This window comes from Longimicrobium sp. (assembly GCA_036377595.1).
In the GTDB taxonomy this organism is placed as follows: Bacteria; Gemmatimonadota; Gemmatimonadetes; order Longimicrobiales; family Longimicrobiaceae; genus Longimicrobium.
In genome coordinates this window covers 172,295-229,564 of record DASUYB010000105.1, presented here as the reverse complement: position 1 = coordinate 229,564, position 57,270 = coordinate 172,295, and the positions used below count along the sequence as shown (strand labels likewise).

Sequence of the window (57,270 nt, the reverse complement as noted above, 5' to 3'; positions counted from 1 at the left end):
GGTGGCCGCTGATTCAGGATCAACATCGGCGTTCGGAGGGCAGACGCTAGGCTCCGGGCACTGAGCCTATGATCCGCCGCTCTGCGGAGGCTTCCACTTCCCGAAACGCACAATGATGCTGCGCAGGAGCGCCGCGCTCGCCTCTGTCTCGGGAAGCTCGGGCGGGTGCTCCTCGCGCCGCTCGATCGCCGCGCGTAGTGATAACGCAACCTGAGCGAGGCCGGGTTCCTCCCGCGCGACGGCGAGTTCTTGCGCCAGCGCAACAAACGTGGTCGCCTGCACCCAATCCCGCTCCGCACGGCATGCGTCCGCGAGATGGATGTAGACGCCCGGCGCGTAGTCGTCGTGCACCGCTACCAGTTCAAGCGTCTGGCGCTGCGCTTCCTTGCGCCGGGTCGTCCACCCGGCCGCCCCGGCGCCCCACGCCAGGGCGGAGAGCACCAACGCACGCTCTTCCAGCCGCGCGATGATCGGAACGGTTCGATCCAGAATCGTAACCGCAGCCGAGAAGTGCGAGCGGAGGAGCAGGAGAAACGCAACATCATACGCGAGAGCAGGAAAGCGCGGGTGCCGCACGGGATAAACCCACAGTGCCTTGCGCGCATACATCTCCGCGAGCTTTAGCTTTCTCTGCTCCAAAGCCAGCGCGAGCAGATCGTGATAGGCTTCCGCCGCCTCTCTCCTGCGGTGCGTGGTCGTGGCCCGCCGCGCTCCGCGCTCGAATGCCTTACGGGCCTCCTCGTAGTTGCCTGCATCCTTCATCATCGTGCCGTAGCCAAGCAGCGCGTAAATCGCCTCGCGGCGGTTGACGGCGCTTGTCGCGAGCTTGTAGGCCCGCGCGTACCAATCGGTGGCGCGCTGCTTCTCCAATGCGCGGCGGGCGGTGCGTGCAGCGAAGTTCGCACGCGCAGCGTCCGCCGGGTCTGCATAGGCAGCGGCTTCGGCGAAATGCAGCGCGGTCCGCTTGTACCCCTTCGCGTCGGCCCACTCGTACACGACGTGGCACGCTCCGGCCAGCTCTGCCGCGTCGACCGATCCCGGCGCACGAAGCAAGGCCGCGAAGGTAGCCAGCGGTCCGGCCAGTTCCGGCGCTTCCAGCAGAGCGGACGCAAAGCGCTCCTGCACTTCGGCTGTGGGCGGTCGAATCAGCCGTTGGCGCTCGTCCGGCGGCGTGTCGGTGCATTGCTGCACGTCCCTAACGGCCCTAAAGAGCACGGCACCCAGCGGGGTTGGTAGCTCCTGCGGGATCCCGAGGCCTGCCGACGGTCGGGGAGCGGGGGGTGCAATCGGCGGCCTGAATGGACGCGGTTTTTCGGCTGGACTCTGACGCGACATGCTTTCACGATGGGGATAAACTCGCGAAAGATAGACACTTTAGGCGACAGGATAATACGGGCGGGTGTAAAGCGCCACGTTCCACCTACGATCTAATCAAGACGCGAACCTCTAGCCATCGGACTCTTGGAATCGTCCTATGGAATAACAAGTTGAAGGACTGGGGTTGCGGTAAGTCTTCGGTGTGTTCATATTCTCAGTTCCGCACCACCATTCGTCCGCATTTGCTTCCAGCCTGGAGGAGTGATCCATGGGTAAGGGGCGAAAAGACAAAGACCAAGGGCAGCCGAAAACCGTTCAAGTTGATGGGGAGCGGAAATCACGCATCATCTCTGATGGCAGCGGTGATGGAAACGGTGGGAACGGCGGTGGTTCGCCGGACGCTGGGCTCTCCGTCGCATTGGTCCGAATTGATGCCTCCGTCCATGGCCGGTGTTCCGTGGATCAACCTGTCCGCGTGGTCGTCACCAATGCGGGTTTAGAGGTTCACGCAACAGCCGGACGGCTTGGGGACATTCCCCCCGCATATCGGGCGAGGGTTTCAGATCGCGGCTACAACTCAGGTCGCATCACCGCGCTGGATACCAACCCATTGAAAGCGCGTGTCCATCTGAACTAGGCATTCTGTAGTGCACAAGCGGCTTCCGGTGTTCGAGGCGGGATTGAACTTTTCCCTTTGGGAAAGGACTTGTCCTTCCGAATGCCTGCTGTGGGATCAGTGCGGCGGATCTAGCGCGGCTCCGTGCGGGTGTGTATGGAGCGAGCCGGGCAGGCGCCACCAGTGCCACAAATGCCGGGTGATCTGTCGCGAGCGGAAGAATTTGTTTCGTGCGGATGGAGCAGATGATTTTCTCGCTCACATCGAAGCAGGACTTCCGCTTGACTTGCTTGCGATCCCTTCCGTTCCACTTCCGCACCAGCTTCCAATCTTCATTCCCACACGCACTAACGAACTCAGTGTCGGCCATCGCCTGTCCGTAAAATGGGTAGGGGCCGATGCCAAGACCCTATTCACTAGACATGTTAACGGGCCAGTGGATGCCCGCCCTTTTCTCCAATCCCCTGACGTTGTACGGACCGCGTTGCGCATCGCTGATGGAACGAGGATACTAGCTGTTCTTAATGGGCGTGACGGGCTTCTTGAGGGGTTTTGGGGAATGCAGCGAAGAGCTTTTTTCGCGCGCCTGGTATTGGGTGGATTTTCTGCGGTTACAGGGCCGACTTTTTCGATTACCTCGGAGGAGCGGAAACCGGGCTCTCACAACGTCTGCATGCTTCTCCGCCACCATCGGGTGATCGAAGAGATTGCTTCGACCGAACTTGCTGCAATTCCTAATATCTACTGGCGCTCCACCGACGATGCGGGTCGCTGGACTGAATGGCTGGAAGCAAATCCGAACGTGCGGGTGGTTTCCCGGGATTTCTCACGCACGAAGGACAAACGGGCATTCGGCTCTGAGATGGCTGGGCTTCTAGCGATCCTGAATAGCGTCTCCCGTCCTTTTCACGTGGTTCTGGTTGGCGTCGGTCCCCGGAAGGCGCGTGATGCGATGGTTGAAGTGGGCGCGACTGGCCACACGTGTTCCGTTGTCACTGCATATCCAGTGTTGGTCGCAATCAAACAGGGCCGCGAAATTGTCCGTCGCGGCAAAACCGGCTTTGAAGCTGTGTATTCTCCTGAACGATCCCGCTTGGATCTTGCTGTCCGGAATATTCAAACGATGGAGCAGTATTTATGTGAAAACGCTCCCCCAGGTGCGACTGCTGGCGATCTTTCCAGCAACTGGATTGACGAACCCACGCGAGACTAAGCCGCTATATGAAGCGCCTGCATGTACATCTCCTGCCCGATTCACCACCCGAAGCCTCAGACCTGTGCAAGCTGTACTGGGAACATCCCGACCGTCCGAGTAAACGTCGGCCATTCCGCCATCGTACTGAGGATCTGGCCGTAGCAGCAGGGCTCACGCGCGGTGAGTTAACAACCATCGTAGCATCGACCTGTTTTGTCACTCAAGATGACCGGATCTGCCGGATCTGTGGACACCAAACTCCGATGTTCACCCGTGGAGACTTTGATATGCGCATGCATATGAGCTACGATGCACCCTGTCCGGGTTGTTACGGCGAGCGGACGATTTTGGGATAAGCTAGCTTACCGTTCGCGACTCAAGACGCAGCGCGGGATAACAACGGGGCGGCTAGCGCCGAATGGCGCCCAGCCGCCCTCTTTGCGTTCACCGTCTCCAAAGCGGGTGATGTGGGGGAAGCCTGTCGGCTTGGCGAGTTGCCGGGTTCACGCGGGCTATCTGCGGCGGGGCTAGGCTTGTGATGCGACCGGGCCAGCGTCCGATTAGCTCCGGGTTAATCGGATGTTTTTCTGCGATTAGCGTGGAGCATTTTGTCACGCATCATAGAACCCTATCGAACTTGTCCCGGTATGTGGCGATAGACCGAGAGCGAGCAGTGTGCAGAGGGGCCTATTCGCTCGCTGCGCTCGCTGGCCCCTCTGCACGGCTCGCCTTTTCGCTGCGCTCAAAGGAACGGCAGGACCACCCATGCCCCCGCGCCGGACCATCCGCAAGCCGACCCGCTGGACGCCCGACGAGTGGCGCCAGGTCGAGGCCGAGGCGCGGGCGCGCGGCGTTCCGCCGCTGCGCTACGTGCGCGAGGCGGCGCTGGGCCACCCGCCCGCAACGCGCCGTTCGCGCGGGGCGGACGAGCGCGTGCGGCAGCTCGGCCGGGTGTTGAACAATCTGCGGCAGCTCGGCCGCGTGGCCGAGCTGGACGGCGACGAGGCCGCCGCCGGGCTCCTCGCCGACGCGGCCGGTGCGGTGGAGGACGCGATTGCCGCCGCGCCCGCCGTGGCGGGCGCAGGCGCGGCCGAGGGTCTGGCCGCGCTGATCGACGCGGGGGCCGCGCTGAACGCGCTGGCCCACCGCGCCAACGGGGCCGAGGAGCTTCCCCCGGCGGACGAGCTGCTGGAGGTGCTGGCGCAGGTGGACGCCGCCGTGCGCGGGGAGGTGGCCGCGTGATCGGCAACGTCAACAAGCTGGGGACCAGCTTCAAGGGGCTGGCGAGCTACCTGGAAACCGGGAAGGATCGCGCCCACCCGGAGCGGGTGGACTGGATCGAAACCCGGAACCTGCCGACCGAGCGCCCCGACGTGGCCGCGCGGCTGATGGCCGCCACCGCCCGGGAGTCGGTGCAGACGCAAAAGCCCGTCTTTCACCTGTCGATCAGCTTCGACCCCGCCGACGAGGTAGACCGCGCCGCGATGCGCCGCGTGGCCGACGAAGTCCTCCGCGACCTTGGGCTGGCGGACCGTCAGGCGCTCATCGTCGCCCACCGCGACACCGCGCATCCCCACGTCCATCTCGCCGTAAACCGCGTACACCCGGAGACGGGGCGCGCGTGGGCGGACAGCTTCAGCAAGAAGCGCGTTGAGGCGAGCTTGCGCCGCCTTGAAGTGGAGATGGGCTTGCGCGAGGTGCCGGGGAGGCTCGCCCGCGTGCCCGAGATGGGGCAGGAGCGCGCGCCCGCCGCACGGGCGGCGCGTGGGGACGCCGCGTTCGCGGAGCGCGTGCGGGCACAGGCGGGGCCGCACTTGGAGCGCGTGCGGTCGTGGGCGGAAGTTGAGCGCGGCCTTGCGGAGCACGGCCTTGCGCTCCGGATGAAGGGGCGCGGGATGGTGGTGACGGACGGGCGGCAGGAGGTGAAGGCGTCCGACGTCCACCCGCAGGCATCCCGCTACCGGCTGGAGCAGAGGCTAGGACCGTACAGCGATTACCGCGCGCGTCAGGACGCGGCGGCGCGCGTACTGGACGCACGCGCAGCCCGCGCCGAACCCGCCCCGCGCGCGGCCGAGCTGCCGCGCACGCCCACCACGCCGCGAGAGCGTTACCACGCCGCCGCCCGGCAGCTGGACCGCGATCTCCGGGCGATCTACACGCACCCCCACGACGCGCGGCGCGCGTTCCTGCGGGCGGTGGACAGCCGGGGCGCCGCCGAGGCTGCGGCGGCGCTCCGCTGGGGGCCCGCGCGATACGGCGCGCTCCGCACCGCGCCCGCCCCCGAGCAGTCCGCCCGAGCGGCGGGCAACGCCTACGACTACGCCGTCCAGCGCACCGCCCGCAACCGCACCGCAGCCAAGGAGGCGGCCGCGCTGCTGCGCGAGCCCGCCCGCGTCCATGCGCTCGAGGCCAGCGCGAGCCGCGCGGACGAGGCGGCGCGGCGCGCCGTGTCCACCCTCGACGCGCTCCGCGACCGACGCGCCGCCGCCGTGCATGACTTCGCCCGCGTGCGCGAGCTGGCGGGCGACGTGTACGCCGATCCGGGGCGTGCGCTGCGCGAGCTGCACCGCTACGCCGCGTCCCACGGCCACGCCGCCGCCGCCCGCGCGGTCCACGACCAGCCGGAGCGCTTCGGCGAGATGCGCGGCGTGGAGCGGTCGCGCGTGTTCGGGCTGGTGCGCGAGCTGGACCACAGCGCCGCGCAGGCACGCGCGCCCGAGCTGTCCGCAGCGGTGCGCGACCTGGCGCGGCGGGTGGAGGCCCGGCCGCGCGCCGGTCAGGTAGCCGAGGCGGCGGGTGCCGTGCGCCAGACCCGCGCGGCGGCGGACGCCGCGCGGCAGGCGTTCACGCAGGCCGCGCGCACGGTGGACGTTGCCGCCCGCGTGCGGCAGGCCGCCGAGCTGATGGCCGAGGCGGCAGCGCGCCAGTTCGCCGCAGGCGCGGCCAAGGCCGCGCTCATGCTCGTCCAGCAGGTTGCCCCCATGCTTCCCACTTCCGCCGGCGCGCTCGTCAAGAAGGCCGGCGAGCTCGCCCGCGACATGGCGCTGGGCCGCGACCGCGAGCGCGAACGCGGCCACTCCCGCTAGGAATCCACCGATGCAGCAGACCGACACCGGGCCGGGCGCCGCCGCGCCGCCCCAGCCCCGAAAGCCATCCCCGGCCGCGCTGGCGTACGCCGCCGGAGCACGCACCTTCCGCCGCGCACTGGCAGGCGTGTACGCCGATCCCCACGCGGCCCGCCGCGCGCTCCGCGCCGCGGCCGACCGCGACCCGGACGCCACGGTGGGTGCGATCCTCGTCCAGCCGGAACGCTACGGCGCCCCGCGCGAACCGCTCGACCCCGGCCAGCTCCGCGCCGTGGTGGATGCCGTCGCCGTGTTCGGGGCGCTGCGCGCCAGCCGTCCACGGCAGACGCTACGGGAGGCGGTCGCCGCGATCCGCGCGGCACACGCGGCACACGCACACGAAAGCGTCGCGTACGACGCATTTACCGCATTGGCCGATGCCAAGTCCCGCGTGACCTTCGCGCGCGAGGATCGGAAGCACTGGCGCGCGGCAGCGGCGGGCGTCCTGGACAACGCGGCGGACGTGTACCAGCAGCCCCGCGCGGCGGCGCTCGCGATCTGGTGCTACGCGCGCGATTACGGCTTGGAGGAGGCGCAGCGCGTCGTGCGTGAAGTGCCCGAGCACTTCGGCGCGCTCGTGTTCGTGGAGCGCAAGCGCGCGCTCGGCATCATCATCGAGGAGGACACGACCGGCGCGCGAGCGTGCGCCCGAGACTTGGCGCAGGCGGTGGGGACCGCCGCCCGTGCACACGCGCGGCGTTGGACCTGCCGTGAGGCGGAGGCGAGGGTGCGGGAGGCAACCGCGCGACATGCGGCACTGCTCGCGGCGAAGCCGCCGCGCACCGGGGCAGAGGAGGTTGCGGCGGCGGCGCGGATGCTCGCCGGGATGCAGTGGCGCAGCGTCCACAACGAGCGCGAGCGGCGCCGCATCCGTCACGCGCTGCACGCCATGCTCCCGCCCGCGCTCGCCAGCTTGGCCGATACCGCGATCAAGCAGGCGCTACAGGAACAGCCGCGCTCATCCCCGCACGATCCCGAGCACGACGAGGAGCGGCGGCGCAGGCTGCGGGAACTCGCACAAACACATGGCCGCTAACACCGGACCTTGCCGTGGAGCACGGCGTCAGAAACACGCTTCGCGAGGGAGAAGGGTTGACATGTAAACCCGCTGTTCTGTAGGCGCGCACCTACCAAAATCCTTGCCGCGCAAGGGATTTCTCCTCATCGCGGGTTGACAACGCAACCCCTGTCGGGCATCTTGTTAGGTGTAGGAACTGATCCTCAGCTCTCTAAGCCGGGAACGCAGGTAGCAAGTAAGAGTAAGCAGGGGTGCGCCGGTTTCCCGACGCACCCCCTCTGTGGCGGACCGCTACTGTGACCGAATCCACGGCCAGAAGCGGCGGTGCCGCTTGCGGACCTTCGGTCCGCAGCATCCGCCGTCCGTGCGGCGGGTCCCACGGTGTCTCATAAAGACATCCCGTTGACGGGAGCCGACGCCCCTTGCCGGGGGCTTGAAGGCTCAAACGTGCGGTCCGGCTCCGTTGGGCCGCACGCCGACCCCGAGAGGGGGCGGAAGACGAGAGGATCGTGGCCGACCGCTTTCCAGGGCGCTGAGGCTGCGGTCCTCTCGGCGTTTGTTTCGTCGTCTATGCCTTGCCAGCGCGCGATGCTCGTTCCGCGCGTGCTTCTGCCTCCTGCTTGGCGCGCGCTGCCAGTCGCTCAAACAGGGGGCTTAGATCAAACCGGTTTGTCGTCCCCACCCGGACTTGCCTCCGGATATATTCCTTCGCTTCAAGGCCACGGGCGAGTTTGCGCGCGTAGTCCGGCGACACTCCCATCCGTTTGGCGAGTGCCTTGTACCCGGGAAATGGCGCCCGCTCATCCCGCTTGTAACCCATAAGTTCGATGATGAAAATCGCCTCCGTGGGCGTGAGATTCAGAGAACCGAAATATTTCAAAAAGGAGATCGGCACGCCTACCCATCCCTCGGCAAGGATTTCCTCCTTACCACCCCACCGGGCGACCAGCGCGCGGTTAGTCGTCCCTGCCTTGTCCTTCGTCGTCTCAGCCATGCTTCTGACGGGGGTTCCGCGAGATTCCGAAAGTGGTGCGGCGCCGCTGTTTCTGCGGAAAACGATACCCGCCGTGCAACCCTCCGTCAAGGGTTCGGCCCCGGGGCGAGCTGCTATACCTTGAGCGTGAGCGTTATCGCATGGATCACGTATGAGTCTGCCTATGCTTTGGTCTTACTCACGAACCCGGGGGAGGGATCTATGGGGACGGAGGGGGGTGACTATTGTTAGAGAAGTCCGGTACAACTTTCTCCCGCGATTTTGGCGGTCAGCCGCGAAAGGTCTGTTCCCGCCCTGCTCAGCGGTCCGTCTACATGAATTTACACAAGTTCTCGTGTCTGGGGAACGCTCCGTAATGACGACCCGTCACGTTCTTCACCGAGAGTGGTAAGATGAGGCTTAGGGGATGATTTCGAGCTGATTAGCATTCTCCCCAAACGGACTCGACGGCGAACGCACGACCGCGAAGTGACGTAGGATCGGAGTACCCGGCGACGCACGATCCTGCCACGGTACTCCAATGAACGCGGTCACCCAATCTTCCGTAACAGCTACCTTGGGCGTGTCCCCCGCTGCGCGGGGGCCGGGCTTCGCGCGCGGTAGGCAACGAAACAACCGTTGCCGACCGCGCCGGGCCAGCACCGCCACAAACCGCCGTGGCGGCGCCGTCCCGGCCCTCCGGGCGCGAATCCCTCACGCGGTCGATCACCGCCCTCATGCCTTCGGGTCGGTGGGGCGGTCGCCTGCGGCGCCGTTTTTGTGGGGGGCAGCGCCCCCCACACCCCCACGTTTCGTCATCGTGGGGGTGCGGTGGCGGCGACGACCTGCGGTGCGCTACGGCGACGCCCGGCGCGTAGGTCAAGCGGATAGCGGCGGCAGTGGCCGTACGTGGGTGGCTGGACGCGGCGCGGCGAGCGGTTATTACACAACATTGCATCACATTGATACGTTGTTGCACCACAAGCCAATCCCTCAGCACGCAAAAAAACTAGGCTCTTCCTGCAATCAGCTCGTGTTTGTTGCAAAGAAAACCCTTGCGTGTATTGCAATAGTTCACTATATTAAGAATGCGGGTTGCGCGCGCCATCGCTCAATCCGGAGGACGAACGATGGCGCAGACTAAGCAGAAGGCGTGGAGCTACAACGCGGGCAAGAAGGGCAAGAACCGCGTACGCGCCTACGAGGACGGCAAGGGCGGTCCCCTCATGCTTGAATGGCATGAACCGCTGTTTGACAATACGGGTCCGGTGATTGATCCGCGTACGGGGACGCAGGCCAAGAAGCGCCAGCGTATCAGCCTCGCCGCCGCTGGAGTCACCACGCGCGCCGAGGCGATCAAGAAGGCGGAGGAAATTGCGTTGCGGTTTGGCGACATTCGCAATGGCGCCGAGTCGGGGCCGAAGCAGTCGGGGCCGGTCACCCTTGGGTATCTGCTGGATCTGTACTTCAAGGAGGTTGTCCCCAACAAGAAGGCCGACACGCAGAGGCAGAACGACGCGGACCGGCGCATGTTCCTCGCCTACTTCGGACGCGATGCGGTTGTTGAGCGCATCGGGCCGGACGGGCGGCCCAGGACGGAGATGGGACGCGTCCGCTACAACGAGTTTGTGCGGGCGCGGATGGAAGGCACGATTCCCGGTTTTGCCAAGGCCAAGGGGCAGACGGTCAAGAACGACGTTCGGTTCTTGCGGGCCGTGTTCAAGTGGGCCAAGCTGGAGCGCGACGACGGTAACGTGCTCCTGATCCGCAATCCTTGGGAGGGATTCCCCGATCCCCCGAGCGATACGCCGGTGCGGCAGGAGATGACACCGGAGCTGCACAAGCGGCTTGCGGAGAACGCGCGCAACTGGCGCATGGCGGTTGCGATGGAGTTGTGCCGGGAGACGCGCCGCCGCCGCAACAGCGTGCGTCAGCTCGCGCTAGAGGACATCGACCTGTCCGCGCGCGTGGTGCGCTGGCAGGGCGAGTTTGACAAGGTGGGCAAGACGAGGGTAACCCCTCTCACCACGAAGGCCGTAGAAGCGATCCGGCGCGCTCTGGCGCACCGTCGCGAGGACGGGCTAGAGGACTCGCCTTGGCTGCTGCCGGAACCGGGTGACCCGTCAAGGCCCGTTTCCAAGTGCAAACTTGAGCACTACATGCGGGCGACCAAGAAGGCAGAAGGGATCGACATTCCGCGCCTTGGCTACCACGGCGAGAAGCGGGCGGGCATCCGCGACCCGAGGTTCCGGGCGTTGGACCCCGCCGTGCAGGAGGAACTTGCGGGAACCACGTGGGAGACGATGCGGCGGGTGTACGACTTCGTTGACCTTCCCACGCTACACAACGCGGTTGCGCTGCTGGAGAGCGACACCGCCGAGGCGCCCAAGACCCGCTCGACCCGCCGCCGCGACGGCCTGAAAAAGGCGGCCTGAGCGAACCGACAGCTAGAACTGACAGCAGGCACTGGGCAGAACGCTAAGTGCTTGCAAAGCGGCCACTTACGCGGGACGCGCGTAATCCCTCGCAAACCGCGCGAGGCTGTTGGGCTCCTCTACAGCGACCGTGCCGAACGTCAGCGCATGGAAAGGACCACCGCCCGCCGCGCGCACCGCCGCCGCGTCGGAGCCGACCGTGGTAGTCCGCGCAGGCGGACTTCGTGTGGTCGTTGCAGCGAATTCATTCGCCCCCTCCCCACACGACGACGAGAACCGCCCGAAGCACGACGGACGCCGCCGCATCATCCCGATGCGGCGGCGTCCGTCAGAGAATGCGGCCCGTTGGCTACTTTCCGCCGGAGAGCTCGAGCGCCCACGCCGGCGGCGTGAGCTGGCGGACCTGGTGGGCGCGCACGAACATCTGCACCACGTCCTGGCGTGCGTCGCCGCGCTGCTCCTGCGGCACCGACCACAGCAGCAGGTCCAGCAGCGCCTGCGCGTCGGCGGTGGGCAGCGCCGTGTCCGGCGCCTCGGCCACGCCCTCGCGAAGCTCTCGCACGTACCACTTCTTCCACAGCCGCGCGTTGCGCTCGTACGGCACGGATCCGTCGACGAACTTCTTGGTGGCGCCCACCTTCACGCCGGCGGCCTTGGCCACCTTGCGCAGCGAGGTCTTGGCCACCATCCGGCGTGCGTGCTCGCGGATACGGTCGATGGACGGATCGGGAGCGCGCTCAGGCACCGGCTCCTCCTTTCGTGTGAGGGGAACCCTGAGCGTGGAGTCGCTCATACACTGTGTTTACTAGAGGTGAAATTACACTTCAAAAGATTAGTAGCCGGATCTGTCCGCCGCAAGAAGGAGCCAGAAGGGGGTTGCACAGTTTTACGACGTACACGCACCGGCAGGATGCCGAAACCTGTACTACCGGTGGCGTGATGCGTTCGCTTGCAACAGGTTAGCATAAGAACATGGACAGAGAGTGTACAGATGTACGAAGTGGATGAACGTGCGAACGCGCCATAATTCAGGGGGAATTCGGCCGCTGTGCAAGCCGTTCCGCGCGGCTATCTTGCAGCCGCGCACCCCGACCCGCGTCCACCCCGCACCCCTGGAGCCCGACCGATGCACCGTTCTGTTCCGGCGCGCCGCGCGCTTGCCATCCTGGCCACGGCCGCCGCGGCCGGATGCGCCACCGCGCGAACGTCGTCCGCGCCCGCGCCGTCCGTCGTCGGCTCACCCGCGGCTGAGATCGAGCAGGTGCTGCAGGCCTCGGCGCAGGCGTGGAACCGCGGCGACCTGGACGGCTTCCTCCTCCCCTACCTGAACTCCGACCAGACCACCTTCGTGGGTCGCGACGTGGTGCACGGCGTCCCCGCCATCCGCGAGACCTACCTGAGCAGCTGGTGGCGCGGCGGCACGCCCACGCTGAACCTGGCCTACAACCGCATCGACGTGCGGCCGCTGGGGCGCGACTACGCGCTGGCCGTCGGCCACTGGGTGGTGACGGACAAGAACACCGGCCAGGAGACGCGCACCGGCATCTTCTCCCTGACGATGGTGCGCACGCCGCAGGGCTGGCGCATCATCCACGACCACTCGTCGTGAAGATCGGCGCCGGCCGCCAAGGGTTGCTCATTACCTGATCGGAACAGGGCTCACGCAGAGTCAGCAGAGTCAGCAGCTTGTTCGACTGCTGACTCTGCTAACCCTGCGTGAGCCATTTTTGTGAACCCCCATCCAGTGTCCGGATCATCGCTCGCGGAAGGTGGGCAGAATGGCGTCAGGATCAGCATCTACTCACAATTCGCGTGGTGTTCAGGATTCGGTTATGTTCGCTCCATGACCGCGCACGACCTGCGGATCCTGCCGCCGCCGCCGCCCACGCCGATCGAGCGCTTCCTCTCGCCGTTCGGGCGCTTCGCGCGCACCGAGTCGGCGGGCGGGGTGGTGCTGATCCTGTCGACGCTGGCCGCGCTGGTGGCCGCCAACACCAGCCTTGCGGGCGCCTACCACGCGCTGTGGGAGACGCACCTGACGCTGCGCGTGGGCGGGGCGGCGCTTGACTATTCGCTGCACCACTGGATCAACGACGGCCTGATGGCCGTGTTCTTCTTCGTGGTCGGGCTGGAGATCAAGCGCGAGGTGCTTGTGGGCGAGCTGGCCACCATGCGCCGGGCCGCGCTCCCCATCGCCGGCGCGGCGGGGGGGATGCTGGTGCCGGCGCTGATCTTCGCCGCGCTGAACCTGGGCGGGCGCGGCGCGGCGGGGTGGGGGATCCCCATGGCGACCGACATCGCCTTCGCCCTGGGCGTGCTGGCGCTGATGGGGAACCGGGCGCCCGCGCCGCTCAAGGTCTTCCTGGCCGCCCTGGCCATCGCCGACGACATCGGCGCCGTGCTGGTGATCGCGCTGTTCTACACGGCGGTCATCGACATGCAGATGCTGCTGGCGGGCTTCGGCCTGCTCGTGGCCCTCGTCGTCTTCAACCGCCTGGGCGCGCGCCGGCCCTACATCTACATCGTCCTGGGCTTCGGCGTCTGGCTCTGCTTCCTGAGGTCGGGCGTGCACGCCACGGTGGCCGGCGTGCTGGTGGCCATGACCATTCCCGCGCGCACGCGCATCGACACCGGCGAGTTCCTGGACCGCGGGCGGCGCATCCTGGACGCGTTCGACGACGCGGGGCCCGAGGGCCCGGACATCCTGACCAACCGCGGGCAGCAGGCGGCCATCGTGGAGCTGGAGAAGACGGCCGAGGCGGCACAGGCCCCGCTGCAGTGGATCGAGCACGGGCTGCAGCCGTGGGTGGCGTTCCTGGTCATCCCCGTCTTCGCCTTCGCCAACGCGGGGGTGGAGCTGAAGGGCGAGCTGGCGCAGGCGTTCGGCAGCCCGGTCACGCTGGGCGTCCTCCTCGGGCTGCTGGTCGGCAAGCCGCTGGGGATCACGCTCTTCGCCTGGCTGGCCACCCGGCTGAGGCTGGCGGCGCTTCCCACCGGGTGCGGGTGGCGCGCGCTGCACGGGGTGAGCTGGCTGGGGGGGATCGGGTTCACCATGTCGCTGTTCATCACCGGCCTGGCGTTTTCCGACGGGGCGCTGGTGACGGACGCCAAGGTGGGGATCTTCACCGCGTCGATCCTGGCCGCGGCGGCCGGCGCGCTGCTGCTGCGGAGGGAGAAGCCGTGCGACCTGCCCGAGGTGCCCGACGAGGAGCCGGTTCAGGCCGCGGCGTGACAAAGGACGAGGCCCGCCCGACGTGCGTGTCGGACGGGCCTCTCGCCCATGCGGTCTCACCTGCTCCGGAGCCCTTCACCGTCTCAGCCGTGCCCACCCGGAGGACGCAGAAGCGTAGGTGGGGGTCGCGTCGGCATTCTCGAACGGCGCCGGTCTCACGTAGCCTGTACCGACCATCCGCCTGACTTGTTGCGCTGATCCGATTAGGAAAGGATGAGACGGGTCCCATCACCTCCCGAACCGCCCTACGGCGCTCCACGGACCGGGGTTTCACCCCCCCGCGCACTCATAAGACGCGTGAATCCGCCGAAACGTTGGTAAGGAAATGATGAAGATGGAAAAGCCCGAGGTGCTGAGAGAGTTCCGCCGCATTCCGGGGGTGGGGAAGTCCATCGCCGAGGACCTGTGGGACCTGGGGCTGCGGCGCGTGGACGACCTGCGCGGCGGCGATCCGCAGGCGCTGTACGATCGCCTGTGCGAGCTGCGAGGCGCGCACGTCGACCGGTGCATGCTGTACGTGCTGCGCTGCGCCGTCTACTTCGCCGGCGAGGACGACCCCGAGCCGGAGAAGCTGCTCTGGTGGAACTGGAAGGACGCGCAGCCGGGGCGGCGGCCGTACCGCAGGCCGTCCCGGCAGCGGCGAAAGGTGTCGTAGGCCGGCACGGGCAACGGCAGGATCGCCCGTGCCGGCGGTGCCTTTCGCGGTCTACTCCGGCGAGAGGTTCGGAACTCGCCTGTTCGGTGGGATGGGGAGCGATTGGAGGATCCCGTACGTCCTCACCTCGCTGACGTTGGCCCTGGTGCCCACCGGGTTGACGCGGAAGGCCTCTCGATAGGAGTACTCGTACTTCCGCACCGCGAGGACGACGTGAGGCCCGTTCGCTTCCGGGGCGACCACCACGCGCTCGACGCGGACGAACCGTGGCGGCCAGCGTACGGCCACGCGCGTGGAGTCGGCGCCGCACGGATTTACGGTGCGGTCCAGCAGCGGGAGGACGCTCCGGTCGAAGCCCGCGGGAAAGTCGGCGGGACGGCCCACAGCGTTGTAGACGCTGCAGGCGTCGAACCGGGTGGTGTCGCGCACCACGAACGCTCGGAATTGCATGACGGCGTTCAGGTACGCGATCTCCTTCCGCTGCGCGCCGGCGGCGTTCGCGCCGGCGATCGTCGCAACGCCAATGGCGAGCGCGCAGAGCCGCGCACGGATTCCCATGGCTACCGTAAGCATTGGTTCGGACCGGAATCGAGGAGGTGATACGGCGGGTCGATGTAATGCCCGCTCGTGTCGAACTCGTTCGGCCCAGGGTGACGGGCTCACTTTTACTTCAGACGTTTCCGATCCGAGAACGTGTCATTACGGCCGATTCTGACTCTGCTGGACATTTCGGCACGGTGTCTTCTCCACTCAGGGCGTCGAGCGGAACAACTGGCGTTGCCCCGTGTCTCGTCCTCAGGCACATTGGCTCAAGGGGCGATCCTGATCTGCTAACTGATTTGGCTCTGTCGCCACGATGCTGATCGACGAGTGGATGCCGGAGTGGGACGTGCACGAGGTGCACGAGACGCGGGTGCGCGCGCCGCACGATCGCGTGTGGGCGGCGGTGCGGGCGCTGGATTTCTCGCGGGCGCCGGTGACGCGTACGCTGATGGCCATGCGCTACCTGCCCGCCATGCTCACCCGCGCCGGGCGGCGCAAGGTGCTGGAGCGGCGGAGCGGCGGGATCCTGCGCGCGGGGTTCCTCGTCCTCGGCGAGCGGCCGGGCGAGGAGCTGCTGCTGGGCGTGGTCGGCCGGTTCTGGACCTCGGGCGGGGGGATCGAGCGGGTTACGCCCGAGGAGCTGCGCGTCTTCGACCGCCCGGGCTTCGCCATCGGGACGTGGAACTTCACGCTCGAGGACGACGGCGACGGCGTGCGCGTGGCCACGGAGACGCGCGTGCGCTGCACCGACGACGCCAGCCGCCGCAAGTTCCGGCGCTACTGGCGGGTGATCGCCCCGTTCAGCGGGCTGATCCGGCTGGAGATGCTGAAGTCCATCCGCCGCGTCGCCGAATCGTCGTCGCCGCCCGCGCGCGCGGCCGCCCGATGAGCGCGCACGATTCCGATCCCCATCCCGCGCTCGATCGCGTGGCGGAGTCCGGCCCCGACGCCGCCGCGCTCCTCTCGCTCTGCTCCTTCTTCGATCCCGCGCACCCCGTCCCCGTCGCCGCGCTGCAGGCAGGTGGAGACGCGCTGCCGCCCTCGCTGGCCGATGCGCTGGCCGACGACGCGGCGCGCGAGCGGCTGTTCGACGCGCTGCTGGACGCGGGCGCCGGCGGCGTGGCGGGCGGCGAGCTGGTGCTGAACCCCGCCGTGGCCGCGGCCGCGCTCGAGCGGCTGGACGGCGACGCGCGCCGGGCGTGGACGGCCGCCGCGGCGGCGGTGATGGAGCGCGCCTTCCCCGGCGACCCCGTGCGCCCGGAGGACCGCGACCGCGGCGCGCGGCTGTATCCCCACGCCGCCGCCGTCGCGCGGCACGCGGGCGAGGCGGGCGCGGGGCTGGCGCCGGCCGCGCAGGTGCTGCACCTGGCCGGACGGTACGCGCTGGAGGTGCGGGAGGACCCCGCCGGGGCGCGCGCGCTGCTGGTGCAGGCCGCCGAGCTGCGCGCCCGCGCCCACGGCGAGCACGACGTGCGCGTGGCGTGGGACCTGACCTACCTCAACGGCGCGCTGCTGGGGCTGGGGGAATGGGCGGAGATGGCGCGCAACGGCGTGCGCGCGGCGGAGATCCTGGAAGCCGAGCACGGGCCGCTGGACCGCACCGTCATCACCCACGTGAACAACGCGGCGCTGCTGCTGATGCGCGCCGGCGAAACGGAGGCGGCGCGCGGCTGGTTCGCGCGCGCCCTGGAGCGCGCGGAGGCGGTGTTCGGCGGCGGCCATCCCTTCGTCGCCACGATCGTGAGCAACATCGGCGACCTGTGCCTGAAGGCGGGCGACGTCCTGGGCGCGCGCGACGCCTACCGCCACGCGCTGGAGATCGACGAGCGCGCGTACGGCCCCGGGCACAACAGCGTCGCCCGCGACCTGACCAAGCTGGGCGAGCTCCTGGCCGCGGTAGGCGAGCCCGACGCGGCGCGCGGCTACCTGGAGCGCGCCGCCGCCTGGTTCGCCGAGACGGCCGGCCCCGACGATCCCCGCACCCGCTCACTGCGCAAGACGCTGGCGGGGCTGGACGGCTGACCGCTCGTCCCTCGAATCTCAAACAACAGAACAGGCTCACGCAGAGGGCGCAGAGGTCGCAGAGAACGGAAGGCAGTTCTCTGCGGCCTCTGCGGCCTCTGCGTGAGCTAAAGCTCTTCATGGATTGGGGATGGGTCCGGTCTTGCACGCCGTTGCCCCTTCTCGGCCGCGATCTCCAGCGGTTCCCTCGCTGGCCCTCATCCTGCAATGCCGCGCGTTTCCCCCGAGCGAAGCCGAGAGGAGGCGTGCGCCCGGGACGCTGATCACCCCACCCACGGCATGACGGCAACGGCAACGAAGGGCGCGCTCCACGAGACGGTGCGGCGGATCGCGGACGAGGCGGGCGCGCAGCGCGTGGGCGTGGCCTGGTACGACTATGAGACGCGCGCGGAGTGGGACCTGCACGGCGACGACTGGTTCCACGCCGCGAGCACCATCAAGGTGCCCATCCTGCTGGGCGTGTTCGGCGCCGCGCACCGCGGGCACCTGGTGCTGGAGAGCCGCGTGCACGTGCGCAACCGCTTCTACAGCGCGGCCGGCGGCCAGCCGTTCCGCGTGGAGAGCGGCCGCGACGCCAACAGCGAGGTGCACCGCCAGCTCGGGCGGACGATGAAGGTGGACGAGCTGGCGTACCACATGATCGTCACCAGCAGCAACCTGGCGACCAACCTGCTGGTGGACCTGGTGGGGATCGACGAGATCCGCGAGTCGGTGAAGGAGCTGGGAGTGACGGGGGTGGAGCTGAAACGCGGTGTGGAGGACGAGCGCGCGTGGGAGGAAGGGCTGAACAACCGGGTGACGGCCAGGGGGCTGATCTCCGTCCTCCGCCCCATCGAGGAGGGGACGGCGTTCAGCGTGGAGCTGTCGGCGCGGATGCTGGAGACCCTGCACGACCAGGAGTTCCGCAGCGGCATCCCCGCCGGCGTGCCCGAGGGCGCGCGCGTGGCCAACAAGACGGGCGAGATCAGCACCGTGGCGCACGACGCGGCCATCGTCTACCTCCCCGGGCGGAAACCCTACTGCCTGGCCGTGCTCACGCAGTGGGAGCCCGGCGCCTCGGGGCGGAGCGACACCATCGCCCGCATCTCGCGCGCGGTCTACGAGCACCTGATGGCCGGGGGCGGCGCGGATGGCTGACACGCCCCTGCAGGTGGTGGACGGCGCGCGGCTGGGCGACGAGCTGCGGCGCATCCTGCGCCCCGGCGAGCTGATGCGCGGGCGCGACGGGCGGCTGCGGCGGCTGCCGCGCTTCTTCTACCGCGTGCCCACCTGGGACGTGGCGCTGGAAGCGAAGCTGTCGCCCAACTTCGAGGTGTGGGAGTTCCTGAACGTGGACGTGCGCGAGACCGAGCGGCTGCGGAGCGGGTGGCCCCGCTTCCTCCCCTGCGCGGTCACCCTCCTGGCGTCGTTCCTGGAGCTCTTCCGCCGCGAGGTGGGCACGTACGTCCACGTGGCCGCGAACGGAGGCTACCGCTCGCCCGGGCACCGGCTGTCGACCCACGCCAGCACGCACTGCTGGGGTACGGCGGCCAACCTCTACCGCGTGGGCGACGACTGGCTCGACGACGAGAAGGCGGTGGCGAAGTACGCGAAGGTGGCACGGCGGATGATGCCGGGAATCTACATCCGCCCGTACGGGAGCGGGGTGGCCCAGGCCGACGACCACCTGCACCTGGACCTGGGATGGACGGTGACGGTGCCCCACGGGGTGCCGGGCGAGCGGGCCCGGAGAGAAGACGAGCTGCAGCCGACGGAAGCCGACGACGAAGCGCGGCAGGACGAGACGGAAACCGCCGGAGCCGGGGCCTGATGAGCGAGAAGGTGAAGAAGGAAGACTACGCCACCAAGAGCGGCCGGTCGCGCCAGGAACATCTGAAGCTGGCGGCGATCGGGCTCGAGGCCGAGTTCCAGGTGGCGGTGGACGGCGAGCTGGTGCGCCCCGAGGACGTGTTCGGCGACCCCCGCGCCTTCGTGCGCGGGCCGCTGATGCACCGCAAGGGAACCTCGTACCACCTGCCCACCGGCGGCGCGGTGTACTTCGACACGGGGGTGATCGAGGTGGCCACGCCGGTGATCGAGATCGCGCCGGGGTGCGCCGCGCGCGCCGGGCGGTCGCTGTGGGAGTCGATCCTCTACGTCCGCGGCGAGCTGGACGAGTGGGAGCGGCGCACCGGGCGCGAGGTGCGGCTGATCGGCTTCAGCACGCACTACAACGTGTCGTTCGAGCTCCCGCGCCATCGCCGGGGACGCAGCCGCACGGTGCAGAAGCTGGCGCTGCTCCTCAGCTACATCCTCCCCGTCCCCGTCATGCTCCTCGCGGCCAACCGCCGGTCGACGGGGATCGGGGTGCGGCCGCGCGGCGACCGGATCGAGATCACCGCCGACTTCACCCCCAGCGCGTCGCTGATGATCGCCACGGCCACGCTGATCACGGGCGTGGTGCGCGAGGTGATGAGCTGGCCCAGCTTCGAGCTGGACGCGCTGGAGACGACCGACATCCCCGTGATCCGCGGCTACGCGCCGATCCCGCACACCTCGCGCAAGGGATGGCTGGCGAAGCTCACCTGCTTCGACTGCAACCCCTTCGAGGCCGACGTCGACCGTCCGATGTGGGAGACGACGGACGGGCGGACGCTGTCCCTGCGCGCGATCGCGGGGCTGACCGTGCGGCACTTCTGGCACCCGATCCGGCGCATCAGCGACCCGTTCACCTTCCGGCTGATCGGCAGCGTGATGCGCGGCCGGGCACCGTCGCTCCTCGACCTGGACGACCGCCCGCCGGAGTACGAGGACGTGGGCCGGCTGTGCACCTGGGACAACCTCTTCCCCGAGCGCGAGCTCACCCGCAGCCGCTACGAGCAGGTGCTGATCCGCGCCATCAGCGGCCAGATGCTGAGCATGCACGGGATGCGCTACGTCCCCACCGGGATGCAGGGGTGGTCGCAGGTGGTCTTCCGCCGCGAGGACGACAGCACGATGCACGTGTTCGGCATCGACTACCTGATCGACCACCTGCGCGACTGGGAGCAGCCCGCCGGCCGCGGCGGCTGACCAGGCCCGAACCTGGTCCGCAGGCTTCCGCGGCCCCGGAGCGCATGCCGGGGCCGCGCCGCTCTCCATCTCCTGTACAGCGCATTTTACGCCCTCTGGTGAAAATCATTCGCCTGTTTTAGATCTCAGGTGCGCACTTACGCGCATCATCCACTCACAACATTGCGGGAGGACGCCATGAAGAAGCTGCGGCTGGAGATGGAACGACTGCAGGTGGAGTCGTTCGAGACGGCGGAGGCGGTGATGCGGTTCGGCACCGTCCGCGCCCGCTCGGGCACGGAGATGACGATCTGCTTCGGGCTGTGCGGCGAGCACACCGAGGAGGCGTTCGGGTGCGGCGGCGCAGACACCGAAGGGTGCACCAACAATCCCTACATCGACGACTGCTATTCGTACGCGCAGCAGTGCCCGATGACGGTCTATCCCAGCGCTACCTGCTACGGCACCTGCGGCGCGCCCGGCGGCGACTCGGTCTGCGGCGGCGCGTACGTCTGCACCGACGGCTGCACGGTCTGAGGCGGCAAGTCCAGACGTCTTCGGGCGTCCGGCGAGTATCGCCGGACGCCCGTTCGCACCGACCTTCCGGCGAGCGTCCCGGGCCGCGGGCGGCCTAGCAGACGTCGGTGAGAACGCAGTCGCAGATGCCGGTCGCGCACTGCGTGTTGCAGGTTTCTCCCCACGTGCCGTCGTGCGCGTGCACGGTGCCACTGGCACGCTCGCGTTCCGACACGTCGAACGACTCCACCCGCAGCGTGTCGACCCTGAGGATCAGCTTCTTCACGTGTACCTCCTTGCGAAAGGGACCCATCTCGACGAACAGATCGCACTGGCGGCCCGTTACGCGTTCCACGAGCCGACCGTGCACTGCTACGGACAGACGAACACGCAATAGGTGTCGCTCCAGGCACAGTCGCACGGGCCGGTGTCCACGGTGGCGTGCGCGCGCACGGTGCCGCCCGCCCGCTCGCGATCCGACACCTCGAACGACTCCACCCGCAGCGTGTCGATCTTCAGGATCAGCTTCTTCAAGTCTGCCTCCTCGCGGAAAGGGATCGGTCCCGTGGACGAATGAATGATCCAGAGACACACGTTGTCCGTCAATCTTTCTCGTAGCGCAAACGTCGCCGGGAGACAAGGACGCGGTTGCCCGCGGGCGAGGGGTACAGATTGCCGCATCTCGCAAGAACTGCTTCGGAACGCGGGCGGCCGGCGGCATCGCCGGCCGCCTTCCTGTCTCGCAAGTGATTGGTGAGATTGGAGATGGAGATACCGTCACCGTCGGCACCCGGGTTGCCCGATGGGGCGGAGGACCCGATGGCGATCCGCTCACCCCGATCCGCGAGACGATGACGATCTTCCGTCCCTCGACGATGGTTCTCCTCGCCGCGCTGGCCGCGGGCGCGTGCTCCGGCGGCAGCCCCTCCGCGCCGGGCGACGGCGGCACGACGGGCGGCGGCACGGGCGGGACCGGCGGCGGCGGCGGGGGCGGCGGCACGGGGATCCCCGGCCTGGGGCCGAACGCCAGCCTCGACGGCAAGCGCCCGTTCCCCGCCGACAACGCGTGGAACCGCGACGTCTCGGGCGATCCCGTCGACCCGAGCTCCGCCACGCTCATCGCCGCGTGCGGGAGCGCGACGACGGGGCTGCACCCCGACTTCGGAACGGTGTGGAACGGCGCGCCGAACGGCATCCCCTACGTGGTCGTGTCGGGGACGCAGGGGAAGGTGCCGGTGACCTTCGAGTACGACGACGAGAGCGACCCCGGGCCCTATCCCGTCCCCACCGACGCGCCGGTGGAGGGCGGGCCCAACGGCACCGGCGACCGCCACGTGCTGGTGATCGACCGCGACAACTGGAAGCTGTACGAGCTCTACGACGCGCATCCCGTGAACGCCGGCGCCAGCTGGAGCGCGGGCTCGGGCGCCGTGTTCGACCTGGCGTCCAACGCGCTGCGGCCGGCCGGGTGGACGTCGGCGGACGCGGCGGGGCTGCCGATCTTTCCCGGCCTCGTCCGCTACGACGAGGTGGTGGAGCAGAAGGCCGTCCGCCACGCGCTGCGCTTCACCTGCCCGGTCACGCGGCGCGCGTACGTGGCGCCCGCGCGGCACTGGGCCAGCAGCCGCACCGATCCCAATCTGCCGCCCATGGGGATGCGGGTGCGGCTCAAGGCGGGCTTCGACGTGACGCGCTTCTCGCCGAACGTGCAGGTGATCCTGAACGCGATGAAGACGTACGGGATGCTGCTGGCCGACAACGGCAGCGCGTGGTACGTCTCCGGCGCGCCCGACCCGCGCTGGAGCGACGACGAGCTGGCCGCGCTGCGCAACGTGCGCGCGAGCGACTTCGAGGTGGTGAAGATGGAGAACGTCGTCACTCCGTAGCCACGGAAGATCGTTCGAGATTGGCGATCTGGATTTCATTACTGGCTGCCGCAATTGATTGTGCACTCCGATCGGATGTCATTCCGAGCGGCGCCGCTGCTCCGAACCTTCGATCGCGCTGATGCCGGGCGGCGCCCGAGGAATCTGTGGCATGCCTCCGAGCGACAGGCGGCCTGTGGCTCGGGAGCCAGCCACAGATTCCTCAGGCGCCATGGCGTTGGCATGGAGGACAGGGCGGCGCAGCGCCTTCGGAATGACATTCCTTCCTTCGTCCAATGTACAGTTGATCGTGGAATCAGGTATGATCAAGGTCACGTGAAGCAGATCAGGCTTTTTCCTGAGATGTGCGACGCGTAAGATACGGCCCGTCCGAGCGGCATCTCCCTCCCGCCCACCCGTTCCGATCTCCATGAAAACCACGATGCTGGCGGCCGCGGCCCTGCTGGCCGTGCCGGCCGCCGCGCTCGCGCAGGCCGACACCACCGCGCGCGTGACCTTCGGCGCGTTCGTCGACGGCTACTACGCGTACGACTTCAACCGCCCCGCCGGCCACGACCGCGCGTTCACCACGCAGGCCGCGCGGCACGACGAGTTCAACGTCAACCTGGCGCACGTCGAGGCGAAGTATCAGTCCGCCGCGGCGCGCGGGCGGCTGGCGCTGCAGGCGGGCACCAGCGTGCAGTTCAACTACGCCGGCGAGCCGGACTCCATCGCCGGCGTGAGCAACTTCCTGCCGCACCTGCAGGAGGCGTGGGCGGGGTTGGCGCTGGGCCGCACGGTGTGGATCGACGCGGGGATCTTCTTCTCGCACCTGGGCAGCGAGGGGTGGATCTCGGCCGACCTGCCCACCTACACGCGCTCGCTGGCGGCCGAGTTCTCGCCCTACTACGAGACCGGCGTGCGGGCCACGTGGCAGGCGACCCCTTCGCTCACGGCCACGCTCGCGGTGGTGAACGGCTGGCAGAACATCGCCGAGAACAACCACGACAAGGCGGTGGGCGCGCGGCTCGACTGGGCGGCCTCGCCCGCGGTCACCGTCTCGTACTCGAACTTCGTGGGCCGCGAGCCGAACGCGTCCACGGGCGTTCAGGGGGTCCGCTTCTTCAACGACCTGAGCGCGCGCATCGCCGCGGGCCCGCTGCTCATCATCCCCACGGCGGACCTGGGGACGCAGGAGGGGGATACGTGGTACGCCGCCTCGCTGGTGGGCCGCTACGCGGTGACGCCCGCGGTGGCGGTGAACGGCCGCGTGGAGCGCTACGACGACCGCGACGGCGTGCTGACGCCCGGGCTCCGCACCAACGGCGCCTCGCTTGGCATCGACGTGGCGCGCGGGCCGGCGCTCTGGCGGACGGAGGTGCGCGGCTTCTTCGGCGCGCCGCGCGGCACCTTCCCCGCGCGCGGCGGCGCGAGGTCCTCCGACCTGGCGGCGGTGACGTCGCTGTCGCTGCGGCTGTAGCTCCGGATCGCGGCAATCTCCACACGGCGGCTTCTCCGGCACGCGGAGGGGCCGGCGTGTCGCCTTTCTCCGCGTTCTCCGCGCCTCCGCGTGAGGCCTCCTCTTTTCTCCCGAAGACCAGCATTTCGCGACGGAACCTGCGCGCGTAATATGTTCCCGCTCCCAACGTTCCGGCTCCGCATCGCACGCCTTCCGCCGGCGGAGGGACGGGCCGTGCGCGGCCCTGTCTCTCCATCGCCAGAGGTGCGAGGATGCTCCGTCTCCGAAGCTGGTCCCTTCCCGCGCTGGGCACGCTGGCCGCGCTCGCGCTGGCCGCGTGCGACGCGCCGCGCTCGACCCTTCCCCTCACCCCCGCCGCTCCGGCGGCGCCACGGGCGGTCACCATTCCCGCGCAGGGAACGCTGGCCACGCTCGACGTCGGCAACTGGAACCTGGAGTGGTTCGGCGACGCGTCGAACGGGCCCACCAACGACGCGCTGCAGCTTTCCAACGTGAAGGACGTGGTCTCCGGCACCGACCTGGACGTGTGGGGGCTGGAGGAGGTGGTGGACGCCACCGAGTGGAACTCGCTGAAGTCGCTGCCGGGCTATGCGGGGATCCTGTCGAACGACGCGGCGGTGACCAACGGCCCGGCGTACTACTCGGCCACCGAGCAGAAGGTGGCCCTGCTCTGGAAGACCGCCTCGGCCTCGCTGGTGAGCGCGAAGGTGATCCTGACCGCCAACGACTTCGACTTCGCCGGGCGGCCGCCGCTGGAGGTGAAGCTGCACGTGACCGTGAACGGCGGCAGCGAGGACATCGTCTTCATCGTGCTGCACATGAAGGCGTTCAACGACGCGGCCAGCTGGCAGCGCCGGCAGAACGCGGCCAACGCGCTCAAGTCGTACCTCGACACCACCTATCCCACGCAGAAGGTGATGGTGATCGGCGACTGGAACGACGACGTGGACACCTCGATCACCGCCGGGCAGCCCACCCCCTTCGCCGGTTTCGTGGGTGATCCGGCGCGCTACACCTATCCCACCGCGGCGCTCTCGAGCGCGGGGATCGCGTCCACGGTCACCTACCCCGACTTCATCGACCACCAGCTGGACACCAACGAGATGTACGCCACCTACGTGGCGGGCTCGGCGCAGGCGTACCGCGTGGACAGCTACATCGCCAGCTACGGCACCACCACCACCGACCACCTCCCGGTGCTCAGCCGCTACGTCTTCGGCGGCGGTGGGGGCGGCACGCCCACGGTCACCGTCACCTCGCCCAACGGCGGCGAGTCGTGGGCGGGCGGAAGCAGCCACGCCATCACCTGGACGTCGTCGAACGTCACCAGCGTGAAGCTCGACTACTCGCTGGACGGCGGCGCCACGTGGACGCCCATCACCAGCAGCACCCCGGCGTCGACGGGAAGCTACACGTGGACGGTGCCGAGCTCGGGGAGCACGAACGCGAAGGTTCGCGCCACCGACACGGGGTCGAGCGCGAGCGACGCGAGCAACGCCGCGTTCACCATCACCACCGCGAGCCCGGCGAAGGTGATCATCAACGAGATCCTGGCCAACGAGCCGGGAAGCAGCACCGCCGGCGAGTTCGTGGAGCTGGTGAACGTGGGCGGCACCGCCATCTCCATCGCCGGGTGGACGATCAGCGACGCGACCGGCGTGCGCCACACCTTCGCCGCGGGGACGACGCTCGACGCGGGGAAGGCGATCGTCGTGTTCGCCGGATCGAGCGCCATTCCCGCCGGGCTGACCAACGCGGTGGCGGCGAGCACCGGCGCGCTGAGCCTGGCCAACGGCGGCGACTCGGTGATCCTGAAGAACGGGGCCACGACGATCGACTCCTTCGCCTACTCGTCGACGCTGGCGGGGACGGACGGGGTGTCGATGAACCGCAGCCCCGACGCCAGCGCCACCGGTTCGTTCGTGCTGCACACCACGCTGAGCACGCTCACGTCGTCGGCCGGCAAGCGGGTGAACGGCACCGCGTTCTAGGCCGGAGACGAGACCGGGCGGCTGTCGGAAAACGTGCGGAGGATCCGGCGGCGGATCCTCCGCTTCGTTCTATTTCGATCGCGTGGGATGGAGAAGATGTGTTCTCCCGCCGGCGCTTGCGGAGCGTGCGGGAGGCGGCGCGCGGAGGTGGACGGAGTGTGCGAGAGGGCGCTGGAAGGGCATTCCGCGCACGCGCATCGGGCGCCGGGAGCAAACGTTCCCGCGATGGTATGGCCGTGTTCGCACGCTCGGCGTCAGGAGTCTTGACCCCCGACGTGTTGCAGATATGTTAGGCATCCCCACCGTGCTACCGGTGGCGGGATCGGCGCGTGGTCTGGCGCCGTCTGTTCACCCGCGGGGCACCCCGTCCGCCCCGCCGATCAGTCCCCCAGGAACGCGGCCCCCACGCCGGCCGGATCAACGTCTCCCGGCGGCACCCCCACCCGGGCGCCGCGGCAATCCGCAGGAGTATCTCACCTGTCCGCGCCGGGTACTCCGCGGCGTGCGCGCCGCCCACCCGGCACACATCCCACTCCCATGGAGGACCCCATGAGCGAGAGGCAAGACGAGACCACCGTGGCAAGCCGCCGCCAGTTCCTGGGCAAGGCCGCCGCGACGGCCGTGGCGGCCACGGCCATCCCCAGCGTGCTGGCGGCGTGCGGCGAGAGCGCCACCGCCTCGGAAGCGACGCACCAGCCGGTGTCGAACGGGCTGCGTGCCTCGCTCAACGGCGGGCGCGATCCCGGCGTGACGCTGCACAAGATGGTGGCGGGCACCATCGGCTCGGCGCCGGACGTCAAGATCCCGGCGCTGGAGAAGGGTGGGACCACCAAGTACCTGCAGCGCATCATCACCGACAACAGCCGCGTGGGCACCGGGCTGGCCACGGTGTGCAAGAAGACCTACAGCTTCTCCGACGGCACCACCGTGACCGTGTCGGTGCAGGACAGCAACGGCCGGGCGTACGCGCCGCGCACCGTCAACAAGAACTCGGACCTGGCGTACGCCATGAAGGACGCGCTCTCCACCAACCCGCTGGTGGACGGCGTGCTGAAGAGCAGCCTGAACGCCGGCAGCGCGGTGGTGGCGCTGAGCAAGTCGTCGATCGTGGCGTTCCAGGACAGCGTGGCGTCGGACTTCTACGGCAACCACCTGGACATCGTGTCGCGCGGGTTCAGCGACCTGTTCAACACCACGGTGTCGGGGATCACGATCGCCTCGACCACGCGCGACCTGAACCGCTGCTGAGCGGTTCGACCGCGCGAGGCGCGAACGGCCCGGCCGCTTTCTTCAGCGGCCGGGCCGTTCTCTTTCCGGTCCCGTCCGCCGATGCGCTCGCACGCCGTGCCGTACCCCGGCGCGAGCGAGCCCTCATACCGGATTGAACGAATGGCTGTGCATTCGAATCAGGAATGAAAATTACACGGAGGGAACGGAGGAAACGGAGGAACCCAGGTCAGTCCTCCGTTACCTCCGTTCCCTCCGTGTGATTCAAGTGCTGTTGGGACGTCGACGCTTCATTGTCTCTAAACGCGCGCGCCACATCGCCTTGGCCGCATCCTCAGCGGCCAAGAACGGACGTTCCCACACCGCCGTGGCCGTGTTCGCCCGCAGGGGCATCGAGACGCTTGCAGGTGCACGACGTGGCAGATATGCTGCTCGGCGCCACCGTGCTACCGATGGCGGAACCGGCGCACCCGTCCGCGCCGGAACACGCGGGGACTCACCTTTCCGCCCCGCGCCGCAGGCCCGTCAACCCAGCGGCCTTTCACTCGCCGGACCCCACACCCGCCGCGGCGCCCCATCCCGCGCCGCGAGATCCCGCAGCAGCACGGCAGTACCCCGCGCCGTACGGGCGTGCGCGAGTACCGCCCGTCCGGCATCCACCCACTCTCCCATGGAGGATGCCATGAGCGAGAATCAGGGAGCCATCCAAACCGGCGCCGAGCCCCCGCGCGGAGAGAACCGCCGCGAGTTCCTGGGGACGGCCGCCGCCGCCGTTGCCGTGACTGGCGTGTCCACGCTGCTGGCGGCGTGTGGCGAGAGCGTCACGGAACCGGACCGGGCCGCCACGGCCGCGCCCGCCGCCCCGCGTGCCTCGCTGCGCGGCGGGCCCGACCCGGGAGTGACGCTGCACAAGATGGCGGTGGTGACGATCGGCACCGCCACCAACGTGCGGGTTCCGGCGCTGCAGCGGGGGGTCAATACCACCTACCTGCAGCGCGTGGTGACCGACAACGCCCGCACCGGGACGGGGCTGGCGACGGTACTCAAGCCATTCCACCGGTTCCGCGACGAGACCACCGTGCAGGTGATCGTGCACGACAGCGCGGGGAACCGGTGGCCGCCGCGCAGGATCGGCTCCAACGCGGACCTGGCGTACGCGATGAAGGACGCGCTGGCCACCAACCCGCTGGTGGATGGCGTGCTGGACACCAGCCTGAACGCCGGCAGCGCGGTGGTGGCGCTGAGCAAGTCGTCGCTGGTGGCGTTCCAGGACAGCGTGGCGTCGGACTTCTACGGCAACCACTTGGACATCGCGTCGCGCGGCTTCAGCGACCTGTTCAGCGCCACGGTGGCGGGGATCAACATCGCCTCCACCACGCGCGACCTGAACCGCTGCTGAAGCGGCTCCAATCGCGGATGCACCACGGCCCGGCCGCCTCTTCGGTGGCCGGGCCGTTCCTCTAGAAAACAGAAGGGCTCACGCAGAGTCAGCAGAGTTAGCAGAGAACAAGCTGCTTACCCTGCTAACCCTGCGTCATCCATTCTTTTGCAGATTCAAGCTGGCGACGCAGGGCGGGACCGAAAACTCTTGCTCCCTCCCGGCGGCGCCCGTATCTATGCACGGGGATTGAACTTCCCCATCTCCCATCCCGCCTGACCCGCCCTTCCCGAGCACCTCCTCGATGAATCGCCATCTCAAGTCGTTCCTGGATCTCCAGGTGCCGCTCGCCCTCGTCCTCCTCATCGCGGCCGCGGCGCTGGCCGCCGACTGGTACCGTCAGCGGCAACCCGCGCGGCCCTCCCCGGCAGCGGCCGGGGAGGGGACCGGGACGCTCGAGGCGGCCGAGCTGGCCCGCGCGGCGGTGCCGCTCTGCCGCGAGGAGGACCGCGCTGCGGCGGTGGCGTGCTACGCGCCGCTGCTGGAGATGGTGGCGGGGGCCGGGGGCGTGGGGCTGGGGTCCGCCACGCTGCGCGAGGTGCTGAAGCAGGACCCGGCGATGGAGGGTGAGGCCCACATGCTGTCGCACCGGCTGGGCTTTGCCGCCCTGCGCGCCGGCCGCGACCCCGCGCTCGAGTTCTCGCGCTGCACGGCCGAGTTCCACAGCGGGTGCCACCACGGGATCATCCAGGCGTACTTCGCGGCGGCGCGCCAGGTCACCCCCCGGCTGGTGGCCCGCGCCTGCCCCACGCTCACCGCCCGGGCGCCCACCGACTGGCTCAAGTTCCAGTGCCTGCACGGCCTGGGGCACGGCCTCGCCATCAACCTGCGCTACGACGTGCCCGCCGCGCTGGCCCTGTGCGACGCGTTGTCGTCCGACTGGGAGCGCGAATCGTGCTACGGCGGGACGTTCATGGAGAGCTCGGCGCGGCTCGGCGCGGGGCACGGCGGCGGCCACCACGCCGCCGGCCGGCACGCGCACGCGGCCGCTCCCGCCGGACCCGCGCCCACGTCGCTCGCCGCCGTGCACGCGGGTGCGGACCAGGACGTGTTCGCGCCGTCGCGGGCGGGCGATCCGCAGTATCCCTGCTCGGTGGTGGCGGAGCGCTACCGCGGGGCGTGCTACCTCCTCCAGACCAGCGTCATCCTCCCCCTGGAGGGCGGCGACTTCGCCCGCGCGGCGCGCGACTGCGGGCAGGCGCCGGAGCGCTACCGCGCCATCTGCTTCCAGAGCCTTGGCCGCGACGCGTCGGGGGTGGCCGCCGCGCAGGACCTGCAGCGGATCATCCGGATCTGCTCGTCCATCGGCGAGCCGAATGCCGGGTGGTGCTTCTTCGGCGCCGCCAAGGACGTGGCGTACCGGCGGCCGTCGCTGGACGACGGCGTGCGCCTCTGCCGGCACGTGCCGGGAAAGCCGAGCCGGTCGCGATGCTACGAGGCGATCGGTGAGCTGGCCGTCAGCCTGATCGAGCGCACCGGGCGCCGCGCCGAGTTCTGCCGCTCGGTGGAGGCGGATTACCGCGCCGACTGCCGCCGCGGCGCCCGCGTCTGACATGACAGACCGTTTCGCCGGACGATTTCAAAGATCTCGGTAGATGATGAAGGGCCGGTGCCCGGGTGAGCGCCGGCCCTTCTCGCGTTGTATCGATGGTGAAGCCGGCAAGACGTCATCCTGAGGCCGGCCAGACCGTAATCAGCGTCTGCGCAAGCACTTGCAGGCCGAAGGATCTATAATCGACCCCACACGCCCCTCGGCGGAACGCGCCGATGCAGGTGCCCGGTGCGTCACGCAAGCCGGCGTGCCGACGCGGCTACAGATCCTTCGGCCTGCAACCACTCGCGCAGACGCTGGTAACGGTGTGGTCGGCCTCAGCCTCAGGATGACGTCAGCGCGGCGGCCGGCCGCGGATGCATCAACCCGACTTCCCGCCCAGGATCACCTCGGCGAGGGTCTCGACGTAGGGCTCGTCGAGGATGGTGCTGTGGGTGCCGCCCACGTGGTGCGCCGTCGTTCCGCCCAGCGCCAGCTCGCTCCAGAACGCCTCGCCGAACGAGAAGCCGTCGGCGTCCTCGCTTCCCGCGGTGCGGAAGTAGGTCAGGTGGCCGGGATACGGCCGCGGCGTGTAGGTGCCCTGCGCGCGCAGGTTGGCGGCGCGCAGGTCCGTCAGCAGCAGGATGTCGTCCACGCGGCTCTCGTCCAGCAGGTGCGGCGCGTTCATCCGCACGATCATCTGCCGCACCAGCTCGCGCCCCTCGAACTCGCGCAGCTCGTCGACGCTGACGCGCGACGCGGCGCCGTATCCCGCCACTCCGCCCACCGTCCACCACACCACCTCGGCCGGGTCGCCCAGGTCGATCCTGATCGTCTCCGGCGTGTGCGGCGAGGTGTCGAACAGGCAGAGCAGGTCCACCTCCTCGCCGGCGGCCGCCAGCTGCTGCGCCATCTCCCACGCCACCACCCCGCCGAACGACCAGCCGCCCAGCCGGTACGGCCCGCGCGCGCGCATCCCGCGCAGCGCGGCCACGTAGTACGCCGCCATCTCGGGGATCGAGGAGATCGGCGTCTCGCCCCGCTGCACGCCCAGCGGCTGCAGGGCGTAGACGGGCTGCTCGCTGGCCAGGAGGATGGCGAGGCCACGGTAGCACACCACGTGGCCGCCCGCCGGATGCGCCAGGAAGAGCGGCGGCCGGTCGCCGAAGGTCTGCAGCGGCACCAGCGGCAGCTTCACCGAGTCGTGCCGGCCGGTGATGGCCTGCGCCATGTCGGCCAGCGTGGGCGCCTGCAGCAGCTCGGCCACGGCCACGTGCGCGCCCAGTTCCTCGCGCACGCGGGCCACCAGCCGCATCGCCAGGATCGACTGGCCGCCCAGGTCGAAGAAGTCGTCGTGCACGCCCACCCGCTCCACGTCCAGCACCTGCCGCCAGATCTCCGCCAGCCGCTGCTCCACGGGGTTGCGCGGCGCGACGTACGTGTCCTGCGGCAACATCCCGTCGCCCTCGTACTCGGGGAGGGCGCGGCGGTCCAGCTTCCCGCTCGACGTCCGCGGGAGCGCGTCCACCCACACGAACGCCTGTGGCACCATGTACTCGGGCAGGCGCTCGCGCGCGAACGACCGCAACTCCGCCGCGGCCGGCATCTCCGCGCCCGCCTTCGCCACGAGATAGGCGACGAGGCGGCGCCCCGCGCCCGTCTCGCCGCGCGCGGTAGCCGCGGCCTCGGCGACAGCGGGATGCGCGGCGAGCGCCTGCTCCACCTCCTCGAGCTCGATGCGGTAGCCGCGCACCTTCACCTGCGCGTCGCCGCGGCCCAGGTACTCGAGCGAACCGTCCTCGCGCCAGCGGCCCCGGTCCAGCGTGCGGTACATGCGCGTTCCCGGCGGCCCGTGCGGATCGGGCCGGAAGCGCTCGGCGGTGAGCGCGGGGCGCGACGCGTAGCCGCGCGCCACGCCGGCGCCCGCGGTCCACACCTCGCCGGGGACGGCGGCGCCCGCATGGCGGAGGAGGGGATCGAGCACGTACACGCGCCCGCCGTCGATCGGCCGGCCCACGGAGACTCGCAGCGCCAGCGGGTCCAGCTCGGCGCAGCTGGTGTACGTCGTATCCTCCGTGGGCCCGTAGAGATTGAGCACGCGGCGCACGGCGGGGAGCTGGATCAGCTCGCGCACGAGAGGGAGCGGCACCGGCTCGCCCCCCAGCAGCACGCTCTCCACCCGCGGCGGGAAGCGCCCCTCGCGCAGCAGCTCGGCCGCCGCGGTGGGCACCATCGCCGCGGCGCGCAGCGGCGGCTCGGGCGGCAGCTCGGCCAGCGCGTTCTCGATCAGCACGAGGGTGCCACCCCAGACGAGCGTGCCGAAGATCTCCGCGATGGAGACGTCGAAGGTGACTGAGGTCGATCCCAGCACGCCCGACCGCCCCTCGCCGGAGAGCAGCCCGCGCATCCACTCCAGCATCGCGACCGCCGAGCGGTGCTCGATCTCCACCCCCTTGGGGCCGCCGGTGGAGCCAGAGGTGAAGATGACGTAGGCGAGATTTTCGGGGGATGGAGTGCTGACTGCTGAGTGCTGAGTGCTGAGTTGGGGATGCTCGGCGCCGTCGCCGGATTTGTCGAGGAGCGGGATGGGATCGATCAACTGCACGCCCTCGATCCCCGCCGCTGAGGCGCGGACAGCGGGGCCGCCGAGGATCCAGCGCGCGCCGGAGAGGCGGAGCACGGCCTGGTGCCGCGCGGAAGGATGCGCGGGGTCGAGCGGGACGTACGCGCCGCCCGCCTTCAGCACCCCCAGCATGGCGGCAATCAGGGTCGGCGTCCGTTCTAGGCAGACGGCGACGCGCTTCTCCGGGCCGACGCCCATCTCACGCAGCGCGTGGGCGATGCGGTTGGCGCGGCGGTCGAGCTCCGCGTAGGAGACGCCATCACCCTCCCACACGATCGCGGTGCGCTCGGGCGTCTCCTCGACCTGGCGTTCGAAGAGCTGGTGGATGCACGCGCCGGGCGGCGGCGCGGACGGGGCCACGCTCCACCGCTCCACCGTCCGCGTCTCCGACGCCCAGGCCAAGCGCACGCTGGAGATGCGCTGCCCCGGGTCGGCGGCGAACGCGGCCAGCACCGCCTCCAGGTGCGTGGCCATGCGCTGGATGGTGACGTGCTCGAACAGCTCGCTGTTGTACTGGAACGCGCCGGCGACCCCATCTCCGCGGTCCTCGATGGCCAGCGTGAGCTCGAAGATGGAGGTCAGCGAGTCCAGGTGCAGCGTCTCGACTGCGACGCCTGGGAGCGAGAGCGAGGTGGACGGCGCGTCGGCCCAGGTGAGCACCGCCTGCACCAGCGGCGGCCGGCTGAAATCGCGGCGCACGTCCGCGATCTCCACGATGCGGTCGAAGGGGAGCGCTGCGTGCTCCTGCGCGCCCACGGCGGCCGCGTGCGCGCGCCGCACCAATTCGGCCGCGGTGGGATCGCCGTCCAGCCGCAGGCGCAGCGGCAGCGTGTTGGCGAAGAAGCCGACCACCCCCTCCAGCTCCGGGCGCGGGCGGTTGGCCAGCAGCGTGCCGAGCAGGAGGTCCTCCTCGCCCGCGTAGCGCGAGAGCACCAGCGCGAACGCCGCCGCCATCACCGCGAAGGGGGTGGCGCCCTCGTGGCGGGCGAGCGCGCGGATCCCCGTCCCCAGCGACGGCGGCAGGTCGAACGGCGTCTTCTGCCCCTCCCACGCCTGCACCGGCGGCCGCGGCCGGTCGGGCGGGATCTCCAGCACGTGGCGCGCGCCCTTCAGCGCCTCGCGCCAGTGCGCCTCCTCGGCCGCGGCCGGCGGCGCGTCGGGGCGCTGCTGCCACGCCGCCCAGTCACGGAAGCGCAGCGGCGGCGGGTCGAGCCGCGGCTCCGTCCCCGCCACGCGCGCGGCGTAGAAGGCGCTCAGGTCGCGCAGCATCACCGCCATCGACCACCCGTCGGCGGCGATGTGGTGCACGGCCAGCAGCAGGCGGTAGTCGTCCTCGTCCTGGCGCACCAGCCGCGCGTGGAAGACGTCGCCGCGGGCCAGCTCGAAGGTGCGCCGGGCGAAGTCGTCCATCTGGTAGTTGGCCTCGCTCTCCGCCCACTCGTCGCCGCGGAGGTCGAGGTATTCCGGCTCGAACGCCGACCCGTCGCCCACCACCTGCACCGGCGTGCCCGCGCTCTCACGGAAGGCGGTGCGCAGCGCCTCGTGCCGCTCGACCACGTCGCGCAGCGCGCCCAGCAGCGCGTCGGCGTCGACCTCGCCGCGCAGGCGGAAGCCCTGCGGGATGGTGTAGACGGGGTGCCGCGGCGCCAGCTGCAGCTGGTACCAGAGCCGCCGCTGCTCGGCGCTGAGCGGCGCCGCCGTGCCGGCGATGCGCGGGATGGGCGCCGCGCCGGCCACGCGCATCTGCTCCAGGAGCGCGCGCTTGGCGGGGGAAAGGGCGGAGAGCCGGTCTTGCAGGTCGGTCATGGGAGGGCACGGCGGGTGGGAATGCCGCGGGAGGGCGGAAGTTCGCTCCGCGCCGTACGATAACCCGCGCAGTGGGTGGCGATCAATCCCACCTGATGCGACGTTCCGGGATGCTTCGGGCGTGCTTTCTGGAAGCGACGATCCAACCTCCCTCCGATACGTGTGATCAAACCGAAGGCCCGCCATTCGGCGGGCCTTCGTGCCATGCGATTTCTTCAGGTTTTTCAGATCGTGTACGTCCCGCCCGGCTGCAGGATCTCCACGCGGGCCTTGTCGCCGACGAGGGTGCGGAAGCCTTCCGGGTTCTGCTCGATGACCGGGAAGGTGTTGTAGTGCATGGGGATGACGACCTCCGGCTCGATCATCTCCACCGCGCGCGCGGCGTCCTCGGGCCCCATGGTGAAGTTGTCGCCGATGGGGAGGATGGCCACGTCGACGGAGCCGCGCAGCAGCTGCATGTCCATGATCAGCGCCGTGTCGCCCGCGTGGTAGATGCGCTGGCCGCTGTTCAGGGAGATGAGGAAGCCGCTCGGATCCGTGGTGTGCGTGCCGTCCTTGTCGCCCGCCACGCTCCCGGTGTGCAGCGCCGGCGTCAGCTTCACCCGCCCGAAGTCGAACACGTACGCCCCGCCGATGTTCATCCCGTGGCCGTTCTTCGCCCCCTGCTCCTGCACGAAGGAAACGAGCTCGAAGGTGGCGACGACGGTGGCCTCGGTCTTCTTCGCCAGCGCCACCACGTCCGCGAAGTGGTCCCAGTGCCCGTGCGACACGAGGATGTAGTCGAGCGCCTCGACGTCGGACGTCTTGATGTCGGCCATCGGGTTCTCGTCGATCCACGGATCGATCATGATCCGCTTCCCCTCGTCGGTCTCGAGGGTGAAGCAGGAGTGCCCGTGCCAGGTGAGCGTAGCCATGGGTTTCTCCGCGGATGAAAACGAAAGAAGAAGTCCTACGTCCCAAGTCCTGAGTCCCAAGTGATGAAGTTTTCTCTACTTAGGACTTAGGACTCAGGACTTAGGACTATCTGTTCCCTACCCGATCAGCTGCTCGTACGCGGCCGCATCCAGCAGCGCGTCGACGTCGGCCTGGTTGTCCACGCGCAGCTTGATCATCCACCCCTCGCCGTACGGATCGCCGTTCACCGCGGCGGGGTTGGCGTCCAGCGCGCCGTTGGCCTCGACGACCTCGCCGGCCACGGGGCAGTACAGGTCGCTCACCGCCTTCACCGCCTCGATGGTCCCGAACGTCTGCATGGCGTCGAAGTGGGCGCCGGGGTTGGGCAGCTCCACGAACACCACGTCGCCGAGCTCGCCCTGGGCGTAGTCGGTGATCCCCACGAAGTACACGCCCTCGTCGCCGGTGGGCTTCAGGTACTCGTGCTCCTTCGTGTATCGCAGGTCCTGCGGAACGTTCGCCATGACTCCTCCAGCGCGTTTCGGTCGGTTCAGGGAGGGGTGAGAATACGGGACCCCGCACGGGCGGTCAAGCAAACACGCGGCGGATCGGGAGATGCGTAAAACGCGCGCGCCGGAGCCTCGTCGCGGGGCCCCGGCGCGCTCGATCATGCCGCGATCAGCGGTGCAGGGGGATGCGCAGCCCGACGGTGAACGACCGGTCCTGCACGAACGCCGGTTCGGTGGCCGCGCCGGGGTCGTTCCGGAAGCGGCTGAGGAAGTACGAGCCTTCCACGAACAGGTCGTAGCGCCCCACGCTCCAGTCCACGCCGCCGCCCAGGTGCACCCCGGCCTGCGTCTGGTCGCGCGGGAGGGCGGGCTGGCCGGTGCGCTGGTAGTACGCCTGGTCGAACGCGTACCGCTTCACGCCGGCACCCAGCAGCAGGTACGGCGCGGCGTCCAGCACGTGCGGAAGGTGCACGTCGGCATCGAGGGTCAGCGTATGCACGCGCGTGCGGTCCACCTCGGTCGAGGTCCACTGCGTGTAGTCCACCGCGCGGACGTCGTCCAGAGCCAGCAGCGGGTACGACCTCTGGTAGCCCAGCCGCAGCCCCACGCCGCGCACCGGCGATGCCGTCTCCACCCCGAGCTGGAAGGCGGTGGCGGAGTGGTGCCGCGCGTAGACGCGGTCGCCGTGCTCTCCGACCAGGCCCAGGCTGTTGCCGCTCAGCCTTCCCACCCCCGCGAAGAGCTGGACCGGCGGAACGCGGAGCTGCGCCGCGGCGTGCGTGGCAACGGACGCGGCCGCCGCCGCCGCGAGGGTGATGCGTACGAGACGAGCGCTCATGTGGTCCTCCCGGGGTTAGCGGTGCAGGGGGATGCGGACGCCCGCGCCGAGGTTGGCGTCGCGCACGCCGCCGAACTTCGTGTCCGTCGGCTGCGGCGCGCCGAAGCGGCTGAAGAATCCCGAGCCCTCCACGAACAGGTCGTAGCGCCCCACGTTCCAGGCCAGGCCGCCACCCAGGTGCAGCCCGGCCTCGAGCTTGTCCTCCGGCCTCACCGGCTGGCTGTCGAACGAGGTCTGGTTGTAGTCGTAGTGCCGCAGCCCGGCGCCGGCCAGCAGGTACGGCCGCGCGTCCAGCACCCTGGGAAGGCGCACCACCGCGTCCAGCGTGAGCGTGCCGACTCCCGTGCGATAGACGTTCTGGGGCGGGTTCTCGGGGTGATTCGCGTCACCCAGCGCCAGCTGCGGGTTGGAGAACTGGTAGCCCAGGCGCAGGTCCACCCCGCGCAGCGGCGACGCCGCCTCCACCCCCAGCTGCAGCGCCGCGCCCGGCTGGTGCTGCCCCCACTCGTGCACGCCGCCGGCGCCGATCGGGCCCAGCTCCGAGCGCCCGGCCGCGCCGGCGCCCACCACCAGCGTGACCGGCGGCACGCGCAGCTGCGCGGCGGTGGGGGATGCGGCGGCGACGGCTGTGACCGCCGCGGCAAGGGTGGTGCGGACGAGGTGTCGGTTCATGGCGATCTCCGGATCGGGTCTCGCCGCGGCGCTCCGGCGGCGCTCGTCGATGCGCCCACCCGGCCGCGGCAGGCGACGAACCCGCCGCGAGAACGGATGGTTCCGGGCGCGCGACAAAGCGGTACGAGCGCGCGTCCGCCCGACGCGGCGACACGCGTCGGCGCGACGCGATCCGCGCGCAGCGGACGGGCGTATGTAACGATGGCCGTCGCCCCGCGACCCGTCCGCGTCATCCGGTGTACAGAGTCGTTCGCCCGGCGGACCGGCCGGCGGGCGCGCATCACCCCCTGCTCGTTCTGTCCGATGTTGAAGCGGCTCGTCTCCGCCTGGGTCTGGCTCTCCACCGCCCTGATCGCCCTGGTCTGGCTCCCGTGGATGGGGCTGGTGTGGCTCTTCACCGCCGCGCGCGACCCCGGCCGCTACGCGGTGGGGCGCTGGTTCCGCCGCGCCGCCGTCACCGTCACCCGGCTCAACCCCTTCTGGAAGTTCCGCACGACCGGGGTGGAGATCCACGACCCGCGGCGTCCGTACGTCGCGGTCGCCAACCACGAGAGCTTCGCCGACATCTTCCTCCTCTCGCACCTGCCGTGGGAGATGAAGTGGATGTCGAAGGACGCCATCTTCCGCATCCCCGTGATGGGGTGGATGATGCGCATGGCGGGCGACGTGATGGTGCGCCGCGGCGACGCGAGCAGCCGGATGCGCGCGCTGGAGGAGGCGCGCGACCGGCTGCGCAAGAAGGTGTCGGTGATGATCATGCCCGAGGGCACGCGCTCGGGCACCGGCGAGCTGCTGAAGTTCCACGACGGCGCCTTCCGGCTCGCGATCGAGACGGGCGTGCCCATCCTCCCCATCGCGGTGGCGGGAACGCGGCACTGCATTGCCAAGGGGTCGTGGCTGATCGGCCGCGCGCGCGCCATCGCCCGGGTACTGCCGCCGGTGGAGACGGCGGGGCTCACGCTCGACGACGTCCCCGCGCTGCGCGACAAGGTGCGCGCGATGATCGCCGAGGCGCGCGCCGGCCTGCAGCGGGAGCTGGCCGCCGCCGGCGCCTGAGGAGATCCGCTCGGACGGGCGAATGGAATTCGCGGCAACAACTGCACGAAGTCCCTGCGGGACTGCAGGACGGCCCCCGTGGCGAGATGTTGATGCTCGCGCGGGGGCCGTTCTCTTTTCCCAGCCTCGATCTGTCATTCCGAGGGCGCTTCGCCGTAGCATCCCCCCACACCGAATTCCGGCGCCCGAGGAATCTGTGGCCTGCCCCGCGCCGCAGCCTGCACGACGCGCGTCGATGGCCCGCCGGACGCGCCACGCGCGTTAGCTCAATGCCGATCTTGATTCGGCACCCAGGTTCGGAGATGATGGAGGGCGATCCATCACGCTCCACCTCAGCGGGAGATCGAACCATGTCCGACACGACGGCCGATGCCACCACGGCTCCCGAGTATGAGCTCACGATCTCGCTCACGCGGAAGCCGGACGCGCTGCAGTTCCGCGAGCTGCTCGCCTGGACCGGCGAGGAGACGGCGCGCTGGGAGGAGTGGCTGCGCGCGCAGGATCCCGCCGTGCTCGCCGTCTCGCTCGGCGACTCGAAGTACGCCACGGTGGGCGACCTGATCTTCCACGTGTTCATGGTGGAGCGGCGCTACACCGAGCGGCTGCACGACGAGGAGGCCACGCCGTACGAAAGCGTCCCCCACGCCACGCTCGACGAGATCTTCGCCGTCCACCGCGACAACCGCCCGCGGCTGGAGCGCTGGGTGGACACGGCGCCGGAGGAGGAGTGGGCGCGCGTGCTGACCTTCGAGACCATCAGCGCGGGAACGCTCCAGGCCAGCAAGCGCAAGATCGTCGCGCACACGCTGATGCACGGCGTCCGCCACTGGGCGCAGATCGCGATGGCCGTGCGCCAGGCCGGCTATCCCACCACGTGGATGCACGACATCCTCATGTCCGGCGCGCTATCGTAGCGCAAGCGATCCCATCGTCTCGAAGCCCCTGCCGAGCAATCCCGGCGGGGGCTTCGTTATCGGCGTCTCGACTCGCGTGGCGGAGCGGCGTATCATCCGAACTTGAATCCTCTCCTGATCTCCATCTCCCATAATCATGAACGACTCATGGTCTGGATCGAAGCACTTTCGCGGGCCAGCCCATGAGCGCGCTGGAGATCGCGGCGAACGTCTTCACCGCCGCGTCGGTGCTGCTGGCGGGGATGAACCGCGTGCACAACTGGTGGCTGGGGATCGTGGCCTGCGTGCTCTTCGGCTGGGTGTTCTTCGAGGCGCGGCTGTACGCGGACGTCACGCTGCAGCTCTTCTTCATCGCCACCAACGCGGTCGGCTGGTGGGGATGGGCCGGCGGGCGGCACAAGCCCGCACTCCCCGTGCGCCGCACGCCGCCGCGCGCGCTCGCGGCCATGGCCGCCGCGGGGATCGTGGTCACCGCGGCGTACGGGTGGCTGCTGCACCGCTTCACCAACGCGTTCTCGCCGTTCGTCGACTCCACCGTGCTGGCGTTCAGCGTGATCGCCCAGCTGCTGCTGATGCGCCGACACTACGAGACGTGGTGGTTCTGGCTGCTGGTGAACACGGTCGGCGTGCCGCTGTACCTGGCGCGCGGGCTGTACCTGACCGCCGCGCTCTACGCCGCCTTCTGGGTGAACGCCGCCGTGGCGCTGGTGCGCTGGCGGCGGCTGGTGCAGCCCGCGTGAGCCGCCGCTTCCGCGCCGGGCTGGTCGTCGGCAAGTTCGCGCCGCTGCACCGCGGACACGAGCTGCTGGTCCGCCGCGCGCTGGCCGAGTGCGAGGAAGTGATCCTCGTCTCCTACCAGAATCCCGAGATCCCCGGCTATCCCGCCGAGGTGCGCGAGCGCTGGCTGGCGGAGACCTTCCCCGAGGCGCGGGTGATGGTGATGACGGACGAGCGGCTGCGAAATCTGGCGCCGCCCGGCGCGGAGTTCACGCGCGTCCCCGCCAACGACGGCCCGGAGATCGACGACCGGCGGTTCTGCGGCTTCCTCTGCCGCGAGGTGCTCGGCACCACGGTGGACGCCGTCTTCACCAGCGAGGCGTATGGGGATGGGTTCGCGGCCGAGCTGACCCGCTATTTCCGCGAGCGCAATCCGGATCACCCCGCCGTCGCGCACGTCTGCGTGGACCCCGAGCGCGTGGAGATCCCCATCTCCGCCACGCGGCTTCGCGCGGACGTGCACGGGCTGCGCGAGTGGCTGCCGCCCGCGGTCTACGCGTCGTTCGTCCGCCGCATCTGCCTGCTCGGCGGCGAGTCGACGGGAAAGACGACGCTGGCGGAGACGCTGGCGCGGGCGCTGGGGACGGAGTGGGTCCCCGAGTACGGGCGCGAGGTGTGGACGGAGCGGGAGGGGCGGCTGGACTTCGAGGACATGGAGCGCATCGGCCGCGTGCAGGCGGAGATGGAGGACGCCGCCGCCCGCCGCGCCAATCGTTTCGTGATCTGCGACACGTCGCCGCTGACGACGTACTACTTCTCCCACCACTTCTTCGGCAGCGCGTCGCCGGCGCTGGAGCGGATGGCGGAGCGGGAGTACGACCTTACCGTGATCTGCGCGCCCGACTTCGAGTTCGTGCAGGACGGCATCCGCCACGGCGGCGCCTTCCGCCATCGCCAGCACGACTGGTATCTCCGCGAGCTGGAGGCGCGCGGCATCCCCCACCTGCTCGTCACCGGCACGCTGGAGGAGCGCGCCGCGCGGGTGCTGGCCGCGCTGCCGCCGTGCGATCTCCCCCGCTCTCCGGGGATCTCGCGCTAGCCCGAAGCGGCGCAACGGCTTGGGGGGTTCCGCGAATCGCCTCGCGAGTGCAGATTCCTCCCTTCCCCGCGCAGCACCGGCCGCACTCTCGTCTCGCAACGAAGCCCGATCGCATGCTCACCGGCTCGCCGCCCTCGTTGCGGGGCATCCCCATCTTCCGCCGCAGCGAGCGCCGCACCCCCGACGTCCCGTGCCGGAACTGCGGCGACCCCACGCCCGGCAACTTCTGCCGCAGCTGCGGGCAGCGGAAGGTGGAGGTGCACGTGTCGCTGCGCCGCATGCTGATGGAGGCGCTCGACGACCAGTTCTCGCTGAACTCCGCGCTCCCGCGCACGCTGGGCTCGCTGATGCTGCGCCCCGGCCACCTGACGCGCGAGTACATGGCCGGGCGGATCGTGCGCTACATCCCGCCCTTCCGGCTGTACCTGGTCACCAGCGTGGCCTTCTTCCTGACGCTCTCGTTCCTCCCGGAGCTGCGCGGCGCCAACCTGGACCTCGACGCGATGACGGTGAACGTGGGCGTGACGGACTCGGCCGCCGCCGCGCGCCGGGCCGCGCGGCCGCCCGCGCCGGTGATGCCCCCGCGGACCGCGGGCCGCGACCAGCCTCGCGAGGTGCCGCGCCCCCCGTTGCCGCCCCCGCCGCCGCGCAACTGGATCGGCAACATCCGCTTCAACACCGGCGAGCCGACGATCGACAGCATCGGCAACGCGCGGGTCGAGCACTTCAGCCGGATGGAGTCGCGCGAGGCGGCGCGGCAGATCGTGTCCGACTACCTGGGCCACGTGCCGCAGATGATGTTCGTGCTCCTCCCGATCTTCGCCGGGGTGCTCAAGCTCATCTACGCCGGCAGCCGGCGCTTCTACGTGGAGCACTTCGTGTTCGCGCTGCACGTGCACGCCTTCGCCTTCCTCTGCTACCTGGCGATGCTCGCCATCCGCTTTCCGCCGCTGGTCACCGCGCTGAGCGTGTGGATGATGCTGTACGTGGTGCTGGCGATGAAGAAGGTGTACGCGCAGGGATGGATCGCCACCCTTCTCAAGTACGGCTTCCTGGGGATGGCGTACGTGGTGATGCTCTCCTTCGGCGCGGTGATGACCCTGCTCTTCACCGTGCTCACCGCCTGACGCGAAATCCGGGTTGATGCACCCCGCCGGACGCCACGCCGACGTCATCCTGAGGCCGGCCAGACCGTAATCAGCGTCTGTGCAAGCGTTTGCAGGCCGAAGGATCTATAACCGCGGCAGCACGAGATTCGGCGGGACGCTGCTTCGCCCGGAGCTGGCATGACGCGGGCGAGGGCTACGGACGCGCGCGAGGGCCGGTCTCCGCCTGGGGAGACCGGCCCTCTCGTCCTTCTGCCATTGCCGGACGCGCCCGGTGCGCCCGGAGATCCGGATCAGCGCGCGGCGGCGTGCGCGGTGTCGGTGGCCTCCACGTGGTGCGAGAAGGCGAACCCGCGCCAGAAGCAGCTGGCGTTGTTGCACGCGCGGCGCTTGACGTCGGGCATCAGCCAGCGCACCGGGCGAAGGTAGAAGCGGGTGCGAACGCGCTCGGTACGATTGCCGCAGCGAGGGCAATAATGCCCGTCCGTGAAGAGCGGAAGGAGTCTCATGGGAGTGGTCGATGTGGCGGAACCCCGGCCAGGGTGGCCGGTAACCGAAGCCGCGCGCGGACGTCCAGGAGGGCGGGCGAAGCGTGGCCGAGAGACGGCGTGGAGGGGCGCCGGGACATAATGTGGGGCATTTCCCCCGTCCCTGCAAGGCTTTTGGGCGGATTGTGCAACAATAAACCGTTGCAGCCTGGCCAGTCTGCGAGCCGTTCACGCCTATTCTGTTCTCTTTGGCACGCTAGGGGACAATCAGAGAAACGACGCAGCGCCGCCGCGGCCCGTCGGTGGGCAGCGGCGGCGCTGGCTGGCTGGAGACGGATCTACTTGCGCGGGCCGACGAGCCAGTGCGCGGTGGCGGTCGCCACCACGTCGCCCGCCTCGTCCTTGATCTCCGTGGTCACCTGCAGGTCGCGCTCCTCGTTGGACTGCAGGACGGGCGCGTTCGCCTCGGCGGTGAGCTTGCCGCGCGCCTTCTTCAGGTACTCGATCGAGAGCCCCTTGAGGATCGACCGCGCGTCGGGTGGCAGCGCGAAGTTGAGCGAGAGGCCGGTGACCAGCTCCGCCAGGTTCATCAGCGCGATCGCGTGGACCGAGCGCAGGTGGTTGCGCACGCGGCGGCGGTCGCGCAGGGTGGCGCGGGCGTAGCCGGGGCGCAGTTCCTCGACGGTCGCGCCGATGGTGCCGGTGTAGGGCACGACGCGGCCGATCAGGAAGCTGAAGATCTTCTTCCCGCCCGGGCGCCCGCTCCAGGTTTCCCACTGCCTGCGGATGATGCTCTCGGGGCTCGCTGCCATGTCTGCGTCGTCGGCGATGGATCGATGGTGATGGAGCGCGCCGGAGCATAGGCGCCACGGCGGCGAAAGTCCAGCCGCCGCCGCGCGCCGAAAACGGGTGAAGCGGGGCGATCATTGCCCCGCGCGAGGGGTGACATTGCCGCCGGCGCAATGTCACCCTTGCGCGTTCGGCGGTTACAAGCGCATGTTGTGCCCACGGATGCCCCCACCCGTACCGTTCCACCTTCGGAAACACCGCACTTCCGTTTCACCGCGGATGAGGAGGTCACATGACTCCCCACCCCGGAAACGCGCGCGTTCGTGCGTCCACGAACGGCATCCTCGCGCGCGCTCCGAAGGCCGGTATGGCGCTCCTTCCCCTGCTGCTGGCTGCCTGCTGGGGCCACGGCTCACCCGCCGAACCTTTCTCCTTCCCTGCGCCCACGCCCGTGCGCGAGCGGGCATACGAGCGCCCCGCTCCGCGCGAGCGAGCCGACGCGTACGTGGCGCCCGGCGCGTCGCTGGTGATCCCAGTGCGCGGGGTGCGTCCGGAGCAGCTGCGCGATTCGTACGAATCGCCGCGCTCGGGGCACGTCCACCATGCCATCGACATCATGGCGCCGGGGGGAACGCCCGTCGTCGCCGCGGCGGACGGCACCATCCTGAAGCTGCGCACGGGGGGCAATGGCGGCATCACCATTTACCAGGTGGGGCCGGACGGGCGCACGCTGTACTACTACGCGCACCTGCAGCGCTACGCCGCCGGCCTGCGCGAGGGAATGCCCGTGTGGCGCGGGCAGGTCATTGCGTACGTGGGTGATACGGGGAATGCGGGCGCGGGCAACTACCACCTCCACTTCTCCGTCGGCCGGCTGACGGACCCGCGGCGGTGGTGGGAGAGCGAGAACACCAACCCCTACCCCCTCCTCGCCGGCGACTACGCGCGCCGCACCGCCAGCGAAGGCGGCGGCCGCTAGTCGCGGACGATGAAGCCGAGGCGCCGCCCCGGAAATCCGGAGCGGCGCTTCATTCTTGGGGTGACTAACCCACGGTATGTCATTCCGAGCGGCGCCGCTGCGCCTGACTCGATTCAGCACCAGCGGTTGGCGGCGCCCGAGGAATCTTTGGCATCGTCGGCGCAGGGGTCAGGCATTCGCTCGGACTCTGGCTAAAGATTCCTCGGGAGCCGCCCAACGTCGGTGTGTGGACAGGCGGCGGTGAAGCGGCTCCACTCGGAATGACATCAACATGGGCCGCGGGAACTCGCGTTTCTCCGACGCCGCATCGTCACCCTTGCCCAAGCCGCTGCGGCGCCTGATCTTGTAGCCGTGCCGGCGCTCGACCGGCGAACGCAGATCCCCGCAGCAGATCCCCGCGCAGGAGCCCGCCCCCATGCTTCTCCTCGTCCCCGCCATCATCGCCATCGTCCTGGGCCTGGTGCTCGTGCTCGGCGACGACCGCATCGGCCGGCGCGCGCCGCGCGGGCCCGAGGCCGGCGCCGCGATGGCGCGGATGCTCGGCCTGTTCCTGCTGGTCGGCGGCGGGCTGATGTTCCTCACCTGGACGCGCTAGACCGGCTTCTTCACGAAGCGCAGCCCCGACCGCGCGTAGCCGATCCGCTCGTAGAAGCGGTGCGTCCCTTCGCGGTGCAGCGCGGTGGTCACGTGGATCGACCCCGCGCCCACACCGCGCGCCCACCGCTCGGCTGCGTCCACCAGCGCGGCGCCCGTCCCCCGCCCCCGCTCGCCCGGCGCCACCACCAGCGCCAGGATGCGCGCGTACGCGTCGTCGCTGGTGTACGTCCATCCCCGCATCACCCCCACGAACCCCACGACCGTCCCGCCGCGCTCCGCCACGAACGTACGGTGGTCCGGCATCGCCGCGACGCGCTCCAGCCTCCCGCCCATCGCCGCCGCGTCCGTCGGGTAGCCCAGGTGCGTCGCCAGCTCCGCCAGCGCGGGCGCATCGTCCTCGCGCGCGCCACGGATCGTGATCGAATCGTCCATCGCCGTTCAAGTCGGGGGATGAAGAGCGTGGGGGGATGAAGATGAACTCATCTCCACTCCCCGCGAAACCCGCGGCGCGGGAACGATGCTTGCCGCCTCCATCGCCCCCCTCAAACGAAGGAGGAACGTGATGGGCGGCAAGAAGATGGAAGGCGACGAGCAGCAGCGGCGCGACGCCGCGCGCGAGGCCCACGACCACGGGAAGCTGGCCAGCGAGGTGGGTGCCACCACCGGCGCCAGCAAGCAGCGCACCGAGGCGAAGCCGAACGCCACGCACCAGGAGCGGCTGGACCTGAAGCGCGAGGGGAAGGTGGACCAGGACGACGCCCCCGAGGCGCGCCCCGGCAGCCGCGACGCGGACACGCTCGACCACGAGCGCCATCCGCGGCTGTGATATGAACTGAAGTGCGAGAGTGCGAGAGTGCGAAAGTGCGAGGGTGCGAAAGTACCTGAGTGCGTCGGGATAGCAGAAGTGCGCCGGATCGGCTGGGATCCGGCGCACTTTCGCACTTTCGCACTCTCGCACTCTGCTTTCAGAACTTCCACTCGAGCCCGACGACGGGAAGGAGCGGGAGCGTGGCGACGGGGCGCGCGTCGTCCTCGCCGGGGGTGTAGCGGTAGAACAGCGCGTCGCGGCGGTCCAGCGCGTTGATCACGCGCACGTAGGGCGTCAGCTCCGTCTCGCGGCTGGCGATGCGCGGCGTGAAGGTGCGCGACACCTGCCCGTCGAGGCGCAGGAAGTCCTGCCGCGCCACCCCCGTCAGCGAGGTGGAGCCGTCCGTCAGGTCGAACGAGCCCGGCGTGGCCACCGTGGCGCTCTCGGTGCCCGGCGGCGCGCCCAGCGTGCTGTAGGGCAGGCCCGCGCCGTAGGCCACGCGCAGCTCCACCTTCCCCGGCCGCCCCTGCGCGGTGACCCCCGCGCTCAGCGTCTGCCGCCGCTGGCCCAGGATGCGGCGCCGGGTGGCGCCCGTTCCGGCCGTGGGATTGAAGGTCACGCTGTCCACGCGCGACCAGTACCACGCCAGCGAGTAGCCCACCCAGCCGCGCACCGCGCCCTCGCCGCGGCGCACCCACGCGTCCATCCCCCACGCGTTGTCGCCCACCGCGTCGCCGTCGGGGATGTCCTGGAAGTGCTTGAGGTAGCCCTCCAGCCCCAGCAGCGTGCCCGGCAGGAGCTCGTGATCGACCGCCAGCGTCAGGTGGTTGGAGCTGGCCACCACGGGCACGGTGGGAATCCCCAGCGAGTCGGCCACGTCGTGCACGCCGTAGTCGAAGGGCGGGCGGATGCGCGCCAGCACCAGCTGGTGGTATCTCCCCGCCGCCAGGGTGAAGGTGGAGTGCCGCCCCGCCAGCCAGGTGGCGGAAAGGCGGGGGGAGAAGGAGATGAACGGGCCGCTGGCGTACATGTCGCCGCGCAGGCCGCCGCGCAGCACCCACTGCCGGCCGGCGTCCCAGCGCGCGTCGACGTACCACCCGCCCACGGTGCCGAAGGTGTCGCGGGTGAACCAGAGCCGCTCGCCGGCGCTGCGGTCGAGCACGCGGTGGTGCGCCCAGAGACGGTCGTAGGCGTAGCCGTAGCCCAGCCGCACGCCGCCCACGTCGCGGGTGAGGTCCAGCGCCACCCGCGCCCGCCGCAGGTGCGACTGCACCACGTAGAAGTGGGCCGCGTTGGGGAGCCACGCGTCGAAGTCCGAGAGCGCGGCCGTCAGCTCGGCGCTGGCGCCGGTCACCCGGCCGCGCAGCCGCAGCGAGCCGGCGTCGTTGCGCCAGCGCAGGAAGTTGTCACGCCAGGGCTGCGTGTCGATGCGCACCCCCTCGGCGTTGGCGAACCCCGTGGCCGAGAGCGAGGCGCCGCCGGGAAGGTCCATGTCCAGCCGCGCCAGCCCGTCGCCGTACGCGTAGGGAAAGGGGTGCCCCTCGAGCCGCGCCAGCGTGGCCCCGTGCACGCCGCGGCCGGCCAGCAGCAGCGCGGCGCCCTTCCACAGCGGCCCGCCGGCCTGCCCGCGCACCGACATCATGTCCGCGCCCACCGCGCCCGTCCACCGGTCGTGCGCGGGCGCGCGCGTGGCCAGGTCCAGCACGTAGCTCACCCCGCCGTCGTAGCGCGCCGGCGCGCCGCCCAGGTAGAGGCGCGCGGAGGAAAGGAGCCCCGGCTCGAAGCTGTCGATCAGCCCGCCCATGTGGAACGGCGCGTACACCGGCGCGCCGTCCAGCAGCACCAGCTTCAGGTTCGCCGCCGAGCCGCGGACGAGGAGCACGTCGCCCCCCGATCCCCCGCCGTTGCCGGACGAGGAGCCGCGCCCCGCCTCCAGCCCCGTTCCCGGCCCCTCCAGCGCGGGGAAGTCGGTGATGGCCGCCTCGCCGCGCGGCGCGGGGTCCGTTTCCGGCCCGCCCTGCCCCTTGCTGACCCCGGTGACGGCCGCCAGGACGACGGGGCGGTAGCGCAGCGCCACCACCACCTCCACCTCGCCGCGCGCGGGCACGAACACCTGCACCTCCATCGGCTCGTGGTCGAGGGAGCGCACGCGCACGGTCTGCGGCCCGGCGGCCACGTGGGCCAGCCGGTAGTTGCCGGAGCTGTCGGTCAGGGCCTGGCCGCCGGTGGTGACTTCCACCACGGCGCTGGGGAGGGGAGATCCGCCCGGGTCGCTTTCCACCCTGCCGCGGATCTCGCCCCAGGACGTGTCCGGGGCGGCGGCGGCCAGAAGGAGCGCGGCGAGCGGAGCCAGCATAGGGTACGCCGTCCTGCGTGGTGCGGAAGAAGGGAGTGCGCGGAACGGGGGCCCGCGCTCACCCCTCCACGCGGATGACGGGCCCCCGGGCGGGCGCGGGCGCGGTGGCCCGCAGCACGCCGCCATCCTTGGCCAGGTACACCCGGCCGTTCACCTCCACGCTGGCCGCGCGCGCGCTGCGGGGCACCCGCACCTCCAGCACCCCCGCGCCCGCGTCCAGCACCTCGATCTTACCCGGCGCGGTGCGGAAACGTGCCCCCGTGGCCGCGGGCCCGCGGGCCAGCACGCCCGCCAGCTCGCCGTCCACCAGCCGGGCGCGGATCTCCACGCCCGGGGCCACGCGGCTCAGCACCACGCGCACGGCGCCGCCGTCCGCGCGGATCGACACGCCCGAGGGCGGCGCCTCGGCCGGGGGCGCCGTCTGCGCCGCCGGATCGGGGGCGGGCGCCTGCCGCATCTGCGGGTCGATCGGCGCCTTCTCGCCGGGGAGGATCGTCTCCGCCACCCACTCGCGGACGCCGGTGCCGGGCACCGCCGCGGCCACGCCGACGGCGGCCAGCACCAGCACCGCCGCGCGGGCCAGCGTCCGGCGCGCCTCGGCGTAGCGCCCGGCGCGGAGCCGGCGGGCGCGCAGCGACATGGTGGCCTGCGCCACCGGCGCGGGCACGTCCGTCCGCGCCAGCAGCATCCCGGCGCGCTCGTGCACCCCGGCCAGCCCGCGCATCTCCGCCGCGCAGGCGGCGCAGGCGGCCAGGTGCGCCTCGGCGGCGGCGCGCTCTCCCTGCGGGAGCTCGCCGTCGATCAGCGCCTGCAGCGTGCCGTCATCCAAGTGCCTGTTCACCATCGGTCTCCTCATGGTCCCAGGCCGCCACGAACCGCCGTGCGGCCCGTGCCAGGAGCGTGCCCACCGAACCGGGGGCCACGCCCGCGACCTTCGCGATCTCGTCGTACCGGAAGCCTTCCTCGCGCATCAGCAGCATCTGCTGGTCGCGCGCGGCCAGGCGGCCCAGCGCCTCCCTCACCCGCTCGACGGTGGCGGCCTTCTCGGCGGCCTCGTCGGGGCGCGGGAGCGGGGTGGGCGCCCAGGGGCGCACCGACAGCAGGCGCTCGCGCCGCTTGTGGGTGCGCGCACCGTCGCGGAACAGGTTGGTGGCGACGGTGAAGAGCCAGAGGCGCGCCTCGTCCTCGGGCATGTCGCGCCCCAGCAGGCGCACGAAGCTTTCCTGGGCGATGTCGTCGGCGGCGTCGGAATCGCCCGTCATCCGGTGCAGGTACCGGAACAGCGACGGGTAGAGCCGCCGGAACAGCGCGTCGTAGTCCACGGGCTCGCCGCGAGTCAATCGCGGCGCGGCCGCCGGCCGGGCCTGCAGGGTGGGTATCGATGCCACGGGCTGGGCGCCATCTGGTGCTGGTCCGCTGGGCGGGGCGGGCGCGCGCGGCGCCGTCGTCTTCCCCTTCTGGCAGTGGGAAGAACGTGCCGCCGCAAGGCTTTGTGACAAGCCCGCCGCTCCCATGGACGTGGGTTCCACCAAGCTAATCTCCCCCTCCCCGTGTGCGGTAGCCACTTCTTTTCCCGATCACCGTCGCCGGCCACCTGTCTTACGGGGTTCTCACAGAGGGGCACGGAGGACGCGGAGAAAGAAGGGTCATCACGTTTCTTCCGTTCTCTGTGTCCTCCGTGCCCTCTGTGAGAGATTTCTGGATGATCGTGATGCGCGCCGGCGCCGCGTGTCGCAGAATCAGACACGCGGACGGGGCATTCCCCCCGCCTTGCTGGCGAAACGCGTGGCACGCGGTTTTCCAGCTGGGGACCCGATCGGCCCCGCCGGGTTACAACACGCGCCGCGTCAGGGCACCAAACCAGACACGAATCGAAAGAGCCGCAAGGTGACGGTCACCGAAGATCTCGTCGAAACGAACCCGCTCCTGCGCAGGGAGCTGCCCCTTCCCTTCGGCCGCATCGCGCCGGAGCACATCGTTCCCGCCGTCCGGTACGCGCTGGCCGAGGCCGAGCGCGAACTGGAGGAGCTGGTCGCGTCCACCGAGCCGCGGACGTACGAGAACACGCTGGGCCGGCTGGAGGAGATCGGCGAGCGGCTGGGATGGGTGATCCGGCCCGTTTCGCACCTGGTGTCGGTGGTCAGCTCGCCGGAGCTGCGCGCGGCCTACGACACGGTGCTCCCCGAGTTCAGCGCCTTCTACGCCCGCGTGCCGCTGGACCCGCGCCTGTGGCGGGCGGTGCGCGACTACCTGGAGACCAACGAGGCGCGGTCGCTCACCGGCATCCGCGCGCGGCATCGCGATAAGACGGTGCGCCAGTTCCGCCGCGCCGGCGCCGACCTGCCGCCCGAGCAGAAGGCGCGGGTCGAGGAGCTGAACATCGAGTCGTCGCGCCTGCTGGCCGAGTTCAGCAACCACGTGCTCGACTCCACCAACGCGTGGGACCTGGTGCTGACCGACGAGGCCGACCTGGCGGGGCTCCCCGCGTCGGCGCGGGCGCAGGCGCGCGCCGCGGCCGAGGCGCGGGGGGTCGAGGGGTGGCGCTTTACCCTGCACCTTCCCTCGTGGCAGCCGTTCCTGCAGTACTCCGAGCGGCGCGACCTGCGGAAGGCCATGCACCTGGCCTACATGAACCGCGCGAGCGAGGGGGCGCACGACAACCGCCCCATCATCCGCCGGGTGCTGGAGATCCGCCGCGAGCTGGCGGGGATCCTGGGGTACCGCGACTGGGCCGATCACGCGCTCGAGGACAGCATGGCGCACAGCGGCGGGCGGGCGATGCGCTTCGAGGAAGACCTCACCGCGCGCACGCGGCCGTACTGGGAGCGCGAGAAGGCCGAGATCGAGGCCTTCGCCCGCGACGAGCTGGGGATCGACCGGCTGGAGCCGTGGGACCTCCCCTTCGCGGTGGAGCGGATGCGCGTGGCGCGCTACGACCTCGACGCCGAGGCGCTGCGCCCCTACTTCCCCATGGACCGCGTGCTGGAGGGACTGTTCGAGATCGCGCGCCGGCTGTTCGGGGTGGTGGTGCGCCGGGTGCCCTCGGAGGAGGTGTGGCACCCCGAGGTGGAGATGTGGGAGATGGAGGACGAGTCCGGCGAGGTGCTGGGGCGCTTCTACACGGACTGGTTCCCGCGCGACAGCAAGCGCGCCGGCGCGTGGATGAACGGGCTGGTGGTGGGCGGCCCGCGCCCGCACGGGTGGGCGCCGCACCTGGCGCTGATCGCCGCCAATGTCTCGCCGCCCGAGGGCGGGCGCCCCGCGCTGCTCACGCACCGCGAGGTGGAGACGGTGTTCCACGAGTTCGGGCACATGCTGCACCACATGCTGTCGCGCGTGGAAGTGGCGGGACTGGGCGGCACGCATGTGCCCAACGACTGGGTGGAGCTCCCCAGCCAGATCATGGAGAACTGGACCTGGGAGCGCCCCGCGCTGGACCTGTTCGCCCGCCACTGGCAGACGGGCGAGCCGCTTCCCGAGGCGCTGTTCGCCCGGATGCAGGCGGCGCGCACCTTCATGGCCGCGCACTTCCAGATGCGCCAGCTCTCCTTCGGCACGGTGGACCTGGATCTGCACGTGGGCTACGACCCCGCGTCGGGCGAGGACCCCGTGGCGCGGGCGCAGCGGGTGCTGGGCCGCTTCCAGCACCGCCCCGAGTTCGCCGACGACCACTTCGTCACCAGCTTCTCGCACATCTTCTCGGGCGGATACGCGGCCGGGTACTACAGCTACATGTGGAGCGAGGTGCTCGACGCCGACGCGTTCAGCCGCTTCGAGCACGAGGGGCTGTTCAACCGCGAGACCGGCCGCGCCTTCGTCGACGCCGTCCTCTCGCGCGGCGACGACACCGACCCCGACGAGCTCTTCCGCGAGTTCATGGGCCGCGACCCCGACCCCGAGGCGCTCCTCCGCCGCAACCTCGGCGCGGAGTAGGGCTTTTCAAGGAGAAGAAGGGATCACACGGAGGGAGCGGAGGAAACGGAGGGATGACGGTGCGGCGACGTGGCCACCTCCGTTCCCTCCGTTCCCTCCGTGTGATCATTTTTCTTCCTCGTTTTGATCTACACCGCCGCCCAACGGACTCACGCCGCCGGTGACGGCCCTCGCGCCCGCGCGGGTGACGGGAGACCGCGCGGCGCTAGATTCCCCGCTACGCCGCCGATCCGTCGCACCGTGACACCGCCGCCTTCGCCCGTGCCGTCCCCGACCTCTTCGCCGCCGCGCTCGTTCACGCTGCGCGGCCGCGCCGCGCGGCCGCTGTCGGGGCCCCTGGCCGGCATCGCCGCGGCCACCACGCTGTCGGCGCTCGTCGCGACGCAGAACTACTTCGCGTTCATCCGCGCGGGGCGGCCGGAGACGTGGCCGAAGCTGTTCCTCTGGGAGCTCCCAGTCTGGTTCATGTGGCTGCTGATCGCGCCGGGCATCTTCTGGCTGGCGCGGCGCCTTCCCGTGCACGGGCCGCACCGCTGGCGCAACCTGCTGCTGCACCTGCCGCTCAGCGCCGCCACCGTGTTCATCACCCTGATCCTGATCGGGATGGTGAAGTTCCCGTGGCTCGAGGGTGCTCCCCTCCCCCTGACGAACCCGTGGTGGTTGACGATGCTGCGCGAGTACCGGCGCATCTTCGCCATCATCATCCCCATCTACTGGGTGATCCTGGCGGCCGCGCACGCCGTGCATTCGTACCGCGAGAACCAGCGCCGCAGCGTGCGCGAGGCGCAGCTCCAGACGCAGCTCGAGCGAGCGCGCGGCGACCTGCTGCGGATGCAGCTGCAGCCGCACTTCCTGTTCAACACCCTGCACGCCGTCTCCGCGCTGATGGAGCGCGACGTCCCCGCCGCGCGCCGGATGATCACGCGGTTGAGCGACCTGCTGCGCCTGTCGCTGGACGACGACTCGCGCTACGAGGTGTCGCTGGAGGAGGAGGTCGAGTTCCTGGACCGCTACGCCGAGATCCAGAAGATCCGCTTTGGCGGCCGCCTGTCCGTGGACTACGACCTGGCCCCGGAGACGCGGCGGCTGCTCGTCCCGCGCCTCCTCCTGCAGCCGCTGGTGGAGAACTCCATCACCCACGGCCTTTCGCGGCTCGAGCGCCCGGGCCACGTGCGCGTCGAGAGCCACACGGAGGACGGGCGGCTGACCATCCGCGTGCTGGACGACGGCGCCGGGCTGGACGGCGGCATCCGGCGCGAGGGCGTGGGCCTGGGCAACACCCGCGCGCGCCTGGAGCAGCTGTACGGCGCCGACCACCGCTTCGAGATCGCTGACCGGCCCGAAGGCGGCTGCGAGGTGCTGATCGAGCTCCCCGCCGGCGTCCACGAGCGCACGCCGAGCGGCATTCAGGGGGATTGAGATGAAAATCCTCACGCAGAGGCCGCAGAGGTCGCAGAGGAAAGACGTCGTGCCGGGCTCTCTGCGTCCTCTGCGCCCTCTGCGTGAGACAAATCCGTTGATCGTATCGAGATGACAACGACGCTACGCTCGTTGATCGTGGACGACGAGCCGCTCGCGCGCGAGCTGTTGCGGCGCATGCTCGGCGCGCACGACGACGTGGAGGTGGTGGGCGAGTGCGCCAGCGGCACCCAGGCGGTGGAGGAGATCCGCGCCACCCGTCCCGACCTGATCTTCCTCGACGTGCAGATGCCGGGGCTCGACGGGTTCGCGGTGCTCTCCGAGCTGGCGCCCGACATCCCCGAGGTGGTGTTCGTCACCGCCTACGACCAGTACGCGCTGCGCGCCTTCGACGTGCACGCGCTGGACTACCTGCTCAAGCCGTTCGACGAGGAGCGCCTGGCCCGCGCCATCGACCGCGCCCGCGCCCATCTCCGCCGCCCCGACGCCGGCGGCGACCGGCGGCAGATCCTGGCGCTGCTCGAGGAGCTGCGCGGCGGGCGGGCCTATCGCGAGCGGCTGGTGATCCGCGTGGGCGAGCGCGCCTTCCTGCAGCCCGTGGCCGACATCGACTGGCTGGAGGCCGACGGCAAGTACGTGAAGGTGCACGCCGGCCCGAAGACGTACATCATCCGCGAGACCATGACGCAGCTGGCCGAGGTGCTGGACCCGCGCCGCTTCCTGCGCATCTCCCGCTCCGCCATCGTCAACGTCGACCGCATCCGCGAGATCCAGCCCTGGTTCCGCGGCGACTACGTGGTGATCATGCAGAACGGCGCCGAGGTCACCTCCACCCGCGGCTACCGCGACACGCTCAAGGCCCTGCTCAACGGCGAGGCGTGAGAAGAAACGAATCACACAGAGGGGAAAAGAAGAGGCACAGAGGACCGCGCTGAGTTCTCCGTGCCTCTCTTTTCGTCTCTGTGACCTCTGTGTGAAACCATCAGTTCATCCCTGAACGAAAGATTAGCGGCCGGTGAAGATCTGGGAGGCAAGGGTACAGCCGTTGGAAGCCTTCTGCTACATTTCGTGTACGCAGGTTGTAAGATGTGCAACCACAACGGGTTACAGATCGTACTGTCAAGGACGGGTACGCTGGACGTCCTCCGGATGGAGGTGCGTGAATGGATAGACATCGTCGTCAGGCTGATCCGAAGTCGCTGCTGATCGCCGCGGCCGTGGCCACGCTGGCCTACGGCGGCGCCATCGCGACGAGCACCCGCGCGGCCGCCACGGTGGACGAGGCCGCCGTCACGCGCCGCCTCACCGCGAACGCCACGGCCCCGCGCGCCGACGTCGCAGCCGCGCACGAGGTGGCGAAGACGCGCAAGCTCGCGCTGGCCCCGCTCGACGAGGCCGAGGCTGCGGTGTGGGCGCAGGTGCGCGCCGGCGCCTTCCCCGGCGCGGCGCTCGCCATCGGGCGCGAGGACCAGACGGTGCTCGAGCGCGGCATCGGCCGCATCGGCTGGAGCGCGTCGGCCGCGAAGGTCGACGCGGACCGCACCGTGTACGACCTGGCCTCGCTCACCAAGGTCCTGGCCACCACGCCGGCGGTGATGCTGCTGGTGGAAGACGGGAAGATGGACCTGGACGCGCCCGTGTCGCGCTACCTCCCCGAGTTCTCGGGCGGCGCGAAGGAGCGGGTGACGATCCGCCACCTGCTGACCCACACCTCCGGGCTCCCCGCGGGCGTGGCCCTGGACGCCGCCACCCCCGACGCGGCGTGGCGCCAGCTCCTGCGCACCCCGCTGGTGCGCGAGCCGGGCGAGGCGGTGGTGTACAGCGACGTGGGGATGAACGTGCTCTTCGCCGCCGCGCAGCGCGCCGCCGGCGAGCCGCTGTTCCGGCTGCTGGACCGCCGCGTGTACGGCCCGCTGAAGATGCGCGCGACCACCTACCTCCCCGGCGCGGGATGCCAGACCTGCGCGCCCACGCTGCGCGACGAGAACGACGAGCCGGTGCAGGGGCTGGTGCACGACCCCATCGCCCGCGCGCTGGGCGGCGTGGCGGGCAACGCGGGGCTCTTCTCCACCGCGCACGACCTGGGTCGCTTCGCGGCGATGCTGGCCAACGGCGGCGAGCTGGACAGCGTGCGCGTCTTCCGCGAGGAGACGGTGCGGATGTTCACCGCGCGCCAGCCGGGCGCCGGCACCCGCGCGCTGGGGTGGGACACGCCGGGCCCCAACGGCAGCGGCGGGTTCGGGGTGAAGGCGTCGCAGGCGTCGTTCGGCCACACCGGCTTCACGGGGACGTCGATCTGGATCGACCCCGAGCGCCACACCTGGTCGGTGCTGCTCAGCAACCGCGTGTACCAGCCGCGCGCGCCCAACACCATCATGGCGCTCCGCCGACGCGTGAACGACCGCGTGGCCGTGGCCGCCGACGACTTCGACGTCGAACCCCGCGCGAAGACGGTGGACTGATCGAATCCGGCCTGTCCCAACTCGCCACCCGTGGAGCAAGCGCTCCGCGGGTGGCGTGTTTTTATCGTTCAGCTTCGGATGACTTGACGGCCTGAACGGGTTGAGACAACGTTCCCGGAACATCGCGACCATACGATCCTGGGGGAGGAGAGTCATGCCGGAGACCGTGACGCCACAGGATACCATGCCGCTGGACGACCGGACCGCGGAGCGCAACCGGCGTCTCGCCGAGGCCGGCGTTCGCATCCCCAGCGGTACACCGCGGCCGCCCCGAATTGCCGGTCGCCGCCGTCCGTGGTGGCTCGCCGCGCTCATTCGCCTGTTCTCATGAACAACGCGGACGTGTACTTCCTCGATGCGAGCGCAGTCATCAAGGCATACATCCCGGAGAAGGGGACGGACACCGTGAACGCGGCCTTTCGCCGCCTGCACGGCTCACTCTTCATCTCCGATCTTGTCGCGGTAGAGACCATGGCCAGCTTCGCCAAGCTCTGGCGAAAGGAGCAGATCTCCACCCGTACCTATCAGACTGCCCGTAACGACTTTCTCGGCGATCTCGGCACCCGGTTCTTCGTCGTCCCGCTGCCGAGGTTCGTGTACGACGCCACGCTCGCGGCGCTGCACACCTTGCGCGAGCGCGGCGTCGGTGCCGCGGACACGCTTCACATCTGCACCGCCGAATGGCTCCAGAGCCTGGTCCCGGGGGAAACCATCTCGTTCGTCTGCTCCGACGAGAAGCTTCGCCGGGCTGCCTCGTCTCGCGGTTTCGAGATCTTCGATCCTGAAACCGGCCTGATCGCCGATCTGGAGCTTCCTCCTTCCTGACGAAGTGCGGCGGTTTTCGATCGAAAGCCTTGCCTATCCGCCTCTCGCAGAGAAACATACGTGTGAGCGGCGCCTCCTCCCGCGCCATCCTCCCTCCACAATCGATCCACTTTCCCTCCAATGAGCGAAGTCACATCCGCCACGACCGCCCCCGAAAAGGTGCCCGTCGGC

The 57,270-nt window shown here is 70.0% G+C and carries 52 protein-coding genes (1 of these 52 running past the window's edge); 36 read left to right on the top strand and 16 right to left on the bottom strand.

Features of this window, described 5'->3' with window-relative positions:
- Positions 1–66 precede the first annotated feature (66 nt).
- Positions 67–1,191, bottom strand: a complete 1,125-nt coding sequence (locus tag VF092_18430) for a hypothetical protein (GenBank protein HEX6749281.1) — start codon at positions 1,189–1,191, stop codon at positions 67–69.
- 394 nt (positions 1,192–1,585) lie between these two features.
- Between VF092_18430 and VF092_18425 the strand changes: the two genes are divergently transcribed.
- The 5 genes from VF092_18425 to VF092_18405 all read left to right on the top strand — a co-directional run bounded on the left by VF092_18425 (position 1,586) and on the right by VF092_18405 (position 7,289).
- Positions 1,586–1,954, top strand: a complete 369-nt coding sequence (locus VF092_18425; GenBank protein HEX6749280.1) for a hypothetical protein — start codon at positions 1,586–1,588, stop codon at positions 1,952–1,954.
- A gap of 463 nt (positions 1,955–2,417) precedes the next feature.
- Positions 2,418–3,146: a hypothetical protein gene (locus tag VF092_18420; GenBank protein ID HEX6749279.1), complete on the top strand. Its 729-nt coding sequence runs from the start codon at positions 2,418–2,420 to the stop codon at positions 3,144–3,146.
- Between the two features lie 747 nt (positions 3,147–3,893).
- Complete coding sequence (locus VF092_18415; protein ID HEX6749278.1) at positions 3,894–4,370, top strand: hypothetical protein; 477 nt, start codon at positions 3,894–3,896, stop codon at positions 4,368–4,370.
- The gene (locus VF092_18410; GenBank protein ID HEX6749277.1) at positions 4,367–6,214 is read left to right on the top strand and encodes a relaxase/mobilization nuclease domain-containing protein; all 1,848 of its coding nucleotides are present in this window, start codon (positions 4,367–4,369) and stop codon (positions 6,212–6,214) included. Before VF092_18415 ends, VF092_18410 begins: the two co-directional genes overlap by 4 nt.
- A gap of 10 nt (positions 6,215–6,224) precedes the next feature.
- On the top strand, positions 6,225–7,289 hold the full coding sequence (locus VF092_18405) for a hypothetical protein (GenBank protein ID HEX6749276.1): 1,065 nt from the start codon (positions 6,225–6,227) through the stop codon (positions 7,287–7,289).
- Between the two features lie 550 nt (positions 7,290–7,839).
- Here the strand turns inward: VF092_18405 and VF092_18400 are convergent.
- Complete coding sequence (locus tag VF092_18400) at positions 7,840–8,265, bottom strand: helix-turn-helix domain-containing protein (protein HEX6749275.1); 426 nt, start codon at positions 8,263–8,265, stop codon at positions 7,840–7,842.
- 1,109 nt (positions 8,266–9,374) lie between these two features.
- Between VF092_18400 and VF092_18395 the strand changes: the two genes are divergently transcribed.
- On the top strand, positions 9,375–10,679 hold the full coding sequence (locus tag VF092_18395) for a tyrosine-type recombinase/integrase (protein ID HEX6749274.1): 1,305 nt from the start codon (positions 9,375–9,377) through the stop codon (positions 10,677–10,679).
- 349 nt (positions 10,680–11,028) lie between these two features.
- Here VF092_18395 and VF092_18390 read toward each other — a convergent pair whose 3' ends face one another.
- The gene (locus tag VF092_18390; protein ID HEX6749273.1) at positions 11,029–11,424 is read right to left on the bottom strand and encodes a hypothetical protein; all 396 of its coding nucleotides are present in this window, start codon (positions 11,422–11,424) and stop codon (positions 11,029–11,031) included.
- 381 nt (positions 11,425–11,805) lie between these two features.
- Here VF092_18390 and VF092_18385 point away from each other — a divergent pair, with 381 nt between their 5' ends.
- The 3 genes from VF092_18385 (at position 11,806) to VF092_18375 (ending at position 14,566) form a co-directional block, all read left to right on the top strand.
- A complete protein-coding gene (locus VF092_18385; GenBank protein ID HEX6749272.1) occupies positions 11,806–12,288 on the top strand; it encodes a nuclear transport factor 2 family protein in 483 nt (160 codons plus the stop codon).
- 234 nt (positions 12,289–12,522) lie between these two features.
- Positions 12,523–13,911, top strand: a complete 1,389-nt coding sequence (gene nhaA / locus VF092_18380; GenBank protein HEX6749271.1) for a Na+/H+ antiporter NhaA — start codon at positions 12,523–12,525, stop codon at positions 13,909–13,911.
- A gap of 328 nt (positions 13,912–14,239) precedes the next feature.
- Positions 14,240–14,566 (top strand): helix-hairpin-helix domain-containing protein, encoded by a 327-nt coding sequence (locus VF092_18375; GenBank protein ID HEX6749270.1) that lies wholly within the window; start codon positions 14,240–14,242, stop codon positions 14,564–14,566.
- Positions 14,567–14,617: 51 nt separating this feature from the next.
- Here the strand turns inward: VF092_18375 and VF092_18370 are convergent, their stop codons facing one another.
- On the bottom strand, positions 14,618–15,124 hold the full coding sequence (locus VF092_18370; protein HEX6749269.1) for a hypothetical protein: 507 nt from the start codon (positions 15,122–15,124) through the stop codon (positions 14,618–14,620).
- Positions 15,125–15,422: 298 nt separating this feature from the next.
- On the opposite strand from VF092_18370, the gene VF092_18365 reads away from it, so the two are divergent.
- From VF092_18365 to VF092_18340, 6 genes are all read left to right on the top strand, one after another.
- Positions 15,423–15,998, top strand: a complete 576-nt coding sequence (locus tag VF092_18365; GenBank protein ID HEX6749268.1) for a hypothetical protein — start codon at positions 15,423–15,425, stop codon at positions 15,996–15,998.
- Complete coding sequence (locus tag VF092_18360; protein HEX6749267.1) at positions 15,995–17,131, top strand: tetratricopeptide repeat protein; 1,137 nt, start codon at positions 15,995–15,997, stop codon at positions 17,129–17,131. Before VF092_18365 ends, VF092_18360 begins: the two co-directional genes overlap by 4 nt.
- Before the next feature lie 279 nt (positions 17,132–17,410).
- Complete coding sequence (locus VF092_18355; GenBank protein ID HEX6749266.1) at positions 17,411–18,268, top strand: serine hydrolase; 858 nt, start codon at positions 17,411–17,413, stop codon at positions 18,266–18,268.
- Complete coding sequence (locus VF092_18350; GenBank protein HEX6749265.1) at positions 18,261–18,941, top strand: hypothetical protein; 681 nt, start codon at positions 18,261–18,263, stop codon at positions 18,939–18,941. Before VF092_18355 ends, VF092_18350 begins: the two co-directional genes overlap by 8 nt.
- Entirely contained in the window at positions 18,941–20,182 is a 1,242-nt protein-coding gene (locus tag VF092_18345; protein ID HEX6749264.1) for a hypothetical protein, read from the top strand. Before VF092_18350 ends, VF092_18345 begins: the two co-directional genes overlap by 1 nt.
- A gap of 177 nt (positions 20,183–20,359) precedes the next feature.
- Positions 20,360–20,698, top strand: a complete 339-nt coding sequence (locus VF092_18340; protein ID HEX6749263.1) for a hypothetical protein — start codon at positions 20,360–20,362, stop codon at positions 20,696–20,698.
- 94 nt (positions 20,699–20,792) lie between these two features.
- Here the strand turns inward: VF092_18340 and VF092_18335 are convergent, their stop codons facing one another.
- Both VF092_18335 and VF092_18330 read right to left on the bottom strand, forming a co-directional pair.
- Positions 20,793–20,963: a hypothetical protein gene (locus VF092_18335; protein HEX6749262.1), complete on the bottom strand. Its 171-nt coding sequence runs from the start codon at positions 20,961–20,963 to the stop codon at positions 20,793–20,795.
- Positions 20,964–21,049: 86 nt separating this feature from the next.
- Positions 21,050–21,211, bottom strand: a complete 162-nt coding sequence (locus VF092_18330) for a hypothetical protein (protein HEX6749261.1) — start codon at positions 21,209–21,211, stop codon at positions 21,050–21,052.
- A 317-nt stretch (positions 21,212–21,528) separates the two neighbouring features.
- Between VF092_18330 and VF092_18325 the strand changes: the two genes are divergently transcribed.
- From VF092_18325 to VF092_18300, 6 genes are all read left to right on the top strand, one after another.
- Positions 21,529–22,563, top strand: a complete 1,035-nt coding sequence (locus VF092_18325) for a hypothetical protein (protein ID HEX6749260.1) — start codon at positions 21,529–21,531, stop codon at positions 22,561–22,563.
- Between the two features lie 409 nt (positions 22,564–22,972).
- The gene (locus tag VF092_18320; protein HEX6749259.1) at positions 22,973–24,022 is read left to right on the top strand and encodes a porin; all 1,050 of its coding nucleotides are present in this window, start codon (positions 22,973–22,975) and stop codon (positions 24,020–24,022) included.
- A 251-nt stretch (positions 24,023–24,273) separates the two neighbouring features.
- Positions 24,274–26,013, top strand: coding sequence for a lamin tail domain-containing protein (locus tag VF092_18315; protein HEX6749258.1), 1,740 nt, complete (start codon positions 24,274–24,276; stop codon positions 26,011–26,013).
- A 549-nt stretch (positions 26,014–26,562) separates the two neighbouring features.
- Positions 26,563–27,261 (top strand): twin-arginine translocation signal domain-containing protein, encoded by a 699-nt coding sequence (locus tag VF092_18310; protein ID HEX6749257.1) that lies wholly within the window; start codon positions 26,563–26,565, stop codon positions 27,259–27,261.
- A gap of 661 nt (positions 27,262–27,922) precedes the next feature.
- A complete protein-coding gene (locus tag VF092_18305; protein ID HEX6749256.1) occupies positions 27,923–28,639 on the top strand; it encodes a hypothetical protein in 717 nt (238 codons plus the stop codon).
- A gap of 283 nt (positions 28,640–28,922) precedes the next feature.
- The gene (locus tag VF092_18300) at positions 28,923–30,230 is read left to right on the top strand and encodes a hypothetical protein (protein ID HEX6749255.1); all 1,308 of its coding nucleotides are present in this window, start codon (positions 28,923–28,925) and stop codon (positions 30,228–30,230) included.
- 361 nt (positions 30,231–30,591) lie between these two features.
- On the opposite strand, the gene VF092_18295 is transcribed toward VF092_18300, so the two are convergent.
- The 5 genes from VF092_18295 to VF092_18275 all read right to left on the bottom strand — a co-directional run bounded on the left by VF092_18295 (position 30,592) and on the right by VF092_18275 (position 37,551).
- Positions 30,592–34,638 carry an amino acid adenylation domain-containing protein gene (locus VF092_18295; GenBank protein ID HEX6749254.1) on the bottom strand — a complete coding sequence of 1,349 codons (4,047 nt, stop codon included), beginning with the start codon at positions 34,636–34,638 and terminating at the stop codon, positions 30,592–30,594.
- 224 nt (positions 34,639–34,862) lie between these two features.
- Complete coding sequence (locus tag VF092_18290; GenBank protein ID HEX6749253.1) at positions 34,863–35,552, bottom strand: metal-dependent hydrolase; 690 nt, start codon at positions 35,550–35,552, stop codon at positions 34,863–34,865.
- Positions 35,553–35,669: 117 nt separating this feature from the next.
- On the bottom strand, positions 35,670–36,056 hold the full coding sequence (gcvH, locus tag VF092_18285) for a glycine cleavage system protein GcvH (protein HEX6749252.1): 387 nt from the start codon (positions 36,054–36,056) through the stop codon (positions 35,670–35,672).
- Positions 36,057–36,210: 154 nt separating this feature from the next.
- Entirely contained in the window at positions 36,211–36,879 is a 669-nt protein-coding gene (locus VF092_18280) for a hypothetical protein (protein ID HEX6749251.1), read from the bottom strand.
- Between the two features lie 15 nt (positions 36,880–36,894).
- On the bottom strand, positions 36,895–37,551 hold the full coding sequence (locus tag VF092_18275) for a hypothetical protein (GenBank protein HEX6749250.1): 657 nt from the start codon (positions 37,549–37,551) through the stop codon (positions 36,895–36,897).
- A 303-nt stretch (positions 37,552–37,854) separates the two neighbouring features.
- Between VF092_18275 and VF092_18270 the strand changes: the two genes are divergently transcribed.
- From VF092_18270 to VF092_18250, 5 genes are all read left to right on the top strand, one after another.
- Entirely contained in the window at positions 37,855–38,607 is a 753-nt protein-coding gene (locus VF092_18270; GenBank protein ID HEX6749249.1) for a lysophospholipid acyltransferase family protein, read from the top strand.
- Positions 38,608–38,957: 350 nt separating this feature from the next.
- A complete protein-coding gene (locus tag VF092_18265; GenBank protein HEX6749248.1) occupies positions 38,958–39,521 on the top strand; it encodes a DinB family protein in 564 nt (187 codons plus the stop codon).
- Positions 39,522–39,703: 182 nt separating this feature from the next.
- Positions 39,704–40,261: a nicotinamide riboside transporter PnuC gene (gene pnuC / locus VF092_18260; protein HEX6749247.1), complete on the top strand. Its 558-nt coding sequence runs from the start codon at positions 39,704–39,706 to the stop codon at positions 40,259–40,261.
- Complete coding sequence (locus VF092_18255; GenBank protein HEX6749246.1) at positions 40,258–41,337, top strand: AAA family ATPase; 1,080 nt, start codon at positions 40,258–40,260, stop codon at positions 41,335–41,337. The genes pnuC and VF092_18255 overlap by 4 nt, the downstream gene beginning before the upstream one ends.
- 113 nt (positions 41,338–41,450) lie before the next feature.
- Complete coding sequence (locus VF092_18250) at positions 41,451–42,464, top strand: DUF3667 domain-containing protein (GenBank protein HEX6749245.1); 1,014 nt, start codon at positions 41,451–41,453, stop codon at positions 42,462–42,464.
- 805 nt (positions 42,465–43,269) lie between these two features.
- Here VF092_18250 and VF092_18245 read toward each other — a convergent pair.
- The gene (locus tag VF092_18245) at positions 43,270–43,743 is read right to left on the bottom strand and encodes a hotdog fold domain-containing protein (protein HEX6749244.1); all 474 of its coding nucleotides are present in this window, start codon (positions 43,741–43,743) and stop codon (positions 43,270–43,272) included.
- 344 nt (positions 43,744–44,087) lie between these two features.
- On the opposite strand from VF092_18245, the gene VF092_18240 reads away from it, so the two are divergent.
- Both VF092_18240 and VF092_18235 read left to right on the top strand, forming a co-directional pair.
- The gene (locus tag VF092_18240) at positions 44,088–44,699 is read left to right on the top strand and encodes a M23 family metallopeptidase (GenBank protein HEX6749243.1); all 612 of its coding nucleotides are present in this window, start codon (positions 44,088–44,090) and stop codon (positions 44,697–44,699) included.
- A gap of 415 nt (positions 44,700–45,114) precedes the next feature.
- On the top strand, positions 45,115–45,294 hold the full coding sequence (locus VF092_18235) for a hypothetical protein (protein ID HEX6749242.1): 180 nt from the start codon (positions 45,115–45,117) through the stop codon (positions 45,292–45,294).
- Here the strand turns inward: VF092_18235 and VF092_18230 are convergent.
- Positions 45,291–45,728 (bottom strand): GNAT family N-acetyltransferase, encoded by a 438-nt coding sequence (locus VF092_18230; protein ID HEX6749241.1) that lies wholly within the window; start codon positions 45,726–45,728, stop codon positions 45,291–45,293. The two genes, VF092_18235 and VF092_18230, sit on opposite strands and share 4 nt — an antisense overlap.
- A gap of 130 nt (positions 45,729–45,858) precedes the next feature.
- Here VF092_18230 and VF092_18225 point away from each other — a divergent pair, with 130 nt between their 5' ends.
- The gene (locus tag VF092_18225) at positions 45,859–46,122 is read left to right on the top strand and encodes a hypothetical protein (protein ID HEX6749240.1); all 264 of its coding nucleotides are present in this window, start codon (positions 45,859–45,861) and stop codon (positions 46,120–46,122) included.
- A gap of 139 nt (positions 46,123–46,261) precedes the next feature.
- Here VF092_18225 and VF092_18220 read toward each other — a convergent pair whose 3' ends face one another.
- The 3 genes from VF092_18220 to VF092_18210 are packed head-to-tail and all read right to left on the bottom strand — an operon-like array spanning position 46,262 to position 49,848.
- Positions 46,262–48,460 (bottom strand): TonB-dependent receptor, encoded by a 2,199-nt coding sequence (locus VF092_18220; protein HEX6749239.1) that lies wholly within the window; start codon positions 48,458–48,460, stop codon positions 46,262–46,264.
- Between the two features lie 58 nt (positions 48,461–48,518).
- The gene (locus VF092_18215; protein HEX6749238.1) at positions 48,519–49,304 is read right to left on the bottom strand and encodes a zf-HC2 domain-containing protein; all 786 of its coding nucleotides are present in this window, start codon (positions 49,302–49,304) and stop codon (positions 48,519–48,521) included.
- The gene (locus VF092_18210; protein HEX6749237.1) at positions 49,282–49,848 is read right to left on the bottom strand and encodes a sigma-70 family RNA polymerase sigma factor; all 567 of its coding nucleotides are present in this window, start codon (positions 49,846–49,848) and stop codon (positions 49,282–49,284) included. The genes VF092_18215 and VF092_18210 overlap by 23 nt, the downstream gene beginning before the upstream one ends.
- Positions 49,849–50,347: 499 nt before the next feature.
- On the opposite strand from VF092_18210, the gene VF092_18205 reads away from it, so the two are divergent.
- The 7 genes from VF092_18205 to VF092_18175 all read left to right on the top strand — a co-directional run.
- Complete coding sequence (locus VF092_18205; protein ID HEX6749236.1) at positions 50,348–52,393, top strand: M3 family metallopeptidase; 2,046 nt, start codon at positions 50,348–50,350, stop codon at positions 52,391–52,393.
- A gap of 261 nt (positions 52,394–52,654) precedes the next feature.
- Positions 52,655–53,812, top strand: a complete 1,158-nt coding sequence (locus tag VF092_18200; protein ID HEX6749235.1) for a histidine kinase — start codon at positions 52,655–52,657, stop codon at positions 53,810–53,812.
- Between the two features lie 111 nt (positions 53,813–53,923).
- Complete coding sequence (locus VF092_18195; GenBank protein HEX6749234.1) at positions 53,924–54,694, top strand: LytTR family DNA-binding domain-containing protein; 771 nt, start codon at positions 53,924–53,926, stop codon at positions 54,692–54,694.
- A gap of 281 nt (positions 54,695–54,975) precedes the next feature.
- A complete protein-coding gene (locus tag VF092_18190) occupies positions 54,976–56,274 on the top strand; it encodes a serine hydrolase domain-containing protein (GenBank protein ID HEX6749233.1) in 1,299 nt (432 codons plus the stop codon).
- A 154-nt stretch (positions 56,275–56,428) separates the two neighbouring features.
- Complete coding sequence (locus tag VF092_18185; GenBank protein HEX6749232.1) at positions 56,429–56,605, top strand: hypothetical protein; 177 nt, start codon at positions 56,429–56,431, stop codon at positions 56,603–56,605.
- Positions 56,602–57,099: a type II toxin-antitoxin system VapC family toxin gene (locus tag VF092_18180; GenBank protein ID HEX6749231.1), complete on the top strand. Its 498-nt coding sequence runs from the start codon at positions 56,602–56,604 to the stop codon at positions 57,097–57,099. Before VF092_18185 ends, VF092_18180 begins: the two co-directional genes overlap by 4 nt.
- 120 nt (positions 57,100–57,219) lie before the next feature.
- Positions 57,220–57,270, top strand: partial view of a hypothetical protein gene (locus VF092_18175; protein ID HEX6749230.1) — the 5' end (the start) only. Its footprint extends 1,866 nt past the window's final position; the window shows 51 of its 1,917 coding nt (coding positions 1–51); the start codon lies at positions 57,220–57,222; its stop codon lies off the right edge, out of view.

Excerpts from the sequence above, each read along its gene's own strand:
- VF092_18295 (HEX6749254.1), bottom strand. The coding sequence starts at position 34,638 with ATGACCGACCTGCAAGACCGGCTCTCCGCCCTTTCCCCCGCCAAGCGC.
- VF092_18320 (HEX6749259.1), top strand. The coding sequence starts at position 22,973 with ATGAAAACCACGATGCTGGCGGCCGCGGCCCTGCTGGCCGTGCCGGCC.
- VF092_18340 (HEX6749263.1), top strand. The coding sequence starts at position 20,360 with ATGAAGAAGCTGCGGCTGGAGATGGAACGACTGCAGGTGGAGTCGTTC.
- VF092_18345 (HEX6749264.1), top strand. The coding sequence starts at position 18,941 with ATGAGCGAGAAGGTGAAGAAGGAAGACTACGCCACCAAGAGCGGCCGG.
- VF092_18195 (HEX6749234.1), top strand. The coding sequence starts at position 53,924 with ATGACAACGACGCTACGCTCGTTGATCGTGGACGACGAGCCGCTCGCG.
- VF092_18375 (HEX6749270.1), top strand. The coding sequence starts at position 14,240 with ATGAAGATGGAAAAGCCCGAGGTGCTGAGAGAGTTCCGCCGCATTCCG.
- VF092_18315 (HEX6749258.1), top strand. The coding sequence starts at position 24,274 with ATGCTCCGTCTCCGAAGCTGGTCCCTTCCCGCGCTGGGCACGCTGGCC.
- VF092_18290 (HEX6749253.1), bottom strand. The coding sequence starts at position 35,552 with ATGGCTACGCTCACCTGGCACGGGCACTCCTGCTTCACCCTCGAGACC.
- VF092_18245 (HEX6749244.1), bottom strand. The coding sequence starts at position 43,743 with ATGGCAGCGAGCCCCGAGAGCATCATCCGCAGGCAGTGGGAAACCTGG.
- VF092_18250 (HEX6749245.1), top strand. The coding sequence starts at position 41,451 with ATGCTCACCGGCTCGCCGCCCTCGTTGCGGGGCATCCCCATCTTCCGC.
- VF092_18235 (HEX6749242.1), top strand. The coding sequence starts at position 45,115 with ATGCTTCTCCTCGTCCCCGCCATCATCGCCATCGTCCTGGGCCTGGTG.
- gcvH (HEX6749252.1), bottom strand. The coding sequence starts at position 36,056 with ATGGCGAACGTTCCGCAGGACCTGCGATACACGAAGGAGCACGAGTAC.
- VF092_18215 (HEX6749238.1), bottom strand. The coding sequence starts at position 49,304 with ATGGTGAACAGGCACTTGGATGACGGCACGCTGCAGGCGCTGATCGAC.
- VF092_18415 (HEX6749278.1), top strand. The coding sequence starts at position 3,894 with ATGCCCCCGCGCCGGACCATCCGCAAGCCGACCCGCTGGACGCCCGAC.
- VF092_18225 (HEX6749240.1), top strand. The coding sequence starts at position 45,859 with ATGGGCGGCAAGAAGATGGAAGGCGACGAGCAGCAGCGGCGCGACGCC.
- VF092_18405 (HEX6749276.1), top strand. The coding sequence starts at position 6,225 with ATGCAGCAGACCGACACCGGGCCGGGCGCCGCCGCGCCGCCCCAGCCC.
- VF092_18365 (HEX6749268.1), top strand. The coding sequence starts at position 15,423 with ATGCTGATCGACGAGTGGATGCCGGAGTGGGACGTGCACGAGGTGCAC.
- VF092_18280 (HEX6749251.1), bottom strand. The coding sequence starts at position 36,879 with ATGAGCGCTCGTCTCGTACGCATCACCCTCGCGGCGGCGGCGGCCGCG.
- VF092_18240 (HEX6749243.1), top strand. The coding sequence starts at position 44,088 with ATGGCGCTCCTTCCCCTGCTGCTGGCTGCCTGCTGGGGCCACGGCTCA.
- VF092_18270 (HEX6749249.1), top strand. The coding sequence starts at position 37,855 with ATGTTGAAGCGGCTCGTCTCCGCCTGGGTCTGGCTCTCCACCGCCCTG.
- VF092_18275 (HEX6749250.1), bottom strand. The coding sequence starts at position 37,551 with ATGAACCGACACCTCGTCCGCACCACCCTTGCCGCGGCGGTCACAGCC.
- VF092_18325 (HEX6749260.1), top strand. The coding sequence starts at position 21,529 with ATGACGATCTTCCGTCCCTCGACGATGGTTCTCCTCGCCGCGCTGGCC.
- nhaA (HEX6749271.1), top strand. The coding sequence starts at position 12,523 with ATGACCGCGCACGACCTGCGGATCCTGCCGCCGCCGCCGCCCACGCCG.
- VF092_18310 (HEX6749257.1), top strand. The coding sequence starts at position 26,563 with ATGAGCGAGAGGCAAGACGAGACCACCGTGGCAAGCCGCCGCCAGTTC.
- VF092_18265 (HEX6749248.1), top strand. The coding sequence starts at position 38,958 with ATGTCCGACACGACGGCCGATGCCACCACGGCTCCCGAGTATGAGCTC.
- VF092_18400 (HEX6749275.1), bottom strand. The coding sequence starts at position 8,265 with ATGGCTGAGACGACGAAGGACAAGGCAGGGACGACTAACCGCGCGCTG.
- VF092_18220 (HEX6749239.1), bottom strand. The coding sequence starts at position 48,460 with ATGCTGGCTCCGCTCGCCGCGCTCCTTCTGGCCGCCGCCGCCCCGGAC.
- VF092_18300 (HEX6749255.1), top strand. The coding sequence starts at position 28,923 with ATGAATCGCCATCTCAAGTCGTTCCTGGATCTCCAGGTGCCGCTCGCC.
- VF092_18395 (HEX6749274.1), top strand. The coding sequence starts at position 9,375 with ATGGCGCAGACTAAGCAGAAGGCGTGGAGCTACAACGCGGGCAAGAAG.
- VF092_18355 (HEX6749266.1), top strand. The coding sequence starts at position 17,411 with ATGACGGCAACGGCAACGAAGGGCGCGCTCCACGAGACGGTGCGGCGG.
- pnuC (HEX6749247.1), top strand. The coding sequence starts at position 39,704 with ATGAGCGCGCTGGAGATCGCGGCGAACGTCTTCACCGCCGCGTCGGTG.
- VF092_18230 (HEX6749241.1), bottom strand. The coding sequence starts at position 45,728 with ATGGACGATTCGATCACGATCCGTGGCGCGCGCGAGGACGATGCGCCC.
- VF092_18190 (HEX6749233.1), top strand. The coding sequence starts at position 54,976 with ATGGATAGACATCGTCGTCAGGCTGATCCGAAGTCGCTGCTGATCGCC.
- VF092_18370 (HEX6749269.1), bottom strand. The coding sequence starts at position 15,124 with ATGGGAATCCGTGCGCGGCTCTGCGCGCTCGCCATTGGCGTTGCGACG.
- VF092_18185 (HEX6749232.1), top strand. The coding sequence starts at position 56,429 with ATGCCGGAGACCGTGACGCCACAGGATACCATGCCGCTGGACGACCGG.
- VF092_18360 (HEX6749267.1), top strand. The coding sequence starts at position 15,995 with ATGAGCGCGCACGATTCCGATCCCCATCCCGCGCTCGATCGCGTGGCG.
- VF092_18180 (HEX6749231.1), top strand. The coding sequence starts at position 56,602 with ATGAACAACGCGGACGTGTACTTCCTCGATGCGAGCGCAGTCATCAAG.
- VF092_18350 (HEX6749265.1), top strand. The coding sequence starts at position 18,261 with ATGGCTGACACGCCCCTGCAGGTGGTGGACGGCGCGCGGCTGGGCGAC.
- VF092_18385 (HEX6749272.1), top strand. The coding sequence starts at position 11,806 with ATGCACCGTTCTGTTCCGGCGCGCCGCGCGCTTGCCATCCTGGCCACG.
- VF092_18425 (HEX6749280.1), top strand. The coding sequence starts at position 1,586 with ATGGGTAAGGGGCGAAAAGACAAAGACCAAGGGCAGCCGAAAACCGTT.
- VF092_18305 (HEX6749256.1), top strand. The coding sequence starts at position 27,923 with ATGAGCGAGAATCAGGGAGCCATCCAAACCGGCGCCGAGCCCCCGCGC.